The organism is Variovorax sp. S12S4, assembly GCF_023195515.1.
Classification (GTDB): domain Bacteria; phylum Pseudomonadota; class Gammaproteobacteria; order Burkholderiales; family Burkholderiaceae_C; genus Variovorax.
On the sequence record NZ_JALPKR020000002.1, the window covers coordinates 667022 to 723250 of the forward strand.

Annotated in this window: 53 protein-coding genes and 1 pseudogene (2 of these 54 only partly in view); 20 read left to right on the top strand and 34 right to left on the bottom strand. The window is 66.2% G+C overall.

The genetic code is table 11. The features are described from left to right. The 7 genes from flhA to M0765_RS03590 form a co-directional block, all read left to right on the top strand. A protein-coding gene (gene flhA / locus M0765_RS03560; protein WP_258502079.1) for a flagellar biosynthesis protein FlhA crosses the window boundary here: on the top strand, nt 1-504 show its end. It extends 1584 nt beyond the left edge of the window; the window shows 504 of its 2088 coding nt (coding positions 1585-2088); the start codon falls outside the window, past its left edge; its stop codon occupies nt 502-504. Continuing rightward, a complete protein-coding gene (gene flhF / locus M0765_RS03565) occupies nt 501-2894 on the top strand; it encodes a flagellar biosynthesis protein FlhF (RefSeq protein WP_258502081.1) in 2394 nt (797 codons plus the stop codon). The genes flhA and flhF overlap by 4 nt, the downstream gene beginning before the upstream one ends. Then, complete coding sequence (locus M0765_RS03570) at nt 2891-3772, top strand: MinD/ParA family ATP-binding protein (RefSeq protein ID WP_258502082.1); 882 nt, start codon at nt 2891-2893, stop codon at nt 3770-3772. The genes flhF and M0765_RS03570 overlap by 4 nt, the downstream gene beginning before the upstream one ends. Then, nucleotides 3729-4478, top strand: a complete 750-nt coding sequence (locus M0765_RS03575) for an RNA polymerase sigma factor FliA (protein ID WP_258502083.1) — start codon at nt 3729-3731, stop codon at nt 4476-4478. Before M0765_RS03570 ends, M0765_RS03575 begins: the two co-directional genes overlap by 44 nt. A 60-nt stretch (nt 4479-4538) precedes the next feature. Then, nucleotides 4539-5603, top strand: coding sequence for a MerR family transcriptional regulator (locus M0765_RS03580; protein WP_258502084.1), 1065 nt, complete (start codon nt 4539-4541; stop codon nt 5601-5603). Further along, entirely contained in the window at nt 5600-7066 is a 1467-nt protein-coding gene (locus M0765_RS03585; RefSeq protein ID WP_258502085.1) for a carotenoid oxygenase family protein, read from the top strand. The genes M0765_RS03580 and M0765_RS03585 overlap by 4 nt, the downstream gene beginning before the upstream one ends. A 101-nt stretch (nt 7067-7167) precedes the next feature. After that, nucleotides 7168-8043, top strand: a complete 876-nt coding sequence (locus M0765_RS03590) for a CsgG/HfaB family protein (protein WP_258508104.1) — start codon at nt 7168-7170, stop codon at nt 8041-8043. Nucleotides 8044-8092: 49 nt separating this feature from the next. Here M0765_RS03590 and cheZ read toward each other — a convergent pair whose 3' ends face one another. The 19 genes from cheZ to fliE all read right to left on the bottom strand — a co-directional run bounded on the left by cheZ (nt 8093) and on the right by fliE (nt 24435). Beyond that, on the bottom strand, nt 8093-8749 hold the full coding sequence (cheZ, locus tag M0765_RS03595) for a protein phosphatase CheZ (protein ID WP_258502086.1): 657 nt from the start codon (nt 8747-8749) through the stop codon (nt 8093-8095). 1 nt (nt 8750) lies between these two features. After that, nucleotides 8751-9146 (bottom strand): chemotaxis response regulator CheY, encoded by a 396-nt coding sequence (gene cheY, locus M0765_RS03600; RefSeq protein WP_185868148.1) that lies wholly within the window; start codon nt 9144-9146, stop codon nt 8751-8753. A gap of 31 nt (nt 9147-9177) precedes the next feature. Next, complete coding sequence (locus tag M0765_RS03605; RefSeq protein ID WP_258502087.1) at nt 9178-10257, bottom strand: protein-glutamate methylesterase/protein-glutamine glutaminase; 1080 nt, start codon at nt 10255-10257, stop codon at nt 9178-9180. After that, nucleotides 10254-10892 (bottom strand): chemoreceptor glutamine deamidase CheD, encoded by a 639-nt coding sequence (cheD, locus tag M0765_RS03610; protein ID WP_258502088.1) that lies wholly within the window; start codon nt 10890-10892, stop codon nt 10254-10256. Before cheD ends, M0765_RS03605 begins: the two co-directional genes overlap by 4 nt. Then, entirely contained in the window at nt 10889-11710 is an 822-nt protein-coding gene (locus M0765_RS03615) for a CheR family methyltransferase (RefSeq protein ID WP_258502090.1), read from the bottom strand. The genes cheD and M0765_RS03615 overlap by 4 nt, the downstream gene beginning before the upstream one ends. 10 nt (nt 11711-11720) lie before the next feature. Beyond that, nucleotides 11721-13034, bottom strand: a complete 1314-nt coding sequence (locus M0765_RS03620; RefSeq protein WP_258502091.1) for an EAL and HDOD domain-containing protein — start codon at nt 13032-13034, stop codon at nt 11721-11723. Between the two features lie 28 nt (nt 13035-13062). After that, on the bottom strand, nt 13063-15153 hold the full coding sequence (gene cheA / locus M0765_RS03625; protein WP_258502093.1) for a chemotaxis protein CheA: 2091 nt from the start codon (nt 15151-15153) through the stop codon (nt 13063-13065). A 41-nt stretch (nt 15154-15194) separates the two neighbouring features. Next, complete coding sequence (gene motB / locus M0765_RS03630; RefSeq protein WP_258502095.1) at nt 15195-16145, bottom strand: flagellar motor protein MotB; 951 nt, start codon at nt 16143-16145, stop codon at nt 15195-15197. Nucleotides 16146-16166: 21 nt separating this feature from the next. Further along, the gene (gene motA, locus M0765_RS03635; RefSeq protein ID WP_258502096.1) at nt 16167-17027 is read right to left on the bottom strand and encodes a flagellar motor stator protein MotA; all 861 of its coding nucleotides are present in this window, start codon (nt 17025-17027) and stop codon (nt 16167-16169) included. Between the two features lie 68 nt (nt 17028-17095). Continuing rightward, nucleotides 17096-17704 (bottom strand): flagellar transcriptional regulator FlhC, encoded by a 609-nt coding sequence (gene flhC, locus M0765_RS03640; protein WP_258502097.1) that lies wholly within the window; start codon nt 17702-17704, stop codon nt 17096-17098. Beyond that, on the bottom strand, nt 17701-18039 hold the full coding sequence (gene flhD, locus M0765_RS03645; protein WP_258502099.1) for a flagellar transcriptional regulator FlhD: 339 nt from the start codon (nt 18037-18039) through the stop codon (nt 17701-17703). The genes flhC and flhD overlap by 4 nt, the downstream gene beginning before the upstream one ends. Before the next feature lie 193 nt (nt 18040-18232). Beyond that, the gene (locus M0765_RS03650) at nt 18233-18535 is read right to left on the bottom strand and encodes an EscU/YscU/HrcU family type III secretion system export apparatus switch protein (RefSeq protein WP_258502100.1); all 303 of its coding nucleotides are present in this window, start codon (nt 18533-18535) and stop codon (nt 18233-18235) included. Then, the gene (locus M0765_RS03655) at nt 18532-19863 is read right to left on the bottom strand and encodes a flagellar hook-length control protein FliK (RefSeq protein ID WP_258502101.1); all 1332 of its coding nucleotides are present in this window, start codon (nt 19861-19863) and stop codon (nt 18532-18534) included. The genes M0765_RS03650 and M0765_RS03655 overlap by 4 nt, the downstream gene beginning before the upstream one ends. A 24-nt stretch (nt 19864-19887) precedes the next feature. Next, nucleotides 19888-20217 (bottom strand): flagellar protein FliT, encoded by a 330-nt coding sequence (locus M0765_RS03660; RefSeq protein WP_258502102.1) that lies wholly within the window; start codon nt 20215-20217, stop codon nt 19888-19890. Nucleotides 20218-20236: 19 nt separating this feature from the next. After that, nucleotides 20237-20659 (bottom strand): flagellar export chaperone FliS, encoded by a 423-nt coding sequence (gene fliS / locus M0765_RS03665; RefSeq protein ID WP_258502103.1) that lies wholly within the window; start codon nt 20657-20659, stop codon nt 20237-20239. A 17-nt stretch (nt 20660-20676) separates the two neighbouring features. Continuing rightward, nucleotides 20677-22128, bottom strand: coding sequence for a flagellar filament capping protein FliD (gene fliD, locus M0765_RS03670; protein WP_258502104.1), 1452 nt, complete (start codon nt 22126-22128; stop codon nt 20677-20679). 57 nt (nt 22129-22185) lie between these two features. Further along, the gene (locus M0765_RS03675; RefSeq protein ID WP_258502106.1) at nt 22186-22542 is read right to left on the bottom strand and encodes a flagellar protein FlaG; all 357 of its coding nucleotides are present in this window, start codon (nt 22540-22542) and stop codon (nt 22186-22188) included. Between the two features lie 119 nt (nt 22543-22661). Continuing rightward, complete coding sequence (locus M0765_RS03680; RefSeq protein WP_258502107.1) at nt 22662-23951, bottom strand: FliC/FljB family flagellin; 1290 nt, start codon at nt 23949-23951, stop codon at nt 22662-22664. 166 nt (nt 23952-24117) lie between these two features. Then, nucleotides 24118-24435, bottom strand: coding sequence for a flagellar hook-basal body complex protein FliE (gene fliE / locus M0765_RS03685; protein WP_258502108.1), 318 nt, complete (start codon nt 24433-24435; stop codon nt 24118-24120). 351 nt (nt 24436-24786) lie between these two features. Between fliE and fliF the strand changes: the two genes are divergently transcribed. The 13 genes and pseudogenes from fliF (at nt 24787) to fliR (ending at nt 36080) form a co-directional block, all read left to right on the top strand. Continuing rightward, nucleotides 24787-26493: a flagellar basal-body MS-ring/collar protein FliF gene (fliF, locus tag M0765_RS03690; RefSeq protein ID WP_258502110.1), complete on the top strand. Its 1707-nt coding sequence runs from the start codon at nt 24787-24789 to the stop codon at nt 26491-26493. Further along, nucleotides 26490-27485 carry a flagellar motor switch protein FliG gene (gene fliG, locus M0765_RS03695; RefSeq protein WP_157615469.1) on the top strand — a complete coding sequence of 332 codons (996 nt, stop codon included), beginning with the start codon at nt 26490-26492 and terminating at the stop codon, nt 27483-27485. Before fliF ends, fliG begins: the two co-directional genes overlap by 4 nt. Before the next feature lie 65 nt (nt 27486-27550). Further along, nucleotides 27551-28393: a FliH/SctL family protein gene (locus M0765_RS03700; protein WP_258502111.1), complete on the top strand. Its 843-nt coding sequence runs from the start codon at nt 27551-27553 to the stop codon at nt 28391-28393. Continuing rightward, complete coding sequence (fliI, locus tag M0765_RS03705; protein WP_258502112.1) at nt 28299-29744, top strand: flagellar protein export ATPase FliI; 1446 nt, start codon at nt 28299-28301, stop codon at nt 29742-29744. Before M0765_RS03700 ends, fliI begins: the two co-directional genes overlap by 95 nt. 23 nt (nt 29745-29767) lie before the next feature. After that, nucleotides 29768-30223, top strand: coding sequence for a flagellar export protein FliJ (gene fliJ / locus M0765_RS03710; RefSeq protein WP_258502113.1), 456 nt, complete (start codon nt 29768-29770; stop codon nt 30221-30223). Nucleotides 30224-30243: 20 nt separating this feature from the next. Beyond that, on the top strand, nt 30244-31632 hold the full coding sequence (locus M0765_RS03715; protein WP_258502114.1) for a flagellar hook-length control protein FliK: 1389 nt from the start codon (nt 30244-30246) through the stop codon (nt 31630-31632). A 176-nt stretch (nt 31633-31808) separates the two neighbouring features. After that, on the top strand, nt 31809-32240 hold the full coding sequence (locus M0765_RS03720; protein ID WP_258502115.1) for a flagellar basal body-associated FliL family protein: 432 nt from the start codon (nt 31809-31811) through the stop codon (nt 32238-32240). A gap of 23 nt (nt 32241-32263) precedes the next feature. After that, nucleotides 32264-33265, top strand: coding sequence for a flagellar motor switch protein FliM (fliM, locus tag M0765_RS03725; protein ID WP_126748335.1), 1002 nt, complete (start codon nt 32264-32266; stop codon nt 33263-33265). Further along, nucleotides 33258-33729 (top strand): annotated as a pseudogene (fliN, locus tag M0765_RS03730) (flagellar motor switch protein FliN). Before fliM ends, fliN begins: the two are co-directional and overlap by 8 nt. Then, the gene (gene fliO / locus M0765_RS03735) at nt 33726-34235 is read left to right on the top strand and encodes a flagellar biosynthetic protein FliO (protein WP_258502116.1); all 510 of its coding nucleotides are present in this window, start codon (nt 33726-33728) and stop codon (nt 34233-34235) included. The pseudogene fliN and the gene fliO overlap by 4 nt, the downstream one beginning before the upstream one ends. Nucleotides 34236-34300: 65 nt before the next feature. Further along, nucleotides 34301-34993: a flagellar type III secretion system pore protein FliP gene (gene fliP / locus M0765_RS03740; protein ID WP_258508106.1), complete on the top strand. Its 693-nt coding sequence runs from the start codon at nt 34301-34303 to the stop codon at nt 34991-34993. A 9-nt stretch (nt 34994-35002) separates the two neighbouring features. Then, nucleotides 35003-35272 carry a flagellar biosynthesis protein FliQ gene (gene fliQ / locus M0765_RS03745; RefSeq protein WP_126748331.1) on the top strand — a complete coding sequence of 90 codons (270 nt, stop codon included), beginning with the start codon at nt 35003-35005 and terminating at the stop codon, nt 35270-35272. Nucleotides 35273-35285: 13 nt separating this feature from the next. After that, on the top strand, nt 35286-36080 hold the full coding sequence (gene fliR, locus M0765_RS03750; RefSeq protein ID WP_258502117.1) for a flagellar biosynthetic protein FliR: 795 nt from the start codon (nt 35286-35288) through the stop codon (nt 36078-36080). Between the two features lie 28 nt (nt 36081-36108). On the opposite strand, the gene flgL is transcribed toward fliR, so the two are convergent. The 15 genes from flgL to flgG form a co-directional block, all read right to left on the bottom strand. Further along, nucleotides 36109-37320, bottom strand: a complete 1212-nt coding sequence (gene flgL, locus M0765_RS03755) for a flagellar hook-associated protein FlgL (protein ID WP_258502119.1) — start codon at nt 37318-37320, stop codon at nt 36109-36111. 41 nt (nt 37321-37361) lie between these two features. Next, nucleotides 37362-39320, bottom strand: coding sequence for a flagellar hook-associated protein FlgK (flgK, locus tag M0765_RS03760; protein WP_258502120.1), 1959 nt, complete (start codon nt 39318-39320; stop codon nt 37362-37364). Nucleotides 39321-39434: 114 nt separating this feature from the next. Next, entirely contained in the window at nt 39435-41498 is a 2064-nt protein-coding gene (locus tag M0765_RS03765; RefSeq protein ID WP_258502121.1) for a methyl-accepting chemotaxis protein, read from the bottom strand. Between the two features lie 24 nt (nt 41499-41522). Beyond that, nucleotides 41523-43253: a methyl-accepting chemotaxis protein gene (locus M0765_RS03770; RefSeq protein WP_258502122.1), complete on the bottom strand. Its 1731-nt coding sequence runs from the start codon at nt 43251-43253 to the stop codon at nt 41523-41525. A gap of 51 nt (nt 43254-43304) precedes the next feature. Further along, nucleotides 43305-45020 carry a methyl-accepting chemotaxis protein gene (locus M0765_RS03775; RefSeq protein ID WP_258502123.1) on the bottom strand — a complete coding sequence of 572 codons (1716 nt, stop codon included), beginning with the start codon at nt 45018-45020 and terminating at the stop codon, nt 43305-43307. 119 nt (nt 45021-45139) lie between these two features. Then, the gene (locus M0765_RS03780) at nt 45140-46798 is read right to left on the bottom strand and encodes a methyl-accepting chemotaxis protein (protein ID WP_258502126.1); all 1659 of its coding nucleotides are present in this window, start codon (nt 46796-46798) and stop codon (nt 45140-45142) included. 50 nt (nt 46799-46848) lie between these two features. Beyond that, nucleotides 46849-48501: a methyl-accepting chemotaxis protein gene (locus tag M0765_RS03785; RefSeq protein ID WP_258502127.1), complete on the bottom strand. Its 1653-nt coding sequence runs from the start codon at nt 48499-48501 to the stop codon at nt 46849-46851. Nucleotides 48502-48536: 35 nt separating this feature from the next. Continuing rightward, nucleotides 48537-49052: a chemotaxis protein CheW gene (locus M0765_RS03790; RefSeq protein WP_258502128.1), complete on the bottom strand. Its 516-nt coding sequence runs from the start codon at nt 49050-49052 to the stop codon at nt 48537-48539. Between the two features lie 22 nt (nt 49053-49074). After that, the gene (locus tag M0765_RS03795) at nt 49075-50823 is read right to left on the bottom strand and encodes a methyl-accepting chemotaxis protein (protein WP_258502129.1); all 1749 of its coding nucleotides are present in this window, start codon (nt 50821-50823) and stop codon (nt 49075-49077) included. Between the two features lie 84 nt (nt 50824-50907). Next, nucleotides 50908-52626, bottom strand: coding sequence for a methyl-accepting chemotaxis protein (locus M0765_RS03800; protein ID WP_258502130.1), 1719 nt, complete (start codon nt 52624-52626; stop codon nt 50908-50910). Nucleotides 52627-52651: 25 nt separating this feature from the next. Further along, nucleotides 52652-53095 carry a chemotaxis protein CheW gene (locus M0765_RS03805; protein WP_258508107.1) on the bottom strand — a complete coding sequence of 148 codons (444 nt, stop codon included), beginning with the start codon at nt 53093-53095 and terminating at the stop codon, nt 52652-52654. A 78-nt stretch (nt 53096-53173) separates the two neighbouring features. Then, nucleotides 53174-54160 (bottom strand): flagellar assembly peptidoglycan hydrolase FlgJ, encoded by a 987-nt coding sequence (flgJ, locus tag M0765_RS03810; RefSeq protein ID WP_258502131.1) that lies wholly within the window; start codon nt 54158-54160, stop codon nt 53174-53176. Between the two features lie 8 nt (nt 54161-54168). After that, nucleotides 54169-55284 (bottom strand): flagellar basal body P-ring protein FlgI, encoded by a 1116-nt coding sequence (locus M0765_RS03815; RefSeq protein ID WP_446751535.1) that lies wholly within the window; start codon nt 55282-55284, stop codon nt 54169-54171. A gap of 4 nt (nt 55285-55288) precedes the next feature. Next, nucleotides 55289-55972: a flagellar basal body L-ring protein FlgH gene (locus M0765_RS03820; protein WP_258502132.1), complete on the bottom strand. Its 684-nt coding sequence runs from the start codon at nt 55970-55972 to the stop codon at nt 55289-55291. Then, nucleotides 55969-56229, bottom strand: the 3' end of a protein-coding gene (gene flgG, locus M0765_RS03825; RefSeq protein ID WP_126746958.1) for a flagellar basal-body rod protein FlgG. Its footprint extends 522 nt past the window's final position; 261 of the gene's 783 nt are visible here — the last part of the coding sequence; its start codon lies off the right edge, out of view; its stop codon occupies nt 55969-55971. The genes M0765_RS03820 and flgG overlap by 4 nt, the downstream gene beginning before the upstream one ends.

Sequence of the window (56229 nt, forward strand, 5' to 3'; positions counted from 1 at the left end):
CTGGTGCCGAAGGTCATTTCGCTGAGCACGCTGCACAAGGTGCTGCAGAACCTGCTCGACGAAGAGGTGTCGATCCGCGACATGCGCACCATTCTCGACGTGATGGCCGAGCACGCGCCCACCGTGAAGGACGCGGCCGAGCTCACCTCGCTCACGCGCCTGGCGCTTGGCCGCGCGATCACGCAGCAGCTGTTCCCGGGCGATTCCGAACTGCAGGTGATCGGCCTGGACGGCGCGCTCGACAGCGTGCTGCAGCAGGCGCTCGCCAACAACAACGGCATCGAGCCGGGCCTTGCCAACAGCCTGATGCAGCAGACCCGCGCCGCGATTGCGCGCCAGGAGCAAATGGGCCTTGCGCCGGTGCTGGTCGTCCAGCATTCGCTGCGGGTCCTGCTTTCGCGCTTCCTGCGCCGCAGCTTCCGCCAACTCAAGGTTCTCTCGCACGCCGAGATACCTGACACCCGCAACATCAAGATCACCGCCACCATCGGAGGAAGAGTTTGAACACCCAGACAGACGTGCGGACCAGCGCACGCAAGTTCGTCGCCCCCACCAGCCGGGAAGCCCTGCGCCTTGCGCGCGAAGCACTCGGCGCCGAAGCGATGGTGCTGACCAATCGCGTGGTTGCCGAAGGCGTGGAAATCGTCGCCATGGCGCCGGACGAAGTGGAAGAAGTGCGTGCAAGCGCACCCGTGGCGCAGGCCGCAGCGCAACCCATGCCGGCCCCCGCTCCTGCACCCGCTCCTGTTGCAGCTCCTGCAGCCGCCCCTGCGTCCGCCTTCATGCTCACCCCGGCGCCCGCCCCCGCACCCGCGGCGGCCCCCGTCGCAGTCGAGAGCGTGCTCGGAGAGCTGCACTCGATGCGCTGCATGATCGAAGAACAGCTCGCCGGCGTGGTGTGGAACGACAAGCAGCGCCGCGACCCGATGCGCGGCCGCCTGCTGCGCACGCTGCTCGGCGCCGGCTTCAGCGCGCGGCTCTCCAAGGCCATGCTTGAGCACCTGCCCACGGGCCAGAGCTATGCCCAGGGCATGGCCTTCGTGCGCTCCGAGCTGATCCGGACCCTTCCGGTGCATGAAGATGAAGACGCGCTGCTGGCGCAAGGCGGCGTGTATGCGCTGATGGGCCCCACCGGCGTGGGCAAGACCACGACCACGGCCAAGCTTGCCGCGCGCTGCGTGATGCGCTTCGGCGCCGAGAAGCTGGCGCTGGTCACCACCGACAGCTACCGTATCGGCGCCTACGAACAGCTGCGCATCTACGGCCAGATCCTCAATGTGCCGGTGTACGCCGTGAAGGATGCGGCCGACCTGCACCTGGTGCTGCAAGACCTGCGCGACAAGCACATGGTGCTGATCGACACGGTCGGCATGAGCCAGCGCGACCGCGCCGTCTCCGACCAGATCGCCATGTTCTGCAACAGCCAGCGCCCCGTGAAGCGGCTGCTGCTGCTCAATGCCGCCAGCCACGGCGACACGCTCAATGAAGTGGTGCACGCCTACCGGCATGGCGGCGGCAACGAACTGGCGGGCTGCATCTTCACCAAGGTCGACGAAGCCACCCACCCCGGCGCGCTGATCGACACCGTGATTCGCCACCGCCTGCCGGTGCACTATGTGTCCAGCGGACAGAAGGTGCCCGAGAACCTGATGCGCGCCGACCGCGCCCAGTTGGTGGACAGCGTGTTCCAGGCCAACAGCCGCAGCGCGCTCTTCGTTCCCGGCGAAAGCGACATGCAGGATGGGTCTGCCGCAAACGCCGATGCGTCCGCCGCGCAGGCCGAGGCCGAACGGCAGCGGCTGCGCTACCGCCAGCTGATTCGCGCCATGGCGCACGATGCGCAAGAGGTGGCCGCCGCCGCGGCCGCGCTCGCAAACGCCCCCCTCGGCTTCGAGCAATCGCGTGCGCTCTGGCGCCAGGCCGCCGACGAGAACGTCGGCCACAAGGCGGTGCTGGAGGCGCTCATGACGCACGCCACGAGCGAGATCGCGACCGGTTGCGACACCCACCTGCTTGCGCTGTCGAGCCAGGTCGGACTCAAGTCGGATGAAGGCGGCGACGCGTACCAATGCCATGGCAGCCTGCTGCTGTCCGACCGCACCGGCATGCCCCTTTCCGCGCCCAACCAGTGGCTTTCCACCGGCACGGCGCGCAACCCCGCCGATCCGGCGCGCAGGCCCGGCGTGCGGCAAGTGCAATGGCTGCGCCAGCAGGACTTCGGCAAGACCGTGGTGCACGTGCTGTCGCGGCTGCCCGCGGCCGAGCTCATGCTGCAGTGGAAAGTGCAGCGCCAGCAATGGCTCGCGCGCGCACCCGGCTCCACCGCGGTCATCGATCCGCGCACCGGCGAATACGCCACCCTCACCGGCCTGGACTTCTCGTTCGGCGAAGAACACCTCGTGACCTTCAAGGGCCGCCCCGCGCTGCAGGCTGAAGCCCAGGCCCACATCACGCTGCGCACCGACGGCGGCCCGCCCGGCCTGCGCTGCGTGGTCACCCGCATCACCGATCCGCGCAGCCGCAAGGTGCTGGCGCAGACCTATGCACTCTCCAACGTCGACCAGGAAGTTTCCGTTCAGCAGCTTGCGCAATGGCAGGCCTGGGCCGCCGAAGCGGAGCCCTGCTTCCGCCTGCTGCGCCAGGGCCTCTCGGTCATCGGTGGGCTCGGCGAGGCGGGCGATCCGCACATGATGAAGCGCCTGCTCATCGCAGGCCAGGTCACCACCACCGTGTGGCGGCTGCTGCAGGCTGAAGGCGACTGGGCCGGCCGCACGCGCGCGCTGCTGGGCCAGCTGACCGGCCGCCCGGTGCGTCCGGGGCGTCCGCTTTCGGGCAATGTTCTGTATGCAGGCATGGGCAAGCTGTTCTTCCTGCTGGAGGCGCTGGACACGTGAGCAAGCTGGTGCCGGATCAAGCCGACGGACTGCGGCGGCTGCTCGCCCAATCGTCCGTGCGGCTCATCGCCATCGCGGGTATGGAGCGCCGACAGGGCTCCACCACAGCGGCAATGAACCTGGGCGCGGCCCTGGCCCACATGGGCAAGGACGTGCTGCTGCTGGACGAGCACAAGGCCAGCGCAAATTCAGTTCGCGGCGCATGGGCCGTCGACCCGCTCGGAACGCTGGCCGATGTCGCCACCCGGCGGCTCACCTGCGAAGGCGCGGCCGCGCGCGCCGAGTGCGGCGTCAACGTGCTGCCGGCGGTGCCGGGCGCCCAGCCCGACCACGTCGACCCGCGTCTTTTCTGGGACGGCGACGTGGTGCTGGTCGACGCGGCACTCGACAGTGCCGGCCACTTGTCGCCGCTGGCGCGGCTGGCGGACGACCTGGTGGTGGTGCTCCAACCCAATCCCGCGTCCATCACCGCCACCTACTCGGGCATCAAGCGGCTGCACTACGCGCATGCGTTGCACCAGCTGCGGCTGCTGGTCAACGGCGTTGCCGAACCCGACGCGGCCCGGCGGCTCATGGCCAACCTGATCGACACGGGCAGCCGCTACCTGGCGATTTCGATGCATGCCGCGGGCTGGGTGCGCGCCGATCCGCACCTGAGCGATGCAAGGCGCCTGCGCCGGACCGTCGTGGAGGCGTTCCCGACCAGCCCGGCGGCGGTGGACTTCCGCGTCATCGGCGCCGACGTTGCGCAGTGGCCGTGGCGCCCGTCGATTCGCGCACGCGACGCGGAGCCTGCGCGCTGGCGGCCCGAGGCGCTGGCGCAGCAACAAGCACATGAGGAAAGGGAAGGCCGTGTACACCGCTCAGGGCAATATTGAAAAGTCTCATCTGCTGAAGCAGCACCAGCCCATGGTGCGTCGCATGGCGCTCCAGATGCTGGCCAAGCTGCCCGCCAGCGTCGAGCTCGACGACCTGATCCAGGCCGGCATGATCGGCCTGCTGGACGCCTCCACCCGCTACCAGGACAACCGCGGCGCGCAGTTCGAAACCTTTGCGAGCCAGCGCATCCGCGGCGCCATGCTCGACGAGCTGCGCGCGAGCGACTGGGGCTCCCGCAACCTGCGCCAGCAGGCCCGCAAGGTCGAGCAGGCGATCCAGTCGCTGGAGCACCGGCTGGGCCGGCCCGCCACCGAAGGGGAGATCGCCAAGGAACTGAAGATGGACCTGGACGACTACCAGTCGCTGCTGCAGGAGATCCAGGGCTGCCAGTTGCTGTACGTCGAAGACTTTGCGCAGGAAGGCGAATCCGACAACCCCTGGCTCGACCGCCAGGCGCGCGGCGGCCGCCCCGGCGCCGACGACGACCCGCTGGCGCAACTGCTCGAAGCCGGTTTTCGCCACGAGCTGGTCGACGCCATCGCCGCCCTGCCCGAGCGTGACCAGCTGCTGCTGAACCTCTACTACGAGGAAGAACTGAACCTGCGCGAGATCGGCGCCATCCTGGAAGTGACCCAGTCGCGCGTGTGCCAGCTGCACGCCCAGGCCATCAGCCGCCTGCGCGCAAACCTGAAAGATTCGCTCTAGCGCCGCTTGACCCTCACGTAGCGGCAGGGTCTACGATGCCTTCAACTTGAGAGGGAAGGCATGTTCTTGAAGATCGGCGAACTCGCCCGGCGCACCGGGCTGACGGTTCGCGCATTGCGCCACTACGACGACATCGCGCTGCTGGTGCCGTCCGAAAGATCCAGCGCCGGCTATCGCCTGTACGGCCGCAAGGACGTGGCGCGGCTCTACCGCATCCAGGCGCTGCGGCGGCTCGACCTGCCGCTTGCAGACATACAGCAACTGCTCGACGACGACGCCGGAGGGCTGCCGGAAGTGGTCGCACGGCAGGTGGCGCAGCTCGACGAAGAGATCCGGCGGGCCTCCGCGCTGCGCACCCACCTGCTCGCGGTGCAGGGCCTGCTGCAGGCCAGCGAAGAGCCCGGCATCGACGACTGGCTGCTGGCGCTCGAAAGCATGGTTGCAGGCGCAAAGTACTTCAGCGACGACGAGCAGCGCACGCTCAAGGCGCAGCGCGGCGGCTCCACCGACGCCATGGCGCCCGAGCGCGCGGAGTTGTCGGAGTTGCTGCGCAGCCTGGTGGCCGCCGGAACGCCGCCCGAGAGCCCGCAGGCGCAAGCCCTGGCGCAACGCTGGATTGCGCTGCTGCTCGAAGAGGCCGGCGGCGACGAAGGCCTGCTGATGAAGCTCTACGCCATGCACTGGAACGAGCCGTCGCTGCATGCGCTCACCGGCGTAGACCGCGCGGGCATTCGCTACATCTCGCACGCCATGGCGTTCGCGCGCCTGCAACTCTATGCGCCCTACTGCAGCAAGGAAGACATGGTCAAGCTGCGCCGCCACTACGTTGCGCAGACCGATGCGTGGCCGCCGCTCATCGCGGAAGTCCGGCAGCAGATGATGGCCAACGCCCCACCCCATGGGCCGGCCATGCGCGCGCTGGCGTTGCGCTGGCAGGCGCTGTCGCTCGCCAAGGCCGGCGGTGACGCGGCACTGCATGCAAAGCTGCAGCGGGCGTTCCGCGAAGACGCGGCGCTGCGGGCCGGCTCGGGCATCGACGAGGCGCTGGCTGCCTACGTCGGGCAAGCCATTGCGCAGTTCGACGGCGCACCGCCCCTCATGAACGAACCCGAAGGCACCCAGTGAACGCAGCAGCGCAGAAGAACCCTCACTTCTTTACCGGCAACTACACGCCGCTGACCGAGGAGCACGACATTGCCGCGCTCGAGATCGAAGGCGCCCTGCCACCCGGGCTCTCCGGCAGCCTGTACCGCGTCGGACCGAACCCGCAGTTCGCACCGCGCGACGACAGCTACCACTGGTTCTCGGGCGACGGCATGGTGCACGCCTTCCATATCGGGGGCGGCAAGGTGTCTTACAGCAACCGCTGGGCGCGCACGCCGAGATGGCAGCTCGAACACGAAGCCGGGCGCGCGCTCTTCGGCACCTTCGGCAACCCTGCCACCAGCGATCCGATTGCACATGGCCAGAACGGCGGCACCGCCAACACCAGCATGCTGTGGCACGGCGACCGATTGTTCGCGCTTGAAGAATCGCACCAGCCTTTCGAACTCGATGCGTTTACGCTGGCTTCCAAGGGGCACCAGAGCTTCGGCGGAAGCGTGGCCTCGCGCTGCACCGCGCATCCGAAGATCGACCCCGAGACCGGCGAACTGCATTTCTTCGCGTACTCGCCCGACGGACCCTGCTCGCCGACCATGCTCTACGGCGTGATGGACCCGCACTGCGAAGTCACGCAAATGCAGTCGTTCACAGCGCCGCACGCCAGCATGGCACACGACTTCATGCTGACGCGCGAGCACGTTCTCTTTCCAGTCACGCCGCTGACGCTCAGCGTCGAGCGCGCGATGCAAGGCAAGCCGCTGCTGGCGTGGGACGCCACCAAGCGCACCCATGTCGGCGTGATGCGCCGCGGCAGCGCGGTCGACACCCTGCGCTGGTTCGACACCGACGCCTGCCACCTGTTCCACGTCATGAACGCCTGGGACGACGGCAACACCATCGTGGCCTATATGATGCAGTCGGAAACCGCCCCCGGCCTGCCCGATGCCGAAGGCCGCGCCGGCGACCCGCACGCCATGGCGGCGCGTCTGTGCCGATGGACCTTCGACCTGGCCGGCAAGAGCAGCGGCTTCCAGCGTGAATACCTGGACGACCTGGCAGCGGAGTTCCCGCGCATCGACGAGCGCTACACCGGCCGGCGCAACCGCTACGGCTTCTACACCTGCCATTCGACACCACGCGCGCGGGACGACTCGGAGAGCGTGCTCTACGACAGCCTTGCCCGGTTCGACTTCGAGAGCTCCACGCGCAGCCTGTACACACTGCCGCAAGGAGACGTGGTGTCCGAACCGGTGTTCGTGCCGCGCGCGGCGGACGCGGCCGAGGGCGACGGCTGGCTGCTTGCCGTAGCCTGGCGCGAAAAGGAAAAGCGCAGCGACCTGCTCGTGTTCGATGCCATGCGCCTGTCCGCAGGGCCGGTTGCGGTTGCCCGCCTGCCGCACCGCGTGCCGTTCGGCTTTCACGGGAATTGGCGTCCGTGCAACAAAGTGACTTTAGACACTGGGGCCGATCGTTCCTTCCCCTAAATTTGCGCGGGGCCTGATCTCGGCCCTTTGCAACAAACGGGGAGGATCGCATGAAGAAGTCCACGGGCAAGCCACGCCGGCTCGCACTTTCAAGATCGGCCATGGCCACGACAGCGGCTGCGCTCATGGCTCTGGCGGGCTGCCAGAACATGCCCGCTCTCGACATGCAGATGGGCAGCCCATCCGCCAAGACGGTGGCCACCGGTAGCGCGGCCGGCTCGGCCACCGCCGGCGAAAGCAGCCAGCTCGAGCGCTGCGAGTCGCCGCTGGGCACCGTCTCGCTGATCGAAAACGTCAATGCCGGCTGGTACACCGTGCTCACCGGCGAATACCGCCTGCCGCCCACGGCCAACCTGCTGCGCTTGCTGGTGCAGCAATCGAACTGCTTCGTGGTGGTCGAGCGCGGCGCGGCCGGCATGAACGCCATGAACCGCGAGCGCGCGCTCATGCAGTCGGGCGAAATGCGCGGCGGCAGCAACTTCGGACGCGGCCAGATGGTGGCTTCGGACTACGGACTTTCGCCCGAGATCGTCTTCAGCAACAACGACGCGGGTGGCCTTGGCGGTGCGCTGGGCGGGTTGGTGGGCGGAGGACGAGGCCTCGCCATCGCCAAGCTGGGCGCGAGCTTGCAGACCAAGGAAGCCAGCGCGCTGTTGACCCTTATCGACAACCGCTCGGGCGTACAGGTGGCGGCGGCCGAAGGCAGTGCCTCCAAGACCGACTTCGCGGGCTTTGCCGGCCTGAGCGGCGTCTCCGCCGCAGGGGGCATCGGTGGCTACACGCGCACTCCGCAGGGCAAGGTGATTGCCGCTGCGTTCATGGACTCCTTCAACCAGATGGTCCGCTCGCTGCGCAACTACAAGGCGCAGACGGTGCGCGGCCAGGGCCTCGGCGGCGGCGGGCGCCTCGGCGTGGATGGCGCAGCGGCGCCTTCGTCGACTTCGGCGCCGTCTGCGTCGAATCGCAGGGGAAAGTAGACCGCGGCCTTGGCTCGACCTGCCCCGGTCCCGGGGGCCTGGCACGCCTTTAGAACCCGAGGCTCTCCAGCAGGTCGTCCACCTGCGCCTGGCCGGTCACGGCGTCCGGGTTGCCGGCCACCACCTGCGGGCCGTTCTGCAGGCTGTTGGCCTCCGCCTCGTGGCGTTTTTCAAGATGCTTTTCGATGTGCGAGTTGTCGATCAGCACCTGGAGCAGTTGCGTCTCCACGTCGTTGACCACTTCCATCATCTTCTTGATGACCTGGCCGGTCAGGTCCTGGAAGTCTTGCGCCATCAGGATTTCGATCAGCTGCGTGTTGATGGCGCCGGCCTTCTGCGGCACTTCCTGCAGGTAGCCGCGCGTGTCCATGACCAGTTGGCGCGCATGGTCCAGTTCGACCGGGTTGGCAAACCATTCGTCCCACCGCTTGCTGAGCCCCTTGGCGTTGCTTGCAAGGTCTTCCTGCAGCGGTTGCGCCAGGTCGATGGCGTTGAGCGCGCGGTGCGCCGCCCGCTCGGTCATCGAGGCGATGTAGCCCAGCCGGTCGCGCGCATCTGGAATGGCCTGCGCGGCCTTGGCCACCTGCTTGTCGAGCCCCAGCTCGCGCAGGCCTTCGCGCAATTGCCGGGTCAGCTGCCCGATGCGCCCGAGCAACTCTTCGGCGGTGTTCCCGTGCTCCACGGGTTCGAGCGCAGCGTGTGTCATTTCAGGCCGCCTCTTTCTGGAGCTTCTCGAAGATCTTGTTGATCTTCTCCTCGAGCGTGGCCGCCGTGAAGGGCTTGACCACATAGCCGTTGGCGCCTGCCTGAGCGGCCGCGATGATATTTTCCTTCTTGGCTTCGGCCGTGACCATGAGCACCGGCAGCTTGCCGAGCTCGGGGTCGGCGCGAATGGTCTGCAGCATGGTCAGGCCGTCCATGTTGGGCATGTTCCAGTCCGACACCACAAAGCCGAAGTTCCCGCCGCGCAGCTTCTCGATGCCGGCCGCGCCGTCTTCCGCCTCGTCGACGTTCAGGAACTCGAGTTCCTTCAACAGGTTGCGCACGATGCGGCGCATGGTCGGGAAGTCGTCCACAACCAAAATTTTGATGCTCTTATCGATCACGATTTTTCCAACTCCAACAGTTCGTTTTTCAAACCCGGTTCGCGCGTTCGCCGAAGGTGCGCAGATGGGCCAGCACGCGGCGCCCCATCTCTCCCAGCGGCGCCACGTCGTCAACGGCACCCAATGCAATGGCCTCGCGCGGCATGCCGAAGACCACGCAGCTCGCTTCGTCCTGCGCAAATGTGTAGGCGCCCGCCTGCTTCATGCGCAGCAGGCCTTCGGCACCGTCCTTGCCCATGCCCGTCAGGATCATTCCGATCGCGTTCTTGCCGGCATGCCGTGCAGCCGAGTCGAAGAGCACGTCGATGGAAGGACGATGGCGGTTCACCGGCGGCTCCTCGTTCAGCTGGGCCACGTAGTTGGCGCCGCTGCGGCTGAGCGACAGGTGAAAGCCGCCCGGCGCAATGTAGGCATAGCCCGGCAGCACGCGCTCGCCGTGCTCGGCCTCTTTCACGGTGATGCGGCACAGGCCGTTCAGGCGCTGCGCAAAAGACCGCGTGAAGCCGGCCGGCATGTGCTGCGCAATGAGCACGGCCGGCGCGTCCGGCGGCAGCGGCAGCAGCACCTCGCGGATGGCTTCCGTTCCGCCCGTGGAGGCGCCGATGATGATGAGCTTCTCGGTGCTCAGCAGCGGGCTGCGCAGCATCGGTTCCTGCGCGCTCTCCGGCGCACCCTTCGCCGAGGCGGCGTGCCGGCTCGGCAGCAGCCGCGCCGCGGCGGCCGTGCGGATCTTGCCCGCGATGATTTCGGTGTACTGCATGAGCCCGTCGCGCACGCCAAGGCGCGGCTTGGTCACGAAGTCGATGGCGCCCAGCTCCAGCGCGCGTAGCGCGATTTCCGAGCCGCGCTCGGTCAGCGACGACACCATGACCACCGGCATCGGGCGCAGGCGCATGAGCTTCTCGAGAAATTCCAGACCGTCCATGCGCGGCATCTCAACGTCGAGCGTGAGCACGTCCGGATTCGTCACCTTGATGAGGTCGCGCGCCTGCAGCGGATCGGCCGCGGTGCCGACCACCGTCATGTCGGCCTGGCTGTTGATGATCTCCGTCATCACGCTGCGGATCAGCGCCGAATCGTCGACGCAAACTACCTTGATCTTCTTCATGCGACCCAACTTCCTTTGCCATACGTGGCAGACCATTTGCGCAGCAGCTCGCCTTCGTCGTGCTGGACCGCCTGAATATCGACTTGCGCGCGCAGCTTGCGCACCACCGCCTTGCCGGTGGGCAGCAGGCACACGCGGCGCGCGTGCAGGCCGCGCAAGTCCTGCGCGGCGATGGTGATGCGCTGCTTCTCGAGGTAGCGCAGCACGAAGTCGGCGTTCCGCCCGCCGATGTTGAGCATGGTCATGTTGGCCAGCACCGCTGCGCCGCCGAAGACCTTGGCCCGCAGGCGTTCGCGCCTGGCGCCGGCGCGCAGCAGCTCGGCAATGAGCACGTCCATGGCATAGGCGCCGTAGCGCATCGACTCGACCTGGTCGCGCGCGTCGGCCTCGGCATCGTCCGGGAGCATGAAGTGGTTCATGCCCGCGACCCCCGCTTCCACGTCGGTGATGCAGGCCGCCACGCAGGAGCCCAGCACCGTCGTCAGCAAGATGCCTGCATCGGTCACGTAGTACTCCGCCGGCAGCAGCTTGACTGCCGTGCAGTCGAAGTCGCGGTCGAAGTAGTGGTGAGTGGCCACCGAACCCGGCACGGCCGGCGGCCTGGAACCCCGCTCCTGAAGCAGGCTCGGATTCATGCGCGCGCCTTGCTCAGCGTGTACACCGTCTGCCCGACCGTCTTGAACGTCTGGTTCACCAGCGAGGCGTTTTCGGAATGCCCTGCAAACAGCAGACCGTTCGGCTTCAACAGAGGCACGAAGCGGTCCAGCAGCTTCTTCTGCGTGGGCTTGTCGAAATAGATCATCACGTTGCGGCAGAAGATCGCGTCCACGGGCTCTTTCACCGGCCATCCAGCGTCCAGCAGGTTGAGCCGCGAAAACTTGACCATGGCGGCCACTTCGGGGCGCACCCTCACCTTGCCTGCGTTGGCACCCGTGCCCTTGTTGAAGAAGCGCCGCAGGCGCTCCGGAGAGAGCCGGTTCACCTGCTCCATGGTGAACACCGCGGCCGAGGCCTTGGCCAGCACCGAGGTGTCGATGTCGGTGGCAATCACGCGGGCGGTGCTCGCGCGCTCGCCGAGCGCCTCCATCAGCGTGATGGCGATCGAATAGGGTTCTTCGCCGGTCGATGCGGCCGCGCACCACACGGTGACGGGCTGCGTCGCCTTGCGTGCCAGGTCCGCAAGCACCGGAAAGTGGTGCGCTTCGCGAAAGAAGGACGTCAGGTTGGTCGTCAGCGAGTTGATGAACAGCTGCCACTCGTCGCCGTCGCGGCTGTCTTCCAGCATGCTCAGGTAGGTGGAGAACTGGGGCAGCCCCAGGTCGCGCAAGCGGCGCGAGAGCCGGCTGTACACCATCTGCCGCTTGTGCTCGCCCAGGGCGATGCCGGCGCGGCGGTGAATGAGCGTGCGAATCCGCGAGAAGTCGCTGTCGGTAAAGAGAAATTCGGAGGTCATGCTCAATGCCTCAATGGCCGTCAATGGGCACCGCGTCCTGCGACCAGGCCAGCGCGGAAAGGTGTGCGGCGTTGACCTGGTCGGCGCTCAGCAGCAGCGCCTCCGCCAGGCGCGGCGCATCGCCGGTGTCCAGCTCGCAGGCCTCGGCCAGCGAGAGGAAGGGGCCGTACACGCCGCCGCGCGTCATGATGGCTTGCTGAACCGAATCGGAGAGCTGCACCTTGCTGAGCACCTCTTGCATCGGAATGCCGAGCAGCTGGTCGATGAGCGAGAACATGCCCACGACGAAAAGGTTGTCCGACTCGCCGCGCGGCAGCATGATTTCGCCCATCAGCTCGACGAATCGGCCGCGCATGATGGCCTTCTTCATCATGAAGGGCGGGCTGCCCGTCGGGTTGCTGGTTGCCAGCAGCATCGACAGCCAGCGGAACAGCGGCGAGTAGCCGAGCATGGTCACCGCATGGTGCAGCGAATGGATCTCGACGCCCGCGCCCACGGCGGGCGAGTTCATGTGGCGCAGCAGCCTGTAGGTGAGCGCCGCATCGCGCTTGAGTGCCGCTTCGATCTCGCGCAGGTCTTCGTTGCGCTGGATCATCTGCAGCAGCCGCATGATCAGGATCGATTCGGGCTCCAGCGCGTGGCTGCCCGTTTTCACCACGGGCGGCGGCAGGCCGCAGCTCGGATCGGCAAACACGTCGATGCGGCGCGCGGCGCAAGCCTCGAAGTCTTTCCACGAAGCCATGCGCGTCGCAATCGGCTGAACGGGCATGTGGTCGGGCTGCTCGCCGCGGCGTGCGGCCGCAACGAGCATGGGGTCTCCGCCGCCCACGTCGAAGTGGGTCACCATGCCCAGCAGCTCGTGGTCTTCGGGCAGCGCAGTGGCGCCGCGCAGCATGAAGCTGAACCCCTGCTCGCGAAGGAACAGCAGCACCGGCCGGAGGTCCTCGTTCGCAAGATCGGCAAGCTCCACGCAGAACACGGTGTATTCGGGCGGCAGCGATTGCAGCGCGCCGTGCGCCAGCGATTCGGCGTTCACATCGAAGAACAATTCGCTGCGCCCCAGCTGCCAAGGGGTGTCCGGCGGATTGAGGTGCTCGGTCACGCAGGCCACCAGGGCCTTGAACTGCGTGATCGCGTCCGGAGCTTCTTCGGGCTTGGCCGCCGGGCGCCAGTTGAGCTTGTAGCCCGCAACGCGCTTCTGGGCATCCAGCAGCAGGGTGTAGGCCACATAGCCGTCTGCATTGCGCAAGGCCGTCAAGTCTTTCGACTGTCCGGCTGCCGCGGTTTCTTCGGCGGTGGAGCGCCGGAAAAAATCAAAACGCATTGCATCGTCTCCGTATGGTTATCGTTCTTCAGGCGGCAACCGGGTCCATCCGGGCCGCATGCGCCAGGGCGGTGGTGCGCGTCACGTGCGCGCGCTGGATGCGCGGCATGGCATCCACGTCGATGATGAAAGCCACGCTGCCGTCGCCCAGGATCGTTGCGGCCGAGATGCCCGGAACCTTGCGGTAGTTGGTTTCCAGGTTCTTCACCACCACCTGGTGCTGGCCGAGCAGTTCGTCGACCAGGAGCGCAAAGCGCGTTTCGCCGGCCTGCACGATCACCAGGATGCCCTGCGTGGGATCGGTCTGTGCGCCCGACACGTCGAACACGCTGTGCAGCTCGATGAGCGGCAGGTATTCGCCGCGCACCTTGATCACGTGGCCGTCGCTGGTAATCGAGTGCAGGTGCTCGGGCCGCGGCTGCAGCGACTCGATCACGTAGCTGAGCGGCAGGATGTAGGCCTCGGTGCCCACCTTGACGGACATGCCGTTCAAAATGGCCAGCGTGAGCGGCAGCACGATGCGGGTGGTGGTTCCCCAGCCTTCGCGCGAGCTGATCTCGACATGCCCGCCCATCTCCTGGATGTTGCGCTTGACCACGTCCATGCCCACGCCGCGGCCCGAGATGTCGGTGACCTGCTCGGCCGTGGAGAAGCCGGGCGCGAAGATCAGCTGCCACACCTCGTCGTCGGGCATGGTCTCGGTCACGGGCAGCCCCTGCTGCATGGCCTTGGCCAGGATCTTTTCGCGGTTGAGGCCGGCGCCGTCGTCGCTCACCTCGATCACGATGTTGCCGCCGTGGTGCTGGGCCGACAGCAGCAGCTGCCCTTCGGCTTCCTTGCCCTTGGCAATGCGCTGCGACGGCGTTTCAATGCCGTGGTCGAGGCTGTTGCGCACCAGGTGCGTGAGCGGATCGATGATGCGTTCGATCAGGCCCTTGTCGAGTTCGGTTTCCTTGCCGAAGGTGTCCAGGCGCACCTCCTTGCCGAGCTTGGCGCTCACGTCGCGAATCACGCGCGGGAAGCGGCTGAACACATAGTCCATCGGCATCATGCGGATCGACATGACCGACTCCTGCAGGTCGCGGGCGTTGCGCTCCAGGTGGCCCAGGCCGCTCAGGAAGCGCTCGCACTCCACGGGGTCGAGCATGGTGGCGGCCTGCGTCAGCATCGACTGGGTGATGACGAGTTCGCCGACCAGATTGATGAGCTGGTCGACCTTCTCCACGTCCACGCGGATCGAACTCGAGTCCTTTGCGGCCGTGGCCGCACCCGCGGCGGACGGCTTGGCGGCCGCGCCTGCGGGTGCCGCGGCGGGGCGGGCCGCTGCCGGGACAGCCGGCGCGGCGGCCACTGCTGCCACCGCTGCCACCGCTGCAATAGGCGGCGGGTTTGCCGCGCTCGCAGCGCTTTCGGCGCCCGCCGCAGCGGCGGCTTCCGGCGTGATCTCGATCTGCGATTCGTCGATGACGAAGCAGCACACGGCAATGATGTCGTCCGGCGAGCAGGTGGTCTCGAGCACTACCGTCAGCTGGTCGTTGCTGCGCGTGCGCGACAGCAGCTTGCCGAGGTTTCCGAGTTCGTCGGCCAGCAGGTCGCATTCGCTGTCGGAAAGGCGCGAGAACTTGATACGCAGCGCGTCGTGCCCCGCTGCGGCCGCAGCGGCGACAACAGGGGCGGCAACCGCCACCGGCGCTGGCGCGGGCGCCGGGGCCGGTGCGGCGGTTGCGCCGCCCTCGGTCTCTAGCGCGAGCTGCCGGAGCACGCCGCAGATGTGGGCGACCATTTCGGGATCGGGTTCGTTCTCGGCCTGATAGGCAATCAGTTGTTCTTGCAAGGCGTCCTTCGTTTCCAGAAATGCATCGATCATCGAGCGGCTCAGGTTCAGCTGACCATGGCGCGCGCGGTCGAGCAGGGTTTCAAGCAGGTGCGTCGTATCGGTCAGCGCAACAAAGCCGAACGTGGCCGCGCCGCCCTTGATGGAGTGCGCGGCACGGAAGATGGCGTTGAGCTGCTCGCTGTCGGGCGCGTCGGCGTCCAGCTCGAGAAGCAATTGCTCCATCTGCGCCAGAAGCTCGACGGCTTCGACAAAAAATGCCTGGGTGAACTGACTGAGATCCATCGTTGCTCCGAACCGGCTTGCTGTAGGGCCGGCATCAATTTCTATGGGTGCTCTGCGGAAGCGCCGCCGCCGGCGCTCCCCCTGGCCGTTACCTTGACGCTCTGGGCGGGAAGCAGCGGCGAAGGCGACGACTGTGACTTGGCGGGCCAGCTCGCGGCATTGCCGCTTCCGCTGTTCTCGCGCTCTATCTGGTGCTGGGTGCGGTGGTTGAGCAAAATGATGCTGATGCGCCGGTTGATCGGGTTGCGCGGATTGCTCCTGTCCAGGTGCATGCTGTCGGCCAGCCCGACCACGCGCAGAACCTTGTTCTCGGCCATGCCGCCCACCACCAGTTCGCGCCGCGAGGCATTGGCCCGGTCGGCCGAGAGCTCCCAGTTGCCGTAGGAACGGTCGCCGTTGGTGTAGACGATGGCGTCGGTATGGCCCGACAGGGTGATCTTGTTGGGCAGCTCGTTGAGCGTGGGGCCGATCTCCCGCAGGATGGCGCGCATGTGCGGCACCAGTTGCGCGCTGGCCAGATCGAACATCGGGCGGTTCTCGCTGTCGACGATCTGCAGGCGCAGCCCCTCTGTGGTGATGTCGATCAATATCTGCGAGCGGAACTGCTTGAACACCGGGCTGTTCTCGATGAGCTTGTCCAGCCGGTCCTTCATGCTGGCCAGGCGCTCGGCGTCGGCGTCTTCTTCGGCGTCGGCCCGCTGGACCTCGCCATCGGCGCGCGTGCTCGGGTCCATGCCGCCGCCCGGAATCACGCTTTCGCTGGTGCTGCTTTTCTCGCCGCCGTTGATGGCCACCTTCAGCGGCATGCGAAAGTGTTCCGCAATGCCTTCACGCTGCTTGGGCGAGGCATTGGACAACAGCCACATCACGAGAAAGAACGCCATCATGGCCGTCATGAAGTCGGCATAGGCGATCTTCCAGCCGCCGCCGTGCCCGCCGCCTCCGTGGGCGGGAACGCGCTTGACGACGACCCTGTGTTTTTCCGTGCTCATGGCAATGTTCCACGCCGTGTATCAGCGGGCCTTGACCTCGCGCACGTGGCTGTCCAGCTCGGTGAAGCTGGGCCGCTCGGTCGAGAACAGCACCTTACGGCCGAATTCCACCGCCAGCTGCGGTGCGTACCCGTTCAGGCTTGCGAGCAGCGTGACCTTGGTGCACTGGTACATCTTCATGCTCTCGGCCACCTTCTGCTCGATGAGCGAAGCCAGCGGCGAGACGAAGCCGTAGGCCATCAGCACGCCCAGGAAGGTGCCCACCATCGCGTGCGCAATCAGCGCGCCCATCTCAGAAGGCGGCAGGTCGGCCGAGGCCAGCGCATGCACCACGCCCATCACAGCCGCAACGATGCCCAGCGCGGGCAGCGCGTCGCCCACGCGCGAAAGGCTGTGCATGGGTACTTCGGCTTCGTGCTTGATGGTTTCGATCTCGTGGTCCATCAGCGCTTCGATCTCGAAGGCGTCGGTGTTGCCGCTGATGACCAGCCGCAGGTAGTCGCACAGGAACTCCATCACGGCCTCGTCGGCCAGGATGTTGGGGTAGCGCGCAAAGATCTCGCTCTTGGCCGGGTCCTCCACGTCGGACTCCAGCTTCATCATTCCTTCCTTGCGCGCCTTGGCCAGCAGCTCGTAGAGCAGCGCCAGCAGGTCCAGGTAGAGCTGCCGGTTGTGCTTGGACGAGCGCAGCAGGAGCGGCAGCTCCTTGAGCGTGGACTTGATCGTCTTGCCGTTGTTGCCCGCAATGAAGGCGCCCAGCGCGGAGCCGCCGATCATCAACAGCTCGACCGGCTGGAACAGCACGCCGAAGTGCCCGCCCATGAGCGCATAGCCGCCGAACACGGCGCCTATGACCACCAGATAACCAACCAAAAGGAGCACGCGCTTCCCCTACTGCCCTTGAGGCGTCGATTCAAAAGCCTTGCCCACGGGGGCAAGGTCCGCTTTTTTCAATGAAGTCCACCGCCGTCGAGCGCCGACTCCACGGCAAGACCAATGCTTTCCATGCCCGGCACCGCGATCTCCCCGGCCGCAGCGCGCTCCGAACCGCGCGCCTTGCCTGCCCGCGACGGGGGCCGGCACAGCACGCAGACGTACCCGCTCTTGTGGTCGTGCGCATGCGCCACGAACTGCCCCGCGCACCGGCAGCAGGTGCTCAGCTGCAGCATGTCGCTGTCGAAGAAGCGAACCATCGTGTATGCACGCGTGAAATCCAGAATTGGCTCGCTTTCCTGCGCTTCAATTTGCTGCAAATACAATTTGTAGCTTTTAATCAATACCCAAACCTTTTCTTCATCCGAATGGGTTTTCATGAATTGATACATGTTGTAAAACATTGACGAATGGATATTCGCCAACCAAGTCATATACCAATCCGTTGAAAAGGGGAGCAGCCCCTTGGGCGGAGAGACGCCCTTGATTTCCTTGTAGAGGCGGATCAGCCGCTCGCGGCTCAGGCCCACTTCCGACTCAAGGAACTGCAGGCGGGCGCCGAGGTGGATCAGCTGGATCGCCAGCTGAACTTCGCGCACTTCGCCAAGGACGCTCTTGGTGCTCATACGGCTGCGGTCTCTTTTTGGCTCTGCAGGCTTCGTGCCGACATCAGTATCGACATGTGCGCTTGTTGCAGCATCGTGTCCTTACCTTCGCCAACCACTGCCGACATCGAGGCATGCTCGTCAAGGCGAAAACTGCACAGCAGAAAGTTCGACGCCGCCAGTTTGAGGATCTGCGCCAGCGACATGCTGGCCAGCATGTCGGCCAGTTCGCGGCTCACGCCCAGGCGGAACATCGCTGCCACACGGTCCTGCTTGACCAGCTTCTGCGCAAGCAACATGTAGGCGAGATTGATGTCACCGATCTCGCGGGAGATCTCGCCGTTGGCCACGTTCATCACAATATCCGTTTCCAAAATTGCACTCCGTTCAGTCATGTCTTGAGTGAATTATTCCAACTATTTAACACTTTGTAACTTTCGATCACGGGGAAACTGTAAAGCGAGCTACAAGTACATGTAAGCTTTTGTTGCAACCACGTTACATGGTTTCCACCGATGAAATTAGTTCTCATTTATTCTTGAAAGTTAATTACAAAGCATTAACTTTTTCGGGCCCTGCGGCACCCTGGTCGGCTTCGATCCCGTGGATCCACGCCATGACCTCTGCCACTGCCAGATAGAGCTGCGGCGGGATCTGCCGATCGAGGTCCACCTGCATCAGCAGCTTGATCAGGTCCGCCGAGGCGTGCACGTACACGCCGTTCTCCCGCGCCTGCCGCAGGATCGACTCCGCCGTTACCCCATAACCCTTGGCCACCACCACCGGCGCCTTCGCCTGGTCGGCATAGGAGAGAGCCACCGCGCTCGGGCGCGTATCGGTCGAGGCAGTCATCCGGCATGCCCCACCGGGCTCATCGCCGTGATCTGCAGGTCTTGCAAGCGCAATCCGGCGGCCTCGAGGCGCGGCCCCAGTTCGCCGCTGTCATTGCGCAAGCGCGCGAGCGTTGCGATTTCGCTTGCGGCAAGGCGGGCCTGAACGAGCTCACCCGTCAGGCTCAGCCGCAGATCGACGGCACCCAGCCTGGGCAGCGAGAGCGAAACGGTGGTCGACCAGCTGCGCGGGCGCTCCTTGCGTTCGTCGTTGCGTTGGCCTCCGGGCGCATCGCCGGGCTGGTCGGCCTCTTCGTGGATCGACCACTCCATCGGAACATTCGGCCATGCCTGGCCGCTCCAGCGGAAAACCGAGGTGGCCAGCAGATCGAGTTGCTGATGCACCAGCGCCACGGTTTGGGGGTGAATCATTTCAGCCGGCGCGGCCACCGAAGCGGCCGTGCGCGCCGAAGAGGCGGCGGCACTGTTTTCGCCGAGGCTGCGGCTCGCGTTGCGCTCGTCGGAAACCACGCCCGCATCACTCGCATTGCCCGCAAGAGCCGGAACCGCGGCCGAAGCCACCGGAACTCCCTGGCTCGTGTAGACCGACGCGGGCGGTGTTTGCGTGGCTGCACCTGACGGAACAGCAACGGGTTGCCCTTGGACGGGTGCGCCCTGCAAAGGCTGGCTCGCCGCGGGAATGGACGGGCCCGCAGCGGCAACCGGTTGGCCAGCGGCGGGAGCCGCCAAAAGTTGCTCCGCAGCGACGGGTCGGCCCGGAATTACCTGGACGGGCTGCGCCTGCGCAGGCACCTGGGACTGCGGCTGGGCCGCTCCGGCATTGGCAAATGCGGCTGCCTGCGTCAACCGCATTTGCGGCTCCTGCGCCAATTGCTGCACGGTGCGAAGGCCGTTGGCAAATTCGACCAGATGCGATTCGTAGAACAGGCCGCTTGCTGCCACGGTCTGCGCCAGCGCGCCGGCGAGCACGGGCGCCGCGGGCGTCTGCGCCGAGAGCCACAGGGGCGCCGCGCCACGCACAGGCTCGGGGTCGGCATGAAGATCGGCCAGCACGGCGCTGATGGCACGGGCCGCCGCCGACCACTGGGTAGCCACCGAAGGCGGTGCATCGGAGGCGCGCGGTGCGCCCGCCGGCACCTTGGCAGGCAGCACGGCCTCGAGCAGCGAGTGGGACGGCAGCCGAACATCGTTCTTGACCTGCTGGACCTCGGCCACGGCGCCGGCCGGCAAGCTGGTGCCGACCTCGGTCTGCAGCGCAGCGAGCTCCGGCCGCAGTGCGGCGAGCTTCGTTGCGAGCGGCGCATCGGCGAGTCCGATCGATCTGTTCATTGCGTTGCCGTGCTCTCTTGCAGGTCAATACGGCGTGCCGTATGCCCTGCCGAGTTCGCTGCGCATCTGCAACTGGGCCATCTTCGACACCAGGTCCTCGAGCTGCGGCTTGACCATGTCGCACACCTCTTCCTGGTCGGAATGGATGCAATCGATCAGGTTGCGCACCTGCTCCAGCTGCACGGGGTCCAGCGACACCTTGCCGATGGCCTTGAGGCGGTCGACCAGCGCCGCGCAACGGGCTTCGAGCTCGGCAAGCCGTTCCCATTCCTTGGCGCGGGCGAGCGCCGCCATGAGCGACATGGTCGAAGCCAGTTCGCTGTAGCAGTGCAGGACTTCGTGGCGGACCGGCATGGCCTGCGATTCCGGTGTTTCAGTTGTCGGCACTTGCACCGCCGACTTCGCGCCATGCGGACGCAATGTTCTCGAGAATCGCTTCGGCCTCGTCGAGCGCCTTCACGTCGTGGTGCAGGTTTGCGTACAGCAGCCGGCGAATCACGAAGTCGTACAGCGCCGACAGGTTGGCCACCAGCTCGGCGCCCGCGGCGCCTGCCGCCTTGGCGTCCAGGCTGGCCTTCAGCCCGTTGTCGACGATGCTGATGGCCTTGGAAATCGCGTTGCCCTTGGCCACGGTGTCGCCGCTCGTCATGTGGTGCCGCGCCATGCCGATGGTGGTGACGACGCCGTCGAACAGCATGACGATGAGCTGGTGCGGAGACGCACTCATGGCCTGCGTTTCCACGCCGACGCGGGCATACGCGTTGGCACCGGCCCTGAAGTTGTGAGAGGTGTACATGGATTGCTCTGCTGGAATTACTTGCTGCTGCTGCTTTGCATGCTTGCGAACTGCTGCGTGAGATAAGTGCTGGTGCTGCTCATCTGGCTCATCAGCAGGTCAAGCTGGGTGAACTGCGCGCGATAGCGCTCCACCTTGGCATCCACGCGCATCTTCATGTCGGTGAATTGCTGGTCGAGCTGCTTGAGGGAGGCCGTCATGCCGTCCGAAGCCACCTTGAGCGCGCCGCCGGTGGAGGTGAGGTTGTCCACCACCGCGCTGATCTGCTTGCCGTAGCCAGCAGTGCTGCCGGTCGCGCTGGCAAAGAGCCCCGCAACGCCCGAAAGATTGGTGCTGACGGCCGTCTTGAGCTTGGCCGAATCGACGGCCATGGTGCCGTCCTTCTGGAACGTGACGCCGATTTCCGACAGCACCTTCAGATCGGTCGGGCCGCCGGCCTGCGGCGTGGTGAGCGCCTGGCGAATGCGGGTCTGCAGGTTGCGCAGCGTGGAGTCGCCGACCAGCGCAGCGCCGGTCTTCGAATCCTTGTCGTAAGTGGTCAAGGTGTTGGCGGTGGCCTGCAGGCTGTTGTAGGCCTTGACGAAATCATTGATCGCTGCCTCCACCGTGGCGGTGTCGGGCTGCGTTGCAAGGTTGCTGGAGCCGGTCTTCAGCAGGTTCAGCGTGGTGCCCTGGATGGCTTCCTTCACGGTGTTGCTCGCGCTGGTCACGGCAATGCCGTTGACCGTGAGCTGCGCGTTCTGCGCGGCCACCGTCTGGCGCAGGTTCTGCGTACCCGCGGGGTCGTTGTTCAACAGGCCCTGCAGCGACGCATCGCCGGCCACCGAGATGCGCATGCTCGATGCTTCGCCCGTTTGCGAAGACGTCAGCACCAGCCGGTGCGGCGTGCCGCTGCCGTCGTTCACGATACTGGCCGACACGCCGGCCTTGGCCGCGTTGATCGCGTCGCGGATGCCTTCGAGGGTGTTGTTGGTGCCGTTGATGGTGATCGGCACGGCGGTGCGGCTCGCATCCTTCGTGAAGCTCGCACCCGTGTAGGTTCCGGTTGCGGCATCGAGCGTGCCGCCGCCCACGGTGCCGAAGTCGATGGTGATGGTGCCGGTGCCGACGGCGGCCTTGGCGTCGGCCCGACCAGCTGCCACCAGCGATTGCGACTGCGCAAGCTTGGTTACGTCAACCGTGTAGGTGCCGGCCGTGGCCGTGCTGCCGGCCGATGCCGTCAGTACCTCGGGCACGCTCGACGTGACCTTTGCGCCCTGGAACAGCGCGGGGTCGGACAGCTTCTTGGCCGCCGCCTGCAGCGTGCTGAGCGAGTTCTGCAGCGTGCCGTAGGCCGAGAGCTTGCTCGTGTAGCTCACCTGCCGTTGCTGCAACAGCACGAGCGGCTGGCTCTCCGCCGTTTCGAGCTGCGTAAGCAAGGTGCTCAGGTCGAGCTTGGAGCCAACGCCAAGGCTGCTGATCGATGCCATGTTGAGATGTCCTGAAAACTACGAATAGGAGAAAAAGAAAAAGAAGGAGGGAATCCGTCAGGCTTCCTGGCTCACCAGCAGGCCGGGCGCCTTGCCCAGCACCTTGGCGATGCGCACCACTTCCTCCGAAGGAATCTGGCGGAGGACCTCGCCGCTCGCGCGGTCGACCACCTTGACGATCATCTTGTCGGTGTCCTCGTCCAGCTCGAACTGCAGCCCGACCGAACGGCTCTGCAGCGAGGTGTTGATCTCGCGCACCGCCTCGGCAACCTGCGTGGGCGTTGCTTCCTCGACCACGGCCGCCGGCACTGCCGACGACTCCGCCGAAGCGGACGCGGCTGCGCCGGCCGTCCGCTCGGAGAGCATCTGCATCCACTGCTGGCCTTCCGCCGCCGGGGCTACGGGAATCGACATGATTTCCACCTTCTTGATTGCTTTCGCTGTCGTCTGCAGCCTGGCCGGAGCCAAGCCGCAGGGAACAGCGCAGGCGGATCCGGGCTTGCACCCGGACGCCTGCGCAATGCCTTACTGGATCAACGCAGGAGCGACAGCACGCCTTGCGTGGTCTGGTTCGCCTGGGCCAGCACCGAGGTACCAGCTTGTTGCAGGATCTGAGCGCGGGTCATGTTCGACACTTCGACTGCGTAGTCGGCGTCTTCGATGCGCGAACGCGAAGAAGACAGGTTGGTCACCGTGGTGCCGAGGTTGGCGATCGTGGAGTCGAAACGGTTCTGCACCGCACCCAGCGAGCTGCGCAGGTCGTCGACCATCTTCAGAGCTGCGTCGAGCTTCTTCATCGGGTCGATCGAAGCCGCACCGGCGAACTCGGCCGTCTTGCCAGCACCGCTCAGGACGATGTCCGTGCCGGTGTTGTCGAAGTCGGTGGGCGTTGCGCCGCCGTTGGCCAATGCGCCACCGCCGACCGCGAAGTTCTTGCCTTGCACGGCAACGTAAGCGGTAGCCGCGCCAGCAGCGTCCACACCCACCTTCACCAGCTGGTCGGCCAGTGCAACAGCGGTCGTCACGCCGTTGTCGGTGTCGGTGAACTCGACGTCGGCCACGTTCAGGACCACGTCGCCGGTCGTGTCGTCAACCGAAGCAGCGTAGAAGTCGTCACCCGACTTGACCACGAAGTTGGCGGTTGCGGCGCCGGTGGCGTCCTTCACGTTGTGCAGGCTCAGCGAAGAAGCATCCACGCCCAGCGAGGTGGCAGCCGACGAGAGGTCGACGTCTGCCGGCGTGCCGCCGAGATTGGTCTGCGTGATCGGAGCGCTGACGGGCAGAGCGTTGCTGCTGACAGAGAAGCCAGCCAGGCCGAGCGTCGTCGAGTCGATCTGCTTGAGGTCGATCTTGATCGTTTCGCCGTCGTTGGCACCGACTTGCACGGTCAGCGGCTTGGCGCCGGCCGAGAGAACCTTCACGCCGTTGAAATCGGTCTGTGCCGAGACACGGTCGATTTCGCTCATGCGCTGGGTGATTTCGTCCTGGATGGACTTCAGGTCGCTGGCCGAGTTGCTGCCGTTGGCGGCTTGCACTGCGAGCTCACGAACGCGCTGCAGGTTGTTGTTCACTTCCTTCAGTGCGCCTTCAGTCGTTTGCGCCAGCGAGATGCCGTCGTTGGCGTTGCGCTGGGCTTGCGACAGGCCCTTGATGTTGGCGGTGAAGCGGTTGGCAATGGCCTGGCCCGCTGCGTCGTCCTTGGCACCGTTGATGCGCAGGCCCGAAGACAGGCGCTGGATCGCGGTGTTCAGCGACGATTGCGACGCGTTGAGGTTGTTCTGCGTGAGCAGCGAGAGACTGTTGGTGTTGATGACTTGCGCCATTTTCGACTCCTGATAGACAAAGGTTGTGGACTCCGGCCGTCCGGCCGCAACGCTGGACCCGCTCCCACTGTGAGACTCAAGCCATCGTTGGTTTAGTTATCGGCAGGGGTTTCCAAACATTTAGAGTCCGGCGCAAAAAAGTTGCGCTGCCCACAACCCACAGGGATCAAGCGGGCAGGTTCATCACTTCCTGATAAGCAGCCACCAGGCGGTTGCGCACCTGCAGGCCGGTCTGGAAAGCCACGTTGGCCTTCTGCAGGTCGACCATCACGTCGTTCAGCGCAACGCCCGGCTTGCCCATTTCAAAGTCTTCGGCCTGGCCGTAGGCCTTGGTCTGCGCGGTGCTGATGTTGTCCAGCGAGCGGCGGAGCTCGGCGGCAAAACCTCCCGGCTCGGCCGCTTCGGCGGCGGGCTGGGCAATGCCCGTCTGGAGCGAGGTGACCCGCATCTGCTGCAAGACGGACTCGATGGCGGCAATCGACATGGAATGCTTTCTATCTCGTGTGTGAATCTGGGGGTGGACAAGGAAGCACCGGGGCGCCTCCGCGTGTTTTCAGCGTATCAGGGGAAGCCCTTGGGACATGCCCCCAACTGACGGCAAAACCCCCAGTTGTTCGACCAATCGAATATGGCGCGCCTGCTGAGAATCAACGCCGATCCCCAAGCCCGCTGACGACACCACAGCCCACCGGCATGACTCCAGAACATCGAAGCCTCCAGCCCCTCACCATGACCCCGCGCCGCCCGGTGCTCCTGGCCGTGACCGGGGTACTCGCATGAGCCGCCGGGCCGCTCCCAAGGCGAATACCGCAGCCCGCAGGGCGGAGGTTTTCCAATGAGTTCGGCGGCGCCCGCGGGCGCAATGCCGTCGCCCGGTTCCGCAATTGCGGACCGCCTGCGCGCACAACCGAAACTGCCCCTGATCGTCGGCGCCGCCGCGATCGTCGCCGCTGCCGCCGCGTTCCTGCTCTGGAGCCGCGGTCCCGACTACGGCGTGCTCTATACCAACGTGTCCGACCGCGACGGCGGCGCCATCATTGCGTCGCTGCAGCAGATGAACGTGCCGTACAAGTTCGCCGAAGGCGGCGGCGCGATCCTGATCGCCAGCGACAAGGTGCCTGAAGTGCGCCTGAAGCTTGCCTCCCAGGGCCTGCCCAAGGGCGGCGGCGTCGGCTTCGAACTGCTGGACAACCAGAAGTTCGGCACCAGCCACTTCGCCGAGCAGGTCAACTACCAGCGCGGCCTGGAGGGCGAGCTTGCGCGCTCCATCGAATCGATCGGTTCGGTCGAATCGGCGCGCATCCACCTGGCGCTGCCCAAGCCGTCGCTCTTCGTGCGCGACCAGAAGAAGCCTTCGGCCTCGGTGGTGCTCACGCTGCACCGCGGCCGCAGCATCGACGAAGGCCAGGTCAGCGCCATCGTGCACATGGTGTCGAGCAGCGTGCCCGAACTGAATGCCAAGAGCGTGACCGTGGTCGACCAGCACGGCAACCTGCTGTCGGCCGCCAACGCCGGCGCGCGCGGGCTGGACGTGAGCCAGCTGAAGTACGCGCAAGAAATCGAGCAGGGCTACATCCGCCGCATCGAGGCCATCCTGCAACCCATTCTGGGCGCCACCAACGTGCGCGCGCAGGTCGCCGCGGACATCGACTTCTCCGTGGTCGAGCGCACCGAAGAAAGCTACAAGCCGAACCAGGACCCGCGCAACGCAGCGATCCGCAGCCAGCAGTCGAGCGAATCGACCCAGCAAGGCGCCACGCCGCCGGGCGGCATTCCGGGCGCCCTGTCGAACCAGCCGCCGCAAACGCCGAACGCGCCCATCACTGCGCCGCCGGCGCCCAATACCCCGGCACCAGGTGCAGCGGCCGCGACGGGTGTTGCAGCAACGGCCGGCTCGGCACCGGGCAGCGCACGCAAGGACGTGACGACCAACTACGAACTCGACCGTTCGATCCGCCATGTGCAGCAGGGCGCGGGCGGCGTCAAGCGGCTGTCGGTGGCGGTGGTGGTCAACCATCGCAGCGCACCGGACGCGAGCGGCAAGCTCGTGCAGCGCGCGCTCACGCCGGCCGAGATCGAGCAGATCCGCAACCTGGCCAAGGAGGCCATGGGCTTCAGCCAGGAGCGCGGCGACTCGCTCAACGTGGTCAACAGCGCCTTCACCCGCGACGGCGAAGACGGCCAGGCCGGACCCGAGCTGCCCTTCTGGCGCGACCCGGCCAACCTGGGGCTCGCCAAGACGATCGGACAGTACGTGCTGCTCGCCTTCCTGGCCCTGTTCGCCTGGTTCGCCGTGCTGCGGCCGCTGCTGCGCAAGCACCTCGCGCCGCCGGCGCCCCCGGCCGCCGCCGCGCCAACCGGCTCCGGCGCCGCCGCGGAGACGGACGGCATGAGCGACGAGGACGAAGCGAACGCATCGCGTCTCAGCGCAAAGGCACGTGAGATCGAACGCCAGAAGGCCGACCTTGCCTACGCACACGAAACCGCCGACCAGGACCCGCGCCTGGTGGCCACGTTGATCAAGCATTGGATGAACACATGAGCGATGCCGGCACAAGAAAAAGCGCGATCCTGCTGATGTCCCTCGGCGAGGACCGCGCAGCGGCCACGCTGGCCCACCTGCCCGCCACCGAAGTGCAGGCGCTGGGCGCGGCAATGGCCAAGCTGAGCCAGGTTTCCAAGGACGAGCTGGCGGCCGTGCTGGCCGAGTTCCGCATGGAGACCGAGCAACTGTCCGCGCTGCACCTGGGCTCGGGCAGCTACATTCGCGCCGTGCTGCGCAAGGCGCTCGGCGACGACCGCGCAAGCAACCTGCTCGAAGACATTCTCCAGCCCGAGCAGCCGCACGGCGGCATCGAGCGGCTGAACGACCTGGAAGCCGGCGAAGTGGTGGAGCTCATCCGCGACGAACACCCGCAGATTCTTGCCACGCTGCTGATCCACCTGGACCGCAAGAAGGCCTCGGAAGTGCTCGAGAAGCTGCCGGAGCGCCTGCGCCACGACGTGATCCTGCGCGTGGCCACCTTTGGCGGCGTGCAGCCCGCGGCGTTGGCCGAGCTGACCGACGTGCTGACCGAAATGCTCTCGGGCGAAGGCCTGAAGCGCAGCCGCCTGGGCGGCGTGCGCACGGCGGCGGAAATCGTCAACCTGATGAACAGCGCGCAGGAAGAAGGCGCAATCGCCCATGTGCGCGAGCACGACGATGCGCTGGCCCAGCGCATTCTCGAAGAGATGTTCGTGTTCGAGAACCTGCTCGACCTGGAAGACCGCTTCATCCAGCGCCTGCTCAAGGACATCGAGTCCGATTCGCTCATCGTCGCGCTCAAGGGCTCGGCGCCCGAGCTGCGCGAGAAGTTCCTCAAGAACATGTCGCAGCGCGCCGCGGAAACGCTGCGCGAAGACATCGAACTGCGCGGCCCGGTGCGCGTGTCGCAGGTCGAGACCGAACAGAAGGCAATCCTGCAGGTGGTGCGCCGCCTGGCCGATGCCGGCGAGATCGTCATCTCCACGCCTGGAACCGATGACTTCGTCTGAAACCATGTTGCAAGTCCAATTTCGCGGCAAGTGCGGCAAGCGCAGTGACGCGGGGAGTCGATGAGATGACCTTGGCCAACCAATCCTTTGCGTCCCGCGCGCGGCAGAGCACGCCGCCGATGCCCGCGAGGCCGCGCCTTTCGGCCTGGCAGCGGTGGGAGATGAGTTCGCTCGACGAAGACACGCTCGCAGCGGGTACGCCCGCTGAAGCGGCCGCGGCGCCGCGCGTGGACCCCGCGGCGCTGGCCCGCGAGGCCGAGCTCGAGCGCCTAAGGCTGGAGGCGCGTGCCACCGGCGAGGCCGAAGGCCGGCGCGAGGGCTGGGCCCAGGGCCATGCCGAAGGGCATGCCGCCGGCCTGGCCGCGGGCCTGGCCGGCGCAAGCGCGCATGCGGAGCAACTGCGCGCACTGGCCGCTGCGCTGCCTGCCGCATTGCGCAGCGCCGAAAGCGAACTGGCCGATGCCGTGATGGCGCTTGCATTCGATGTGGCACGCCAGGTGATCCACCGCACGCTGCGCGTCGAACCCGAATGGGTGCTTGCGCTGGTGCAAGACCTGCTGCACGCCGAGCCCGCCCTGCAAGGCGAGCCCCGCCTGCTGCTGCACCCTGAAGACGTGGCACTGGTGAAGAACAGCCTCGGCAACGAACTGCAGGCCGCCGGTTGGCAGGTACGTGCCGACGACACGCTGGCCCGCGGCGGCTGCCGCTGCGCTCCGCGAGCGGCGAAGTGGACGCAAGCCTGGAAACGCGCTGGAAGCGCGTGGCCGATGCGTTCTCGCCCAACGGTGGCGAGTCGGCCGGAGGCTGAAAACGATGTCCGCCACAGCACAAGCCGCAGCACCTTCCGCGTCTGCCGCCAATCCGCACCTCAAGTCCTGGCTGGGCACGCTCGCGCAAGCCCGCCATGACGTCGGCCTTTGCTCGACCATTGCCACTTCGGGCCGGCTCACCCGCGCGGTGGGCCTGGTGCTGGAGGCCGTGGGCCTGCAGCTGCCGGTCGGCAGCGACTGCCTGATCGAACTGCCGCCCGGTTACCCGCAGCGCCATGCGGAGGCCGAAGTGGTCGGCTTTGCCGGCGACCGACTGTTTCTGATGCCGCAAAGCGAAGTGGCCGGCCTGCTGCCCGGCGCCCGCGTGTTCGCGCGGCCCGGTCCGGCCCAAGTCAATACGGGCGGCAGCTCCGGCGATGCGCATACCAAGCGGCTGCCGGTGGGCGAAGGCATGCTTGGCCGCGTGGTCGATGCCGCCGGCCGCCCGCTCGACGGACTCGGCCCGCTCGACGTGAGCCGCCGCGTGCCGCTGAGCTCGCCGCCGATGAACCCGCTTGCGCGCGCGCCCATCGATTCGGTGCTCGACGTGGGCGTGCGCGCCATCAACGCCATGCTCACGGTGGGCCGCGGCCAGCGCATGGGCCTGTTTGCCGGCTCCGGGGTGGGCAAGAGCGTGCTGCTGGGCATGATGGCGCGCTACACCAGCGCCGAAGTCATCGTGGTAGGCCTGATCGGCGAACGCGGCCGCGAGGTGAAGGACTTCATCGAGAACACGCTCGGCGAAGAGGGCCTGGCCCGCGCCGTGGTGGTGGCCGCGCCGGCCGACAACTCGCCGCTGCTGCGCCTGCAGGGTGCGGCCTATGCCACCTGCCTGGCCGAGTACTTTCGCGACCAGGGCCGCGACGTGCTGCTCATCATGGATTCGCTCACGCGCTATGCCATGGCACAGCGCGAGATCGCGCTGGCCGTCGGCGAGCCGCCGGCCACCAAGGGCTATCCGCCCTCGGTGTTCGCCAAGCTGCCGGCGCTGGTGGAGCGGGCCGGCAACGGATCGCGCGACGCCAATGGGCGGGGCGGCTCGATCACGGCCTTCTATACCGTGCTGTCCGAAGGCGACGACCAGCAGGACCCGATTGCCGATTCGGCGCGCGCCATCCTGGACGGGCACGTGGTGCTGTCGCGCACGCTGGCCGAAGCGGGCCACTACCCGGCCATCGACATCGAGGCGTCCATCAGCCGCGCAATGACCGCCCTGATCGAGCCTTCGCAGTTCGACACCGTGCGCCGCTTCAAGCAGGCGCTCTCGCGCTACCAGCGCAACCGAGACCTGATCAGCGTCGGCGCGTATGCGGCCGGCCACGATCCGCAGCTCGACCAGGCCATTGCGCTGTACCCGCGCATCGAGGCCTTCCTGCAGCAATCGATGGAAGAACGCTGCGACTACAAGACCTCGATCGCCCGCATGGGCAGCCTGTTCGAACCCGCCTGAGCCACAACCACCACGGAGCCGCCATGCCGCACAAACTTCCGCTCGACACGCTCACCGACCTCGCCCGCAACAAGACCGACGACGCGGCGCGGCAGCTCGGCCTGCTGCAGAACGCGCAAGTCAGCGCCGCGCAAAAGCTGGAGTTGCTGCTGCAATACCGCCAGGACTACAGCGACCAGCTGCACGTGCTGATGCAGAACGGCCTGCCCTCGGCGCAGTGGCACAACTACCGCAACTTTCTCGGCACGCTCGACGGCGCCATCCAGCAGCAGCAAGCCATCGTCGCGCAGGCGGCCAGCCGGCTGGACATCGGCCGCAACGAATGGCAGCACCACAAGCGCCGCCTCAACTCCTTCGACGCACTGGCCGAGCGCATGCGGCGGCAAGAGCTCGTGGTCGGCGCACGGCGCGAGCAACGCGACAGCGACGAACGTGCGGCGCGCAAGTTCTTCGACCGCGCCTCCCAACCGACACCCTGACGTTTTCCTGAAGAACCGCCATGCCCACCTTTATCGCTCCTTCCTTCGCGCCCAATGCAGCCGGCGCCTCGGCCTCTTCGACGGCCCCCGGCCCGCGCGGCCGCAACGCCGAGGAAGCCGACGGCCGCAGCTTCAATGCGGTGCTGACCCGCTCGCGCGGCACCGGCCAGTCGCAGCAATCGCAGCAGGCGCAGGAAGATTCCGCGTCGCCCGCGCTCGAAGGCAAGGCACGGCAAAAATCCTCTCGCGCCGGCGACCGCAAGGACGACCTGCCCGTCGAACTGCCGCTGGCATTTTTTGCACCGACCATGACCGCGCTGGCTTCATCGCCCGCGGCGGCCTCGGCGCTCCCAGGTGGCGCAACCGTGGCGGCCACACTGCCTGAAGGCGCCCAGAGCCTGTTGACCGCCGACGCAGCCGTGGCGGCCCTGCCCACCGACGCTGCCATGGATGCGCTGCCCGGCGATGCGACCGAGGCCGAAGGGGCCGAGGGCGGAAACCCGGCAACGGCCGCACTGCCGCGCGATGCCCAAGCCGTGGCATCGGAAATCGCGCAGCCGAAGAACAAGGGCCGTGCCGAAGCGGCCATCGGCCAGCCCGTTGCCGAATTGCCGGCAGTTACAGCGCTGCCAGCAGCAGGTACCTCCGCAGCGGCGGGCGCCATGCCGGTCGCCGCCACGGCTCCGTCCGGCGATGCGACCGTCGCAACCGTCACCGCCATTGCTTCTGAAGCGGCGAAGGCGAGTGCCGCTTCGCCGGCGGCCGACGAAGCGCTATCGGCACCCACAGCCGCAATGCTCGCAGCCGACAAGCCCGACCTTGGCGCCGCAGCGTCCAATGCGGCCGATCCGTTTACCCTGCCGCAAGGGATGACCTTCGCCACCGCCGCGGTCGACCGCGCGAACCTGCCCGCCAATGCCAGCCAGTTGCCTGTACTGAACGTGGCACCGCCCGTGGGCTCCGACGAATGGGGCCCCGCCCTCGGCCACCAGATGCTGCGCATGAACGCGGCCGGCGCGCAGGTTGCCGAGCTGAACCTGAACCCGGCCGGTCTCGGCCCGCTGAAGGTCACGCTCTCGATGGGAGACAACCAGGCGCAGGCCATGTTCGTCTCGGCCCATGAAAGCGTGCGCAAGGCCGTGGAGGCGGCGCTGCCGCAATTGCGCGCGAGCCTTGCGGAACAAGGCATCAGCCTGGGCCAGGCCTCGGTGGGTGCGGAGGCGCATCGTTTTGCCGGCCAGGGCGGCGCCTTCGACCAGCAAGCCCAGCAGCAGCAGGGTTCGGGCCGGCAGCCGCAGTACCCGGCCCCCGGCCGCGCGGACGCCGCTGCCCTCGCCGAGCCGCTGCACGGCAGCCTGCCGCTCGCCGCACCGCGCACCTCCAGCGCCGGCGTAGACACCTTCGCATGAGACGAACGCGGGATCTGAGGCCTTTTCCCGCGCTTGATCAGCCCTTCGTTTGCCGGGCACCTGGCAAAGAATAGTCCCAACCAGACATTGTTTTCGCAGTTTCAAATATGGCTACCAGTCCTTCTGTCGCAATCGCTCCCCCTGCCGCCGCGCCTCGCTCTTCGAAGCTGAAGATCGTGATTCCGGCCGCTGTGCTGGCCTGCGGTCTTGCCGGCGGCGGCGGCTATTACCTGATGAGCCAGCGCGCTCCCGCCGCGGCCGCCGAATCGGCCGCACCGGCGCTCGTGCCCGACAAGCCGATCTTCGTCACGATCGAGCCCTTGACCGTGAACGTGCAGTCCGAAGGCCGAGCGCGCTTCCTGCATGTGGGCATGGCCCTGAAGGTGCGCAACGAGCAGGCCAAGGCGCACGTCGTCGAGTACATGCCCGAGGTGCGCAGCCGGCTGCTGCTGCTGCTGTCGAACCGCCCGCCCGAGTCGCTGGTGACCACCGAGGACAGGGCCCGGCTGGCAGAGGAAATCCGCCTCGAGCTGAGCCGCCCGCTGGCTGCAGGCTTTCCCCCGCAGGAGATCGGCAGCGTTTCCTTCAACACCTTCATGGTGCAGTAAATCTTTTTCCGGACCGGCGATTCATGGCCTATGAACAGGTGCTCTCCCAAGACGAAGTCGACGCGCTGCTGCAGGGCGTCACCGGAGGCAGCCCCGAGCAAAGCGAAGGCGCTGCCCCCAGGTCGGACGGCCTGCCGGTGTACGACCTCGGCGCGCCCGACCGCGTGGTACGCAGCCGCATGCACACGCTCGAGGTCATCAACGAGCGTTTTGCCCGCCATCTGCGCAGCTCGCTGTTGAACTTCATGCGCCGCAGCCCCGACATCTCGGTGGGGCCGGTGCACATCCAGCAGTACGGCGAGTTCGTGCGGCACCTGCCGGTGCCCGCCAACATCAACATGCTGCACATGAAGCCGCTGCGCGGAACGGCCCTCTTCGTGTTCGACCCGAAGCTGGTGTTCCTGGTGGTGGACAACCTCTTTGGCAGCGACGGGCGCTATCACGTGCGCGTCGAGGGCCGCGACTTCACGCGCACGGAACAACGCATCATCAAGCGCCTGCTGAACCTCACGCTGCAGTGCTATGCAGACGCCTGGCAGCCGGTGTTCCCGCTGAGCTTCGACTACGTGCGCGCCGAAATGCACGGCAAGCTGGCCAACATCGTCGCGCCGAACGAGGTGGTGATCAACACCACGCTGCAGATCGAGTTCGGCCCCGTGGGCGGCTTCCTGCACGTGTGCATTCCCTATTCGATGATCGAGCCGATCCGCGACCTGCTCTCCAATCCGGTGCAGGACGAGATCGAGGTCGACAAGCGCTGGGTGCGGCAGATGTCGCAGCAGATGCAGAGCGCCGACGTGGAGCTCAGCGCCGAATTCATTACCTTGCCTTCGACCATCGGCGAGGTCCTCAAGCTGCAGGCGGGCGACGTGCTGCCCATTGAACTTCCCGAGTCGATCACCGCACGCGTCGACGGCATTCCGGTGATGGAGTGCGGCTACGGGGTCTCGAACGAACGCTATGCCCTGCGCGTGCTGCAGATGATCTCCCACCAAGACAGCGATCTGAAGAACGAACATGACTGACAACACCCCATCCTCCAGCGATGCGGACGACTGGGCCAGCGCGCTGGCCGAGCAGACCGCGGCTTCCGCTCCCGCCCGCTCCCGCACCAGCCCCGGCACCTGCGCCGGCCCCCGCCTTTGCTCCCGCACCTGCTGCGGCCCCCGCGGGCAGCCGCGTCTTCCAGCCGCTGCAGCCGGCACCGTCCGCATCGGGTTCGCCGGTGGACGTGGAACGGATCCTCGACGTGCCGGTGCAGCTGACGGCCGAACTCGGCCGCACCCGCATCACCATCAAGAGCCTGCTGCAACTGTCGCAAGGCTCGGTGGTGGAGCTGGACGGCCTGGCCGGCCAGCCGCTGGACGTGCTGATCAACGGCTACCTGATTGCGCAGGGCGAAGTGGTTGTGGTGAACGAGAAGTACGGCATTCGCCTGACCGACATCGTCACGCCCTCCGAGCGCATGCAGAAGCTCGGCCGGTCATGAACCTTCTTGCAAGGCCTGGCAGGCGGTTGCGGCGCGTTGCCGCATCGATTGCGACCGCGGCAAGCAGCCTGGCCGCGCACGCCGCCCATGCCGCGCTACCGACGGTGCCTTCGCCCGTCGAAACGGCCCCGGCGGTCGGCGCATCCAGCCTGCTGCAGGCCGGCTTCGGCATGTTCGCGGTGCTGGGCCTCATCTTCCTGTGCGCCTGGGCGGCACGCCGCTTCGGACTGCAGCGCCTGGGCGGCGGCCAGTTCGTGAAGGTGGTTTCGAGTGCCATGGTCGGCCAGCGCGAACGCGTGGTGGTGGTCGAGGTTGGCGCCACCTGGCTGGTGCTGGGCGTTACATCGAGCCAGGTGAACACGTTGCATTCGATGCCGGCCCAGGCGGTGCCCGCAACCCCGGGCGCAACGGCCACCATGCCGGATCCACGCTTTGCCGGCGCGGCTGGCCTGTTCGCTCAAAAACTGCGCGACTCCCTCGGACTCAGGCAGCGGCCGAACCCATGATTCGCATTGCTTCCCAGCGACGCTTTCGCAGCGTCGTGCTGACCCTGCTCGCCCTCGCGCTGCCGATGACGGCATGGACGCAGGGCCTGCCCGGCCTGACCAGCTCGCCCGGCCCGGGCGGCAGCCAGACCTGGTCGCTCAGCGTGCAGACGCTGGTGCTGCTGACCTCGCTCACGTTCCTGCCGGCGCTGCTGCTGAGCATGACGAGCTTCACCCGCATCCTCATCGTGCTGGGCCTGCTGCGCACCGCCATCGGCACGCAGTCTTCGCCGCCCAACCAGATTCTGGTGGGCCTGTCGCTCTTCTTGACCTTCTTCGTGATGTCGCCGGTGTTCGACAAGGTCTACAACGACGCCTACAAGCCGTTCTCCGAAAACAAGATCACGGCCGAGAAGGCACTCGAAAAAGGCATTGCGCCCTTCAAGTCGTTCATGCTCAAGCAGACCCGCGAGAACGACCTGGCCCTGTTCGCCAGGCTCGCGAAGATTCCCGACATGCAAGGGCCTGAAGAAGTGCCGCTGCGCATCCTGCTTCCCGCTTTTGTGATCAGCGAGCTGAAAACGGCGTTCCAGATCGGCTTCACCATCTTCATCCCGTTTCTCATCATCGACCTGGTGGTTGCCAGCGTGCTGATGTCCATGGGCATGATGATGGTGCCGCCCGCCTCCATTGCATTGCCGTTCAAGCTGATGCTGTTCGTCATGGCCGACGGCTGGCAGTTGCTGATTGGCGCACTCGCACAGAGCTTTTATCTTTAGAGGACCGGAATGACACCCGAATCCGTCATGTCCCTGGGCAGCCAGGCAATCCACGTCTCGCTGCTGCTCGGCGCGCCGATGCTGCTGGTGGCGCTGGTGGTCGGCCTGGTCATCAGCATCTTCCAGGCGGCCACGCAGATCAACGAAGCCACGCTCTCGTTCATTCCCAAGCTGCTGGCCGTGTGCGCGGTGCTGGTGATTGCCGGCCCGTGGATGCTGGCGCAGATGCTCGACTACATCCGCACGCTGTTCTCGAGCATTCCGCAACTCGTGGCCTGAGGGCACGCGCGCGATGCCCGCCATTTTCTCCGTCACGTCGGCGGAGCTCACCGCCTGGATGACGGCCTTTCTTTGGCCGTTCGTGCGCATGCTGGCGCTGGTCAGCACCGCGCCGGTGTTCGGCGAGCCCGGCGTTTCGCGCCAGCTCAAGGTGGCCATTGCGGCCTTGCTGACCATTGCCATCGCACCGACGCTCGGGCCGATGCCGCCGGTGCCGGTGGTTTCGGCCGGCGGCATCTGGATCATCCTGCAGCAAGTGCTCATCGGCGCCGCCATCGGCTTCACGATGCGCATGGTGTTTGCCGCCGTGCTGGCCGCGGGCGAATACATCGGCCTGCAGATGGGCCTTTCCTTCGCTTCGTTTTTCGACCCGATGGCCGGCGGCGCCACGATGGTGGTCGCGCGGCTGATGCACATGCTGGCCATCCTGCTCTTCCTGGCGGTGGACGGCCATCTGCTGATGGTGGCCGGCCTGGCCGAAAGCTTCAGCACGCTGCCGATTGCCGATGCGCCACTGGCCGCACAAGGCTGGATGTTCCTGGTGCTGGGCGGCGGGCAGATCTTCATCAACGGCTTCATGCTTTCGCTGCCACTGGTGACCGCGCTGCTCACGCTGAACCTTGCAATGGGCATCCTGAACCGGGCCTCGCCGCAGTTCAGCATCTTTGCGGTGGGCTTTCCGCTCACGCTGCTGGCGGGCATCGGCATGATGCATCTGCTCATGCCGCAGTTCGGCGCGTTCCTGGAGCCGCGCTTTGCCGCGGGGCTTTCTTCGGTGCTCCAGCTCACGCAAACCCTCAGGCCCTGAGGGGCGGCCGGGGCAGCCCCGCTCTTCATCACAGGTAGTTGAACAGCGCAATGCTGTGCAGCCGCGCAAAAGTCTGCTGCGTGGCCTTGAGCGAGGTTTCGCGCTGCAGGTATTCCGAAATGGCGCTGGCCGGGTCCAGGTCCACCAGTTCCGACAGGTAGCCCTTGTCGATCAGGAAGCGCGAGGCGCCGCCTGTGTTGAGTGCGTCGAGCTCGTTCATGCGCGAACCGATCGACGAGGTGACCGTGAGCACGTTGTCGTGCGCGTTGGTGATCTTCACGTTGAAGGTGCTGAGTGCGTTGAGCAGCTCGGCTTGGGCCGCATCGCCGCCGCCGGTCAGCGGCTTCTTCAGCGCGGTGATCATGTCGCCGATGGCGGCGAACACGTCAGTACCGGCGTTGCGGGCCGTGGCCACCTGGAAGGTATCGCCGTCAGCGGGCGTGCCGCTCATCTTGATCTGCAGGCCGCCGAAAGAGATGGGCGTGTCGGGCACGTAGGGGCCCGATGCGGCGACCACGGGAGGCGTGTCCTGCGTGGACACGGTGTAGTTGCCGCCCGCGAAGCTGATCGTGAAGTCCTTGCCGTAGTTGGCCGCGGTCGCATCGGTCAGGCCCACGGGGCCGAACACGCCCGAGCCGGTGTTGGCCGCGCCGGCGGAGCTCACATAGCCCGCCCCGCCCTGCACCGACTGGAACACGCTGCGGCCGTCGTCGGTGGTCGACATCTGGCGCGACACGTCGATCTGCATGAGGCGCTGGCCCTGGTCGCCCATGTACTGGATGCCGCCGCTGGCATCGGCCACGAAGGGCGGGCTGCCGCTCTTGAAGCCGGCAAACAGGAACTGGCCGTTGCCGTCGTCGGCGTTGGCCACGTTCACCAGCTGGTCCAGGTTGCTCTGCAGCGTGGTGGCCAGCGAGGCGCGGTCGGCGTCCGACAGCGTGCCGTTGCCGGCCTGCACGGCCAGCGTCTTCATGTTCTGCATGATCGAGGTGGCCGACTTCAGCGCGGTTTCCTCTTGCGAGAGCGAGAGCATCGCGCGGCTGCGGCTGCTGGCGTACTGGGCCGACTCGGCCATCGACTGGCTGACGCCCAGAGCGCGCGCGGCCGCCACGGGATCGTCGGCCGGCGTCAGGAACTTGGTGCCCGCGGCAAGCTGCTGCTGAATGCGGAACAGCTGCTGCTGCTGCGAACCCAGGGCGTTCATGCTCTGGGCGTAGAAGGATTGGGTGCTGATGCGCATCTCGACTCCTGAAATCTGTTCTGTTAAAAGCGAGGGCCGGATCAGCCGCGGATGCCCAGGATGGCGTCGAACATGGTCGATGCGGTCTGGATCACCTTGGCATTGGCCTGGTACATCTGCTGGTACATCAGCAGGTTGGCGGTTTCCTCGTCCTGGTTCACGCCCGAGATCGAGTCGCGGCTCGCACGAATCTGGCCCGTCACGCTGTCTTGCGTTTGCGTTGCCACGCGAATCTCCATGGAGCGGTTGCCCACCTCGCTCACCAGCTTGGCGAAGGCGCCGTTGAAGGTGGAGGTGCCGCCGTCCATGGCGTTCTTGCGCTGCAGCGCGCCGAGCTTCAGCGCATTGCTGCCGTCCGACACGCCGGCCACGTTCTTGCCGATGGTGAAGGTGTCGCCCTGCGCGGGTGCGCCCGTGAGCTTGACCTCGATGCCGTCGAAGCTGATGGCGGCACCGGCGGTGTAAGGCACGGCCGTGCCCGCGGCGTAGGTGGTGGAAGTGCCGTCGGCCAGCGTCACCGTGACGGGCGAGGTCGCCGGAAAGCCCGACAGCGTGTTGCCGCCCGCGTCGTAGGCGAGCGTGACCGTTGCGGCGAGCGGCGCGGCCAGGTAGTCTGCGTTGACGACGGCGGGGCTCAGGGCGCCTGTGCCCTTGTTGCCGACGGTCTTGCCGGTGACGATCGGTGACGCGGCGGCCACCTTGGCCGTTTCGCGCACCAGCACGTCCATGTCGCGCGCGCCGGTGCGCGTGGGCTGCACCAGGAACGAGTCGCCCGCCTGCGCGGTGCCGCTGGCCACCGAGAGGCTCACGCCGTCGAAGCTGGCCGGGAACGCGGTGTAGTCGCCCATCACCTGCTTGTCGGACAGGCGTGTGACGGTGTAGGTGAGCGTGCCGGCCACGTCTTTCACCTGCACCGAATAGTCGCTGGTCGAGAGCTGCGAGGTGTCGGTCACGCTGGCGCCGAGCACCATGTTGCCGGCGTTCTTTGCATGGGAGAACACGCCCGGCGCGGCCTGGGAGAAGAAGTTGGTGCCCAGCGCGCCGTTCAGGTCCACGCCAAGCTTGTGCTGGTTGTTGAACTCGCTAGCCAGGGCCATTGCGAGGCGGCCGACGGCGTTCTGCGTGCTGGTGAGCGTTTCAGAACGGAAGGCCAGCAGCCCGCCGAGCGAACCGCCGGTGAGCACGTTGTCGTTGAGTTCGGAGACCGTGCCGGTCAGGCCGACCAGCGCCATCGACTGGCGCGTGGGATCGGCGGCGGACTGCACGGACTGCATCTTCGCGGCGCGGTCGCCCAGCACCAGCGTCTGGCCGTTGCCGATGAAGACGTTGTACTGGCCGCTGTCCTGCTCCATCACCTTGACGTCGACGATCTTGCCGAGATCGCTCACCAGCTGGTCGCGCTGGTCCATCAGGTCGTTGGGCGGCTGGCCGCCGGCCATGGCGCTGAGCTGGCTGATCTGCTGGTTCAGGCTTGCGATCTGCGTGGCGTAGGTGTTGATCTTGGCAGCGCTGCCTTCGATCTGCTCATTGACCGAGCTGTTCAGGTCCGTGAGGTACTGGTCGGTGGAGCGGAACTTGTTGGCCAGCGACTGCGCCGCGCTGATGAGCTGCTGGCGCGCGGCCGGGTCGGCCGGCGTGTTGGCCACGTCCTGCACGCTGGCGAAGAAGCTCTGCATCAAAGGCGTGATGCCTGCGGTCTTGTCGGCCAGCAGCGAATCGATGCGGTTGATCTGCGAACCGTAGCTCGCCAGCGCCGCGCCTGCGGCCTCCGCGCCGTTGAGCTGGGACGTCAGGTAGCGGTCGTAGCTGCGCTGCACCGTGGTCACGCGCGCGCCATTGCCCACAAAACCCGCGCCGGTGACCGTGCCGCCGAGCGAAGAGACCAGCGCCGTCTGGCGGTTGTAGCCGGTGGTGTACACGTTGGCCGTGTTGTGGGCCGTGGTCATGAGCGCGGTTCGCGCCACGCTCAGGCCCGAGAGGCCCGTATAGAACATCGACATGAGGCTTTACCTGTAAAACGTTTCTTTTGTTTGGACGGTAGGTGCCGGTTCGGGCACCTGTTGCTTGTTTATCGGCAGGACGCGCGAAAGTTGAAGGCCTTTTGCGTTTCGCGTTCAGACCTGGGCGAGAGCCTGGTGTCCGGTGCCAAGGGCGCGGACTTCGCGGTGCGAGGCACTCGGCGCTGTAGATGCGGCGCGGCCTTCGCTCGCGGCGGGCCCTAGCCTGAACACGCTCACCGCCTCCACGAGGCTGGCGGCTTGCTCTTGCATTGATTGGGCGGCAGCGGCCGCTTCTTCGACCAAGGCCGCGTTCTGCTGCGTCACCTGGTCCATCTGCGCAATGGCCTGGTTGACCTGCTCGATGCCGGTGCTCTGCTCCTGGCTGGCTGCCGTGATCTCGCCGATGATGTCCGCCACCCGCTTGACGCCGCTCACGATCTCTTCCATCGTCTTGCCGGCTTCTCCCACGAGGGCGCTGCCCACGTCGACCTTGCCCACGGAGTCGTCGATCAGGCCCTTGATTTCCTTGGCGGCGGCGGCCGAGCGTTGCGCCAGGCTCCTGACTTCGGATGCGACCACGGCAAAGCCCCTGCCCTGTTCGCCGGCGCGCGCGGCTTCGACTGCCGCGTTGAGCGCCAGGATGTTGGTCTGGAAGGCAATGCCGTCGATCACGCCGATGATGTCGACGATCTTCTTGGACGAGGCATTGATCGAGGCCATGGTGTCGACCACCTGGCCCACGACGTTGCCGCCCTTGATGGCCACTTCGGAGGCCGAGAGGGCCAGCTGGTTGGCCTGGCGTGCGTTGTCGGCGTTCTGCTTGACGGTGCTCGTGAGTTCTTCCATCGAGGCAGCGGTCTCTTCGAGCGAGCTGGCCTGCTCTTCGGTACGCGATGACAGGTCCTGGTTGCCCGCGGCAATCTGGCCCGAGGCGGTGGCAATGGCGTCGGTGCCGGTGCGCACGCCGCCAACCACGTTGGCCAGGCCGGCGCGCATCGATTCGACGGCCCGTGTGATGACGCCGATCTCGTCGCGGCGGTTTGAGCTCAGCTGGCGCGACAGATCGCCCTGGCCGATGGTCTGCACATGTTCGCCCAACACGCTGAGGGGCCGCACGGTCCGCCGGAGAAAGATGATGAGCGCCGCGCCCAGCACGACCGCAGCCAGCGCGATGAAGCCGCCGAGCAGGGTCATCTCGCGGTAGAGCTCGGCCATCACCTCCGAAGCGGGAATTTCCGCGACCACGAGCCAGCCGGTGGCTTCGCTCTTGCTCACGGATGCGTAGTGCTTTTCTTGCTGCGCCGGCAAAAGCACCGCGGGCGCGTTGTCCAGCCACTCGGCGTCATCGCTCTTCAGCCGGCTGATCCAATCCGCGGCCTCGGCATCCTTGAGCACTTCGGAAAGTTTTTTTCCGCCCGCGGTCGGATGGAAGACGATCGTCGCCGCGGCAGGGTCTGCCCCCGGGTTGACGATGTAGAGCCCGCCCGTGTCGAAGATGCGGGTCTGGCCCACGGCTTCACCGAACGAGGCCTGCTGCTGCGAGATGTCCAGGCCGATGTAGAGCACCGCAACCACATTGCCCGCCGCGTCGCGCACCGGGTCGTAGACCGTGATGTAGGGCCGCCCGAACAGCGTGACGCGGCCGACGAACCGCTTGCCCGAGCGCAGCAGCGGATATGCGGCGCTCTTGCGGTCGAGCAGCGTGCCGATCGCGCGCTCGCCGTTTTCCTTCTTGACCGACGTGGTCACGCGGCGGAAGTCTTCGCCCTGGGCCACGAACACCGTGGCGTTGGCGCCGGGAAAGTCGCGTGCGAACGCATCCACCTCTGCGGTGCTGCCTCCGTTGATTGCCACGCCGAAGCTGCTGACGACGCCCTGCGCCGCATCTTCGACCGCGAAAGTGCCCGCAAACTGGCGCCGGAAAACGCCGTATGCGTTCTCCGCGGTCATCTGCATGGTGCGGTCGAAGATGTCCAGCGAGCGGGCGATGGCTTCGGCCTTGGCGTTGGCGTACTGCGAGGCGCTGTGCTGCTGTTGCGCAGAGCCGATGACGTAGAACACGCCCAGGAGAAACACCGTGACCGCAAAGATGGCAATGGTGACCCTGACGGTCAGCGTGCGCGCCAAAGAGACAAAGGGGCGCTGTGGCTGGGACGAATCCGTGGCTGCTGCGTTCATCAGGGGCCTCCTGTTGAGGTGTGGTTAAAACTCGGTCCAGTCGCCCGCGGTACCGCGGGCCAGGGCCAGGGGAGGTGTGGAGGCAATCGCCTCCTTCTTGCGCGAGCTCGCGAGAGGCCGGGCTGGCGCCTCGTGCATGTGCGAAGGTTCGATGCGGGCGGCATGGCCGCCGTGTGCGCCGGCCTCGAGCCTGAACACGCTCACCGCCTCCACGAGGTTCGCGGCCTGCTCCTGCATCGACTGCGCTGCGGCCGCCGCTTCTTCGACCAAGGCGGCGTTCTGCTGCGTCACCTGGTCCATCTGCGCAATGGCCTGGTTCACCTGTTCGATGCCGGTGCTCTGCTCCTGGCTGGCGGCCGTGATCTCGCCGATGATGTCGGTCACGCGCTTCACGCTGCCCACGATCTCGGCCATGGTCTTGCCGGCTTCGCCGACCAGGGCGCTGCCCACGTCGACCTTGCCCACGGAGTCGTCGATCAGGCCCTTGATTTCCTTGGCGGCGGCGCCTGAGCGCTGTGCGAGGCTGCGCACTTCGGCGGCCACCACGGCAAAGCCGCGGCCCTGCTCACCGGCTCGGGCCGCTTCCACCGCGGCATTGAGCGCCAGGATGTTGGTCTGGAACGCGATGCCGTCGATCACCCCGATGATGTCGACGATCTTCTTGGACGAGGCATTGATCGAGGCCATGGTGTCGACCACCTGGCCCACGACGTTGCCGCCCTTGACTGCCACTTCGGAGGCCGAGAGGGCCAGTTGGTTGGCCTGGCGAGCGTTGTCCGCATTCTGCTTGACGGTGCTCGTCAGTTCTTCCATCGAGGCAGCCGTTTCTTCGAGCGAACTGGCTTGTTCTTCGGTGCGCGATGACAGATCCTGGTTGCCCGCGGCAATCTGGCCCGAGGCGGTAGCGATGGCATCGCTCGATGTCTTGATCCGTACGACGACGTCGGTCAGCTGGTCTTGCATCCTCTTGATGGAGAACAGCAGGCTGCCGCTGCGAGCCGTGCGGGCCTGCACGCTTTCCGTCAGGTCGCCGCTGGCGATGCGGCCGACCACATCGGCCGCATAGCCCGGTTCGCCACCCAGCTGGCCCGCCAGGAGCCGCGCCACCACCACACCGAGCCCCAGGCTGATGGCAACGCCGGCCAGTGCCAGCAGCAGCATCAGCAGCCGCGAGTGCTTGAACGTGCCGGCGGCGTCTTCCATGCTGGCGCGAGCCTGCTGGTCGCTGAACGCCACCATGTTCTGCAGCACCTTTTCAAGCGCGCGAGATTCCTTCAGCAGCAACGCGCTTTCTTCGGGCACGTTGCCTTCGAATTGGGAACTGTCCAGCGTCTGCCTCGCGATGAGGTCCGCAAAATCGGCCAGGTGCTTCTTCAGCGGCGGCATCAGCTTCTGGTACTGCTCGTGGAGCTCGCGCCCCTCGGTAGTTTGCTCGAGCAGCGGCTTCACATCGGCCACACTGGATTCGAGCGCCGCCACGGCTTCCTTCAGTTCCTTGAAGCCGACGTTGCGCTCGCCCTTGGTGCCCGCCGACAGCAGGCCCATCTGCGCGCGGCTGGCATCGAGCAGGTGGATGTTGGCCGCCTGCACCGCCTTGATGGCGCGCAGATCGTTGTTGTAGAGGCTCTCGGTCGAGGCATTGATGCGCCCCATGTGGAAGATGCCCAGGCCGCTGACCCCCGCACCCACCGCCGCGACGACGAGAAAGCTGAGAACCAGCTTTGCGGCGACAGGAAGCCCTTGGAACCATTTCATTTTTTTCCCTCCTGAGAGACGTTGAAAGTCGTTGGAACTCGTTAGAACTCTTTAGAACTCGGTCCAGTCGCCCGACGAGGCATGGGCTGCGGCAAGCCTGGGAGGGGACTTGGCTTCCGCCGCCGCCCGCGTCGGGGCCTTCAGCGCCGGCATGGGCTTGCGCGATGGCAGCGCCGGCTGCAGCTTGGCGTGCACTTGCGCAAGCGGGCGGGTTGCGGCGTTGCTGTCCAGCTTGAACACGCTCACCGCTTCGACCAGGCTGGCGGCCTGCTCCTGCATCGACTGGGCTGCGGCGGCTGCTTCTTCGACCAGTGCCGCGTTCTGCTGCGTTACCTGGTCCATCTGCGCGATGGCCTGGTTCACCTGTTCGATGCCGGTGCTCTGCTCCTGGCTCGCCGCGGTGATCTCGCCCATGATGTCGGTCACGCGCTTGACGCTGTCCACGATCTCGTCCATCGTGCGGCCCGCTTCGGCCACCTGGCGGCTGCCGGCCTCGACCTTGCCGACGGAGTCGTCGATCAGGCCCTTGATTTCCTTGGCGGCGGCGCCCGAGCGCTGTGCGAGGTTGCGCACCTCGGAAGCGACGACCGCGAAGCCGCGGCCTTGTTCACCGGCGCGCGCCGCTTCCACCGCCGCGTTCAGCGCCAGGATGTTGGTCTGGAACGCGATGCCGTCGATCACGCCGATGATGTCGACGATCTTCTTGGACGAGGTGTTGATGGAGCCCATGGTGTCCACCACCTGGCTGACCACGCCGCCGCCGCGCACGGCCACTTCGGAGGCCGAGAGGGCCAGCTGGTTGGCCTGACGGGCGTTGTCGGCGTTCTGCTTGACGGTACTCGTGAGTTCTTCCATCGAGGCGGCCGTCTCTTCGAGCGAGCTTGCCTGTTCTTCGGTGCGGGAGGACAAATCTTGATTGCCCGCGGCGATCTGGCCCGAGGCGGTGGCGATGGCGTCTGTGCCCGTGCGCACTTCGCCCACCACCTTGGCGAGGCTGCCATTCATGCCCTTGAGGGCATGCATGAGCTGGCCGGTTTCGTCGCGGGTCGTCACTTCGATGCGGCTGGTCAGGTCGCCGGCTGCAACGGCTTCGGCCACTTCGACCGCGCGGCGCAGCGGATGCGTGATGCTGCGGACCAGGAGCCAGGCGAGCACCAGGCCGAGGCCCAGCGACAGCGCGCCGCAGACGATCAGGATCAGGCTGGTGCTGGCGCGCGTCTCCTTGCTGCGTTCCGCCGCGGCGTCGAGCTGCGTGCGCTCGGCGTCCACCATCTGCTGCACACCCGTAAGATAGCTGCGCGACGTGGGCTCGAATCGTTCATTGAAGATCCGGTTGGCGCCTTCCATGTCGCCGGCCAGCTTGGCCTTGCTGACTTCTTCGCGGGCCGCGAGGTAGGCCTTGCGAAGCTCACCGACCTTGTCGTAGACCTGCTTCTTTTCCGGCGTGTCCATCTGTTCTTCGATGAACTTCTGCAGGTCGTTGGTTTCCTTGATGGAGAGGGCCGTGGCGGGCGCGAAGTAGGCAATGAGGTTCGAATCGCTGCTCTTGGCGATGGCCGCGGCGCGCTGCACGCCCGCCGTGGTGTTGCGCAGCCAGTCGGCGCCCGCGCGCTCGGTCTTGATGTTCTTCTCGACCATGGCATTGATTTCCGCGCCGAGCTGCCGCAGCTTCAGCACGGCAAGCACGCTGCTCGTGAGAGACAGGGCGAGGATGACGCCGATCACGACGGCCAACCGCTTGCCGATGGAAATATTGCTCAGAAACATGCTCATGACTCCAGAAGATCAGGAAAGGGCAAGGGCGCGCAACGCGCACTTGCCGTAAGAAAGAGTTGTGTGCGCCGGCCGCATCGGCCGGTGCCTTGCAGTGCGCGGAACCGCGGCGGTCAGGAAGCCTCCCAGCCACCGGCGGTAGCCAGCGCGGGCATGGCCCTGCGCGATGGCAGCGCCGGCTGCAGCTTGGCGTGCACTTGTGCGAGCGGGCGGGTTGCGGCGTTGCTGTCCAGCTTGAACACGCTCACGGCTTCCACCAGGCTGGCGGCCTGCTCCTGCATCGACTGGGCTGCGGCGGCTGCTTCTTCCACCAGCGCCGCGTTCTGCTGGGTCACCTGGTCCATCTGCGCGATGGCCTGGTTCACCTGTTCGATGCCGGTGCTCTGCTCCTGGCTCGCCGCGGTGATCTCGCCCATGATGTCGGTCACGCGCTTGACGCTGTCCACGATCTCGTCCATCGTGCGGCCCGCTTCGGCCACCTGGCGGCTGCCGGCTTCGACCTTGCCGACGGAGTCGTCGATCAGGCCTTTGATTTCCTTGGCGGCGGCGCCCGAGCGTTGTGCGAGGTTGCGCACCTCGGAAGCGACGACCGCGAAGCCTCTGCCTTGTTCACCGGCACGTGCCGCTTCCACGGCCGCATTGAGCGCCAGGATGTTGGTCTGGAACGCGATGCCGTCGATCACGCCGATGATGTCGACGATCTTCTTGGACGAAGCATTGATCGATGCCATGGTGTCGACCACCTGATTGACCACGCCGCCACCCTTGACCGCAACCTCGGAGGCCGAGAGCGCGAGCTGGTTGGCCTGGCGGGCGTTGTCGGCGTTCTGCTTGACAGTGCTGGTGAGCTCTTCCATCGACGCAGCCGTCTCTTCGAGCGAGCTGGCCTGCTCTTCGGTGCGCGAAGACAAATCCTGGTTGCCTGCGGCGATCTGGCCCGAGGCGGTCGCAATGGCGTCGGTGCCCGTGCGCACTTCGCCCACCACCTTGGCAAGGCTCTCGTTCATGTGCTTCAGCGCATTCATCAGCTGGCCGGTCTCGTCGCGCGAGCCGGTTTCAATGGTCGAGCTGAGGTCGCCGCTTGCCACGGTTTCCGCGACCTTGACCGCATGGCCCAGAGGCCGCGTGACGCTGCGGGCGATCAGGAATGCGCAAAGCGCGCCCAACACCAGCGTGAGCGCGGTCAAGAAGATGCGGAGGTTGAAGCTGCGCGCATTCGCCTCGTCGATCGCGTGGCTCATATCGTCGATGGCCTTGCGCTCGAGCGCCAGCAGTTCAAGCACGCGCGTTTCATAAGCCTTGGCGGCCGGCATGAACGTGTTCTTGAAGGCCGCTTCGGCTTCCGCGGGGTTGCCGCCGGTCTTGGCCTTCTGCACGGCGTCCTTGGCGGCCTGGTACTTGGCGCGCAGCTCGACGATGTTCTTGAAGGTCGACTTCTCCAGGTCGGTAACGAGCAGGGCCTCGACCTTGGCCATGGTTTCCCCGCCCTTCTTCACGCTGTCGGAGATGACGTCGGCAAAGGTGACGGGCAGCGATTCGTCGGTGCTCCTGGCGATCATCGCGGTGCGCGCAATGGCCGAGTAGGTCAGCACGTACCAGTCGGAGATGAGCCGCTCTTTCGCGAGCGGGCTCTGCATCATCTGGCGGGTGGCTTCGGCATTGCTGCGTGCGGTGATCAGCGCAAAGGCGGCCGAGACCAGCGTCAGGACGAGGACCAGGCCAAAGCCGATGGCCAGGCGCGTTCCGATGCGCATGTTGGAGAGGAAGTTCATGGTGGGGTGATGAAGTGAAATGGACAGGCGATCGAAATGCCCTGAAAGGCCTACGCTTCGACCAGCCTCATGCCGTTGTGCGCGCCGGACGCCACCCGCGGTGCGCTTGTGTAAGTGGGGCCCGTTTGGCGGGAGGCAGGCGCGGCCTGTTGCAGCGGGTCCAGCTTGAAAACGCTCACCGCTTCCACCAGGCTGGCGGCCTGCTCCTGCATCGACTGCGCTGCAGCGGCTGCTTCTTCCACCAGCGCCGCGTTCTGCTGGGTCACCTGGTCCATCTGCGCAATGGCCTGGTTCACCTGCTCGATGCCGGTGCTCTGCTCCTGGCTCGCCGCGGTGATCTCGCCCATGATGTCGGTCACGCGCTTGACGCTGTCCACGATTTCGTCCATCGTGCGGCCCGCTTCGGCCACCTGGCGGCTGCCCGCTTCGACCTTGCCGACGGAGTCGTCGATCAGGCCCTTGATTTCCTTGGCGGCGGCGCCAGAGCGTTGTGCGAGGTTGCGCACTTCGGACGCCACCACGGCAAAGCCGCGGCCCTGTTCACCGGCACGGGCGGCTTCCACGGCTGCATTGAGCGCGAGGATGTTGGTCTGGAACGCGATGCCGTCGATCACGCCGATGATGTCGACGATCTTCTTGGACGATGTATTGATGGAGCCCATGGTGTCCACCACCTGGCTGACCACCCCGCCGCCGCGCACGGCCACTTCGGAGGCCGAAAGGGCGAGCTGATTGGCCTGGCGGGCGTTGTCGGCGTTCTGCTTGACGGTGCTGGTGAGCTCTTCCATCGAGGCGGCCGTCTCTTCGAGCGAGCTGGCCTGCTCTTCGGTGCGCGAAGACAAGTCCTGGTTGCCTGCGGCAATCTGGCCCGAGGCCGTGGCAATGGCGTCGGTGCCGGTGCGCACGCCGCTGACCACATTCGCAAGGCTCGTGTTCATGCTCTTGAGGGCTTGCATCAGCTGTCCCGTCTCGTCGCGGCTCTGGACTTCGATGCGCCTCGTCAAGTCGCCCGCGGCAACCGACTGCGCAACTTCCACGGCCTCGGCCAGTGGCCGCGCCACGATGCGCGCGACGCACAGCGCCAGCACAAAGCCCAGCCCGATGCTGCCCAGCAACAGCGCCACGATCCACAGCCGCGCCCGCGCATAGAGGGCATCGCCATTGGCGCTGGCCTGCTGGCCACCCTCGACATTAAGGGCGACGAGCCGGTCGACCATCTCGGTCAGCTGGTGATTCAGGCGCGACGCATCCGCGCGAATGAGGGCGACGGCCTGGTCCTTCTGCTGCGCGCGGGAGAGCTCCATCACCTTGTCGTGCTCGCGCGCATACAGGCCCAGCGTCTTCACGTATTCCGGGTAGATCTTCTTTTCTTCGGGCTCGGACATGAGCGCCTCGTAGCGCGCCCGCGCCTTGCCCAGTGCCTCCCAGAGCGCGGCCATCGACTTCTCGTAGCGCGCCGTGTCTTCGGGAGACGTCGACAGCAGATGCTGCATTTCCTCGGAGCGGTAGCGAGCCATCAGCCCCCTCATCTCGAGCAGCGACTGGGCCGACGGCATCCAGTTGGTAGCGATGTCGGTCGACATCTGGTTGACCTTGGAAAGCTGCAGCACCGACACGACGCCGAGCACCGCGGTCAACGCCAGGACAGCCACAAAAGACACGAGCAGCTTGGTCGCAATCCTGAGGTTGTAGAACGCTTGCATGAACTTCTTCTCTCTATCTCTCTAACGCGGCGAAATCAGGCGGCGATCTTCTCGACCAGGCCCATCTCGTCGCTGGACATCAGCTTGTCGATGTCCACCAGGATCAGCATCCGCTCGTCCAGCGTGCCCAGCCCGATCAGGTAGTCCGTGTCCAGCACGGCACCCATCTCCGGCGCGGGCTTGATCTGCTCTGCGCTCAGCGTGATCACGTCCGACACGCTGTCCACCACCATGCCCACCACACGGCCGCCGATGTTCAGCACGATCACCACCGTGAACTGGTCGTACGTCGGCGCGCCCAGCTGGAACTTGATGCGCATGTCGATGATCGGCACGATGATTCCGCGCAGGTTCACCACGCCCTTGATGTATTCGGGCGCATTGGCAATGCGCGTCACCGCGTCGTAGCCGCGCAGCTCCTGCACCTTCTGGATGTCGATTCCGTACTCTTCCTGGCCCAGCGTGAAGGAGAGAAACTCCAGGGGCCGGCCGGCACGGGACGGTGCGGCGTTGCGGATGTCCGCGGTTTGTTGGGTTGGGGTTGCGCTCATCGGGAAACCTGTGGCTGTTGGCTTAAAACTCTGTCCAGTCGCCGCCGGCAGCGCCGGCCATGGCCAGCTGCGGAGACGAAGGTGCTTGTTGGGTCTTCTTGGCCGGCACCGCGCGCCGGGGCTTCGAAGAGGGTTCGGAGGGGCGCGCCGCCTTGGTCGCGGCAGAGGCGAGCTGTGCATTCGCCGGTGCGGCAGAGGCCTGGCCGCCTTCGAGCTTGAACACGCTCACCGCTTCCACCAGGCTGGCGGCCTGCTCCTGCATCGACTGGGCTGCGGCCGCTGCTTCTTCGACCAAGGCTGCGTTCTGCTGCGTGACCTGGTCCATCTGCGCAATGGCCTGGTTCACCTGCTCGATGCCGGTGCTCTGCTCCTGGCTCGCAGCCGTGATCTCGCCCATGATGTCGGTCACGCGCTTGACGCTGTCCACGATTTCGTCCATCGTGCGGCCCGCTTCGGCCACCTGGCGGCTGCCGGCTTCGACCTTGCCGACGGAGTCGTCGATCAGGCCCTTGATTTCCTTGGCGGCCGCGCCAGAGCGCTGGGCGAGGTTGCGCACCTCGGAAGCGACGACTGCGAAGCCGCGGCCCTGTTCACCGGCACGAGCGGCTTCCACGGCCGCATTGAGCGCGAGGATGTTGGTCTGGAACGCAATACCGTCGATCACGCCGATGATGTCGACGATCTTCTTGGACGAGGTGTTGATGGAGCCCATGGTGTCCACCACCTGGCTGACCACGCCGCCGCCGCGCACGGCCACTTCGGAGGCCGAGAGCGCGAGTTGATTGGCTTGGCGGGCGTTGTCGGCGTTCTGCTTCACCGTGCTGGTGAGCTCTTCCATCGACGCAGCCGTCTCTTCGAGCGAGCTGGCCTGCTCTTCGGTGCGCGAAGACAAATCCTGGTTGCCTGCGGCGATCTGGCCCGAGGCCGTGGCGATGGCGTCGGTGCCTGTGCGCACTTCGCCCACCACCTTGGCGAGGCTGTCGCGCATGCCCTGGATCGCATGCAGCAGGCTGGCCTGGTCGCCGCGCTTCAGCTCGATACGAACCGCCAGGTCGCCGTCGGCGATGCGGTGCGCAATGGCGGTCGCGTCCGCGGGTTCTCCGCCGAGCTGCTTCAGCAGGCCGCGCGAGATTGCCCAGCCGAGGGCCAGCAGCCCTGCGGCAAGCACCGCCGCACCAATCGACAGGGTGATGATCCGGCCCATGATCGTGGTCTGCACCGTGTCCACATAGACACCCGAGCCGATGATCCAGCCCCAGGGTTCGAAGCCCTTCACGTAGGAGACCTTGGGCACCGGCTTGTCGCTGCCCGGCTTGGCCCAGAGATAGGGAACGAAGCCCGCGCCGTTGGCCTTGACGGTCTCGACGAAAGAGACGAACAGCCGCTTGCCGGTGGCGTCCTTGTTGGAAGAGAGATCCTTGTTCTCGAGCGCCGGGCTGATGGGGTGCATCACCATGCGCGGCTGCATGTCGTTGATCCAGAAATACTCGCTGCCGCTGTAGCGCAGGCCGCGAATCGCCTGCATGGCCTGTTCCTTCGCCTGCGGCTCGGTCAGCGTGCCCTTGGCCACGAGGCCGTGGTAATGGGCCAGCAGGCCATGGGCGCTTTCCACCACCTGGCGGACGCTGGCTTGCCGCTCTTCCATGATGAGCTTGCGCTCCGAAATCAGGAAAAGGGCTGTCAGGGCCGCCACGCCCATGATGGCGCTGGCCGTGAACAGCCCGAGCTTCTGGCCGATGCGAAGGCCGCGGGAATTCAAACGGTTGAACATAGTCTCTTCCTAGGGTGGATGTCTTTTGTGCGGTGCTACCGATAGGTTTATCGGCAGATGCGCGCAAGACTTGAGGCCATTAGTTCAAAATTCTGTCCAGTCGCCACCCGCCGTGCCGGCCGTGGCCAGTTGCCGGGGTGCGGCAGCCTCGGTTTTTCCGCCCAGAGCCGGCCGCTGAACCTTGGGAACGGCCTTGAGAGGCCCGAACACCGTTCGCGCTGCCGGCGCGGCAAACGCCAACTCCCTGCGCTGCGGCTGCGCTCCGGGTTCCAGCCTGAACACGCTCACCGCCTCCACGAGGCTGGCGGCTTGCTCCTGCATTGATTGGGCGGCAGCCGCCGCTTCTTCGACCAGCGCCGCGTTCTGCTGCGTCACCTGGTCCATTTGCGCAATGGCCTGGTTGACCTGCTCGATGCCGGTGCTCTGCTCCTGGCTGGCTGCCGTGATCTCGCCGATGATGTCCGCCACCCGCTTGACGCCGCTCACGATCTCTTCCATCGTCTTGCCGGCTTCTCCCACGAGGGCGCTGCCCACGTCGACCTTGCCCACGGAGTCGTCGATCAGGCCCTTGATTTCCTTGGCGGCGGCGGCCGAGCGTTGCGCCAGGCTCCTGACTTCGGATGCGACCACGGCAAAGCCCCTGCCCTGTTCGCCGGCGCGCGCGGCTTCGACTGCCGCGTTGAGCGCCAGGATGTTGGTCTGGAAGGCAATGCCGTCGATCACGCCGATGATGTCGACGATCTTCTTGGACGAGGCATTGATCGAGGCCATGGTGTCGACCACCTGGCCCACCACGTTGCCGCCCTTGATGGCCACTTCGGAGGCCGAGAGGGCCAGCTGGTTGGCCTGGCGAGCGTTGTCCGCGTTCTGCTTGACGGTGCTGGTGAGTTCTTCCATCGAGGCAGCGGTCTCTTCGAGCGAGCTGGCCTGCTCTTCGGTGCGGGAAGACAAATCCTGGTTGCCCGCGGCAATCTGGCCCGAGGCGGTGGCGATGGCGTCGGTGCCGGTGCGCACGCCGCCGACCACGTTGGCCAGGCTCGTGTTCATGTTCTTCAGCGCCTGCATCAAGAGGCCCGTCTCGTCGGTGGACGACGATTCGATGTGGCTCGTGAGGTCGCCGTCCGCCACGGTTTGCGCCACGCGCACCGCCTCGTTCAACGGCCGCGTGATGCTGCGGGTCAGGAGCCATGCCAGCACGGCGCCGAGCAGCAGCGCAACCACGGCCAGCACGATCACGTTGGCGCGGCCCGCGTGGTTCAGGCCTTCCACGGCCTCCGCCGCCTTGTCGATCCGCTCGGCCTGGTGCGTCAGCATGCTGCGGATGCTCGCGTCGTACACGTCGAGCATCGGCACCAGCTTGTCGTTGGTGAGCTGGGCCGCCTCGTCCTGCTTGCCATCGGCCTTGAGCTTGAGAATGGTGTTGCGCAGGCCCACGTACTGGGTGCGCTTTTCCTTGATGTCGGCGCTGATCGCCTGCTCTTCGGGCGAGTCGAGCATGGCCTCCAGCTTCGACTGCGTCTCGGAAATGCTCGCGCTGGTCTTGCTCATGTGCTTTTGCAGGTACTCCTGCACTTGCGCATCGTTGCTCTTGACCAGTGCGAAGGTGCGCACGCTGTTGCTGCTGGTGTTCAGCAGCCAGTTGGCGGCCAGCCGCTCTTTTACGAGCGAGCGCTGCACCATCTCCTGCACTGCGTGGCCCACGCCTTGCAAACGGAACACACCGATGCCTGCGATGCACGCCATGAGCGCCAGCACCAGCGCAAAACCAATGCCAAGCCGCGTGCCGATTTTCAGGTTCTTCATTTCGGTTGCTCCGTGTGCGTCAACGTCAGATGACTTTTTCGATCAGGCCCATCTCGTCGCTGGACATCAGCTTGTCGATGTCCACCAGGATCAGCATCCGCTCGTCCAGCGTGCCCAGCCCGATCAGGTAGTCCGTGTCCAGCACGGCACCCATCTCCGGCGCGGGCTTGATCTGCTCTGCGCTCAGCGTGATCACGTCCGACACGCTGTCCACCACCATGCCCACCACACGGCCGCCGATGTTCAGCACGATCACCACCGTGAACTGGTCGTACGTCGGCGCGCCCAGCTGGAACTTGATGCGCATGTCGATGATCGGCACGATGATTCCGCGCAGGTTCACCACGCCCTTGATGTATTCGGGCGCATTGGCAATGCGCGTCACCGCGTCGTAGCCGCGCAGCTCCTGCACCTTCTGGATGTCGATTCCGTACTCTTCCTGGCCCAGCGTGAAGGTCACGACCTCCAGCCGGCTCGAAACGGCGGACGCCGCCGCGCCGCGGTGGTTTTGTGGGGGGCGGTCATGATCTCTGTCATATAAATTCCTTCAGCTGAACTTCTGCATGATGCGAACGAGCTTCTGCCCGTACTGGGGATCGGTTGCGTAGCCGGCCTTCTGCAGGCCGTGCGCGGCTTCTGCCGGCGTGTCGGCCGCCAGCACGTTGGCGTAGCGCGGATTGCGCGTGATGAACTTGGCGTAGTCGGTAAAGGCTTCGTCGTACGAGGCGTAGGCCCTGAACTTGGCGCGCATGCGCTGCGGTTCGCCGTCCACGTATTCGGTGGTGGTGGTTTCCACCACCGGGCCCTTCCAGCTGCGGTCGGCCTTGATGCCGAACAGGTTGAAGCTCTGCGTGCCGTCGTCGGCGCGGATCTCCCGCTTGCCCCAGCCCGACTCCAGCGCGGCCTGCGCAAGGATGAGCGGCGCGGGCACGCCGCTGGCGGCGCTGGCCACCTGCGCGGAGCCGCCCATGCGCTGCACGAAACTGTCGACATTGCCTTGCAGCGATGCGACGGCGGCCGTGGCCGTGGCCGTGGCCGGACGCTCGCTGTTGCGCTGGTAGATGCTCAGGTCGACCGATGCGGCCGGCGCCCGTGCCGGCACCGGTGAAGACGGCGCCGAGCCAACGGGAATGCCCGACTGCGGCGTGAGCGCAAAACCACCGGCGCGAGGCGCGAGAGGCATGGCCTCCATGCCGCCTTCCGATTCACCGCCCGACGCGGAGGCGCGGCTGAGTTGCGCGAGCATGGCTTCGGCCAGGCCGACGCCGCGGCCCGAGAGGTTCTGCGCCAGCTGCTGGTCGAGCATCGAGAGGTAGACCTTCTCGTCGCGGTTCTCGAGCAGGCCGCTCGAAGGCGTGGCCTCGCGCATGCTCTTGAGCACCATGTTCATGAACAGCGCCTCGAACTGCCGCGACACCTGCTTCAGGCCTTCTTCAGGCGAGGTGCGAACGGTGTGGCGCAATGCATCGACGCTCTGTACGTCGAGTGCAAGGCGCTGGTCCAGCGCGCCGCTTCTGCTTTCCGTGATTGCCATGCCGGTGCTCAGATGATCTCGAGCTCGGCGCGCAGCGCGCCGGCGGATTTCATGGCCTGCAGGATGGACACCAGGTCTTGCGGATTCGCGCCCAGGCTGTTCAGGCCCTTGATCACGTCGGCCAGCGAGGCGCCGCCGCGCACCATCTGCAATGCACCGCCGCCCTGGTTGATCGAGATCTGCGAGGTTTGCCCGACCACGGTCTGCCCGCCTGCGAAGGCGTTGGGCTGGCTCACCACCGGTTCGGTGTTGATGACCACCGAGAGGTTGCCGTGCGCCACTGCGCAGTCGTTCACGCGAACCGCCTGGTTCATGACCACGGAGCCGGTGCGTGCGTTGACCACCACGCGCGCCACAGCCTGAGTGGGCGTGACCTCCAGGCTTTCGAGCTGCGCGAGGAAGCCGACGCGCTCCTGCGGCGCGGGGGCCTGCACATGGATGACGCGGGCATCGAGTGCCTGCGCGGTGCCGGGACCGAACTGCCGGTTGATGGCATCGACCGCGCGCTGCACCGTACCGAAATCGGACCGGTTGAGTTCGAGCGAGAACGTGCCTTCGCCGCCCACCGGCGCCTCGACGCCGCGCTCGACCAGCGCGCCGCCCGGAATGCGGCCCGAGCTGAGTTGGTTGATCTGGGCCTTGCTGCCGTTGGCCGATGCGCCCGCGCCGCCGACCACCATGTTGCCCTGCGCAATGGCATACACCTGCCCGTCGACACCCTTGAGCGGCGTCATGAGCAGCGTGCCGCCGCGCAGGCTCTTGGCATTGCCCATCGACGACACCGTCACGTCGATGTTCTGGCCGGGGCGCGCGAACGAAGGCAGCGTGGCCGTGACCATCACCGCCGCCACGTTCTTCAGCTGCATGTTCACGCCCTGCGGAATCGTGATGCCGAGCTGCTGCAGCATGTTGTTCAGGCTTTGCGTGGTGAACGGCGTCTGCATGGTCTGGTCGCCGGTACCGTCGAGCCCCACCATCAGGCCGTAGCCGATCAGCGGGTTGTCCCGCACGCCCTGGATGCTTGCCAGTTCTTTCAGCCGTTCCGCTTGGGCAGGTGAATGCAGGGCCATGGCGCACAGCGCCAGCAGGCCGATACGGCGCACGGTATTGCAGATGTTTTTCATGGTGCTAGAACGGCATCACGTTGAGGAAGATGCGCTGCATCCAACCCATGTGCTGCGCTTCGTCGATGTAGCCCTTGGCCGTGTATTCGATGCGTGCGTCGGCCACCAGGGTGGACGGCACGGTGTTGTTGCCCGAGACCGTGCGCGGATTCACCACGCCCGAGAACCGGATGTATTCGGTGCCCTGGTTGATGCCCATCTGCTTCTCGCCGCTGACCAGCAAGTTGCCGTTGCGCATCACGTCCACCACGGTGACCGTGATCACGCCGTTGAAGGTGTTGTTGGCGTTGGCGCCGCCCTTGGCATCGAGCTTGTTGCCGCCGGACAGCTTGGCGTCCTGCCCGTCGAGCAGCGAACCCAGCAGCTTGGGAATGCCGCCGGCAAAGTCGGCGGCCAGGCTGCCGGTGCGGCTCGCGGTTGCGCCGGAGTTCTTGCTGGCGTTGACCCGTTCGCTGATGACGATGGTCAGGATGTCGCCCACGTTGCGCGGCCTGCGGTCTTCGAACAGCGCGCTGCCGCCGGGGCCCTCCTGGAAGATCGCGCCGTTCGCGCGCCGCGGCGCAGAAGCCATGTTCTCGGCCCGCGCCGTCATCGGCTGGTGCACCAGCGGCTCCCGCGGAACCTGCGCGCAGCCCGAGGCCAGCACGGCGGCAACCGACAGCGCCAGGCGCAGGTTGAGGCGGGTCATAACTGGGCGAGGCGCTGCAGCATCTGGTCCGAGGTCTGGACCGCCTTGCTGTTGATCTCGTAGGCGCGCTGGGTGGCAATCATGTTCACGAGCTCTTCCACCACGTTGACGTTCGACGCCTCCACATAGCCCTGGCTCAGGATGCCGGCGCCGTCGATGCCGGGGTTCACCTGGTTGGGTGCGCCCGATGCGTCGGTTTCGGCATAGAGGTTCTCGCCCTTGCTCTGCAGGCCGGCCGGGTTCAGGAACGTGGCCAG

What these genes read in the sequence shown, in the direction of transcription:
- M0765_RS03575 (WP_258502083.1), top strand. Translation starts at nt 3,729, where the DNA reads ATGAGGAAAGGGAAGGCCGTGTACACCGCTCAGGGCAATATTGAAAAG.
- M0765_RS03580 (WP_258502084.1), top strand. Translation starts at nt 4,539, where the DNA reads ATGTTCTTGAAGATCGGCGAACTCGCCCGGCGCACCGGGCTGACGGTT.
- M0765_RS03590 (WP_258508104.1), top strand. Translation starts at nt 7,168, where the DNA reads ATGGCCACGACAGCGGCTGCGCTCATGGCTCTGGCGGGCTGCCAGAAC.
- cheZ (WP_258502086.1), bottom strand. Translation starts at nt 8,749, where the DNA reads ATGACACACGCTGCGCTCGAACCCGTGGAGCACGGGAACACCGCCGAA.
- M0765_RS03605 (WP_258502087.1), bottom strand. Translation starts at nt 10,257, where the DNA reads ATGAAGAAGATCAAGGTAGTTTGCGTCGACGATTCGGCGCTGATCCGC.
- cheD (WP_258502088.1), bottom strand. Translation starts at nt 10,892, where the DNA reads ATGAATCCGAGCCTGCTTCAGGAGCGGGGTTCCAGGCCGCCGGCCGTG.
- M0765_RS03615 (WP_258502090.1), bottom strand. Translation starts at nt 11,710, where the DNA reads ATGACCTCCGAATTTCTCTTTACCGACAGCGACTTCTCGCGGATTCGC.
- M0765_RS03620 (WP_258502091.1), bottom strand. Translation starts at nt 13,034, where the DNA reads ATGCGTTTTGATTTTTTCCGGCGCTCCACCGCCGAAGAAACCGCGGCA.
- cheA (WP_258502093.1), bottom strand. Translation starts at nt 15,153, where the DNA reads ATGGATCTCAGTCAGTTCACCCAGGCATTTTTTGTCGAAGCCGTCGAG.
- motB (WP_258502095.1), bottom strand. Translation starts at nt 16,145, where the DNA reads ATGAGCACGGAAAAACACAGGGTCGTCGTCAAGCGCGTTCCCGCCCAC.
- flhC (WP_258502097.1), bottom strand. Translation starts at nt 17,704, where the DNA reads ATGAGCACCAAGAGCGTCCTTGGCGAAGTGCGCGAAGTTCAGCTGGCG.
- flhD (WP_258502099.1), bottom strand. Translation starts at nt 18,039, where the DNA reads ATGAACGTGGCCAACGGCGAGATCTCCCGCGAGATCGGTGACATCAAT.
- M0765_RS03650 (WP_258502100.1), bottom strand. Translation starts at nt 18,535, where the DNA reads ATGACTGCCTCGACCGATACGCGCCCGAGCGCGGTGGCTCTCTCCTAT.
- M0765_RS03655 (WP_258502101.1), bottom strand. Translation starts at nt 19,863, where the DNA reads ATGAACAGATCGATCGGACTCGCCGATGCGCCGCTCGCAACGAAGCTC.
- M0765_RS03660 (WP_258502102.1), bottom strand. Translation starts at nt 20,217, where the DNA reads ATGCCGGTCCGCCACGAAGTCCTGCACTGCTACAGCGAACTGGCTTCG.
- fliS (WP_258502103.1), bottom strand. Translation starts at nt 20,659, where the DNA reads ATGTACACCTCTCACAACTTCAGGGCCGGTGCCAACGCGTATGCCCGC.
- fliD (WP_258502104.1), bottom strand. Translation starts at nt 22,128, where the DNA reads ATGGCATCGATCAGCAGCCTTGGCGTTGGCTCCAAGCTCGACCTGAGC.
- M0765_RS03675 (WP_258502106.1), bottom strand. Translation starts at nt 22,542, where the DNA reads ATGTCGATTCCCGTAGCCCCGGCGGCGGAAGGCCAGCAGTGGATGCAG.
- M0765_RS03680 (WP_258502107.1), bottom strand. Translation starts at nt 23,951, where the DNA reads ATGGCGCAAGTCATCAACACCAACAGTCTCTCGCTGCTCACGCAGAAC.
- fliE (WP_258502108.1), bottom strand. Translation starts at nt 24,435, where the DNA reads ATGTCGATTGCCGCCATCGAGTCCGTCTTGCAGCAGATGCGGGTCACC.
- fliF (WP_258502110.1), top strand. Translation starts at nt 24,787, where the DNA reads ATGAGTTCGGCGGCGCCCGCGGGCGCAATGCCGTCGCCCGGTTCCGCA.
- fliG (WP_157615469.1), top strand. Translation starts at nt 26,490, where the DNA reads ATGAGCGATGCCGGCACAAGAAAAAGCGCGATCCTGCTGATGTCCCTC.
- M0765_RS03700 (WP_258502111.1), top strand. Translation starts at nt 27,551, where the DNA reads ATGACCTTGGCCAACCAATCCTTTGCGTCCCGCGCGCGGCAGAGCACG.
- fliI (WP_258502112.1), top strand. Translation starts at nt 28,299, where the DNA reads ATGTCCGCCACAGCACAAGCCGCAGCACCTTCCGCGTCTGCCGCCAAT.
- fliJ (WP_258502113.1), top strand. Translation starts at nt 29,768, where the DNA reads ATGCCGCACAAACTTCCGCTCGACACGCTCACCGACCTCGCCCGCAAC.
- M0765_RS03715 (WP_258502114.1), top strand. Translation starts at nt 30,244, where the DNA reads ATGCCCACCTTTATCGCTCCTTCCTTCGCGCCCAATGCAGCCGGCGCC.
- fliM (WP_126748335.1), top strand. Translation starts at nt 32,264, where the DNA reads ATGGCCTATGAACAGGTGCTCTCCCAAGACGAAGTCGACGCGCTGCTG.
- fliO (WP_258502116.1), top strand. Translation starts at nt 33,726, where the DNA reads ATGAACCTTCTTGCAAGGCCTGGCAGGCGGTTGCGGCGCGTTGCCGCA.
- fliP (WP_258508106.1), top strand. Translation starts at nt 34,301, where the DNA reads ATGACGGCATGGACGCAGGGCCTGCCCGGCCTGACCAGCTCGCCCGGC.
- fliQ (WP_126748331.1), top strand. Translation starts at nt 35,003, where the DNA reads ATGACACCCGAATCCGTCATGTCCCTGGGCAGCCAGGCAATCCACGTC.
- fliR (WP_258502117.1), top strand. Translation starts at nt 35,286, where the DNA reads ATGCCCGCCATTTTCTCCGTCACGTCGGCGGAGCTCACCGCCTGGATG.
- flgL (WP_258502119.1), bottom strand. Translation starts at nt 37,320, where the DNA reads ATGCGCATCAGCACCCAATCCTTCTACGCCCAGAGCATGAACGCCCTG.
- flgK (WP_258502120.1), bottom strand. Translation starts at nt 39,320, where the DNA reads ATGTCGATGTTCTATACGGGCCTCTCGGGCCTGAGCGTGGCGCGAACC.
- M0765_RS03765 (WP_258502121.1), bottom strand. Translation starts at nt 41,498, where the DNA reads ATGAACGCAGCAGCCACGGATTCGTCCCAGCCACAGCGCCCCTTTGTC.
- M0765_RS03770 (WP_258502122.1), bottom strand. Translation starts at nt 43,253, where the DNA reads ATGAAATGGTTCCAAGGGCTTCCTGTCGCCGCAAAGCTGGTTCTCAGC.
- M0765_RS03775 (WP_258502123.1), bottom strand. Translation starts at nt 45,020, where the DNA reads ATGTTTCTGAGCAATATTTCCATCGGCAAGCGGTTGGCCGTCGTGATC.
- M0765_RS03780 (WP_258502126.1), bottom strand. Translation starts at nt 46,798, where the DNA reads ATGAACTTCCTCTCCAACATGCGCATCGGAACGCGCCTGGCCATCGGC.
- M0765_RS03785 (WP_258502127.1), bottom strand. Translation starts at nt 48,501, where the DNA reads ATGCAAGCGTTCTACAACCTCAGGATTGCGACCAAGCTGCTCGTGTCT.
- M0765_RS03790 (WP_258502128.1), bottom strand. Translation starts at nt 49,052, where the DNA reads ATGAGCGCAACCCCAACCCAACAAACCGCGGACATCCGCAACGCCGCA.
- M0765_RS03795 (WP_258502129.1), bottom strand. Translation starts at nt 50,823, where the DNA reads ATGTTCAACCGTTTGAATTCCCGCGGCCTTCGCATCGGCCAGAAGCTC.
- M0765_RS03800 (WP_258502130.1), bottom strand. Translation starts at nt 52,626, where the DNA reads ATGAAGAACCTGAAAATCGGCACGCGGCTTGGCATTGGTTTTGCGCTG.
- flgJ (WP_258502131.1), bottom strand. Translation starts at nt 54,160, where the DNA reads ATGGCAATCACGGAAAGCAGAAGCGGCGCGCTGGACCAGCGCCTTGCA.
- M0765_RS03815 (WP_446751535.1), bottom strand. Translation starts at nt 55,284, where the DNA reads ATGAAAAACATCTGCAATACCGTGCGCCGTATCGGCCTGCTGGCGCTG.
- M0765_RS03820 (WP_258502132.1), bottom strand. Translation starts at nt 55,972, where the DNA reads ATGACCCGCCTCAACCTGCGCCTGGCGCTGTCGGTTGCCGCCGTGCTG.